The sequence below is a fragment of the Deinococcus koreensis genome (assembly GCF_002901445.1).
Lineage (GTDB): Bacteria > Deinococcota > Deinococci > Deinococcales > Deinococcaceae > Deinococcus > Deinococcus koreensis.
Genome location: NZ_PPPD01000001.1, coordinates 783,968 through 837,159 on the forward strand (window position 1 = coordinate 783,968; position 53,192 = coordinate 837,159).

At 69.9% G+C, this 53,192-nt stretch carries 60 protein-coding genes and 1 pseudogene (1 of these 61 cut by a window edge); 30 read left to right on the forward strand and 31 right to left on the reverse strand.

Features of this window, described 5'->3' with window-relative positions; translation table 11 throughout:
• Nucleotides 1-16: 16 nt before the first annotated feature.
• Nucleotides 17-473, reverse strand: a pseudogene (locus CVO96_RS03635) (IS5 family transposase); the annotation flags it as partial.
• A 72-nt stretch (nt 474-545) separates the two neighbouring features.
• On the opposite strand from CVO96_RS03635, the gene CVO96_RS03640 reads away from it, so the two are divergent.
• The gene (locus CVO96_RS03640; RefSeq protein WP_103310448.1) at nt 546-1,220 is read left to right on the forward strand and encodes a pyroglutamyl-peptidase I; all 675 of its coding nucleotides are present in this window, start codon (nt 546-548) and stop codon (nt 1,218-1,220) included.
• Nucleotides 1,221-1,224: 4 nt separating this feature from the next.
• Here CVO96_RS03640 and CVO96_RS03645 read toward each other — a convergent pair whose 3' ends face one another.
• The 9 genes from CVO96_RS03645 to CVO96_RS03685 all read right to left on the reverse strand — a co-directional run bounded on the left by CVO96_RS03645 (nt 1,225) and on the right by CVO96_RS03685 (nt 8,334).
• Nucleotides 1,225-1,539 (reverse strand): hypothetical protein, encoded by a 315-nt coding sequence (locus CVO96_RS03645; protein WP_341476162.1) that lies wholly within the window; start codon nt 1,537-1,539, stop codon nt 1,225-1,227.
• A gap of 4 nt (nt 1,540-1,543) precedes the next feature.
• On the reverse strand, nt 1,544-1,933 hold the full coding sequence (locus CVO96_RS03650; RefSeq protein ID WP_103310450.1) for a hypothetical protein: 390 nt from the start codon (nt 1,931-1,933) through the stop codon (nt 1,544-1,546).
• Nucleotides 1,930-2,424 carry a hypothetical protein gene (locus tag CVO96_RS03655; protein ID WP_103310451.1) on the reverse strand — a complete coding sequence of 165 codons (495 nt, stop codon included), beginning with the start codon at nt 2,422-2,424 and terminating at the stop codon, nt 1,930-1,932. Before CVO96_RS03655 ends, CVO96_RS03650 begins: the two co-directional genes overlap by 4 nt.
• A gap of 22 nt (nt 2,425-2,446) precedes the next feature.
• A complete protein-coding gene (locus tag CVO96_RS03660) occupies nt 2,447-5,350 on the reverse strand; it encodes a transglutaminaseTgpA domain-containing protein (protein ID WP_103310453.1) in 2,904 nt (967 codons plus the stop codon).
• Between the two features lie 13 nt (nt 5,351-5,363).
• Nucleotides 5,364-6,317 carry an AAA family ATPase gene (locus tag CVO96_RS03665; protein WP_103310455.1) on the reverse strand — a complete coding sequence of 318 codons (954 nt, stop codon included), beginning with the start codon at nt 6,315-6,317 and terminating at the stop codon, nt 5,364-5,366.
• Nucleotides 6,318-6,327: 10 nt separating this feature from the next.
• Complete coding sequence (locus CVO96_RS03670) at nt 6,328-6,762, reverse strand: VanZ family protein (RefSeq protein WP_423739357.1); 435 nt, start codon at nt 6,760-6,762, stop codon at nt 6,328-6,330.
• Nucleotides 6,759-7,190: a methylmalonyl-CoA epimerase gene (gene mce / locus CVO96_RS03675; RefSeq protein WP_165795191.1), complete on the reverse strand. Its 432-nt coding sequence runs from the start codon at nt 7,188-7,190 to the stop codon at nt 6,759-6,761. The genes CVO96_RS03670 and mce overlap by 4 nt, the downstream gene beginning before the upstream one ends.
• 36 nt (nt 7,191-7,226) lie before the next feature.
• Nucleotides 7,227-7,715 (reverse strand): DUF4442 domain-containing protein, encoded by a 489-nt coding sequence (locus CVO96_RS03680; protein ID WP_103310458.1) that lies wholly within the window; start codon nt 7,713-7,715, stop codon nt 7,227-7,229.
• A 70-nt stretch (nt 7,716-7,785) separates the two neighbouring features.
• The gene (locus tag CVO96_RS03685) at nt 7,786-8,334 is read right to left on the reverse strand and encodes a DUF402 domain-containing protein (RefSeq protein ID WP_103310460.1); all 549 of its coding nucleotides are present in this window, start codon (nt 8,332-8,334) and stop codon (nt 7,786-7,788) included.
• A 75-nt stretch (nt 8,335-8,409) separates the two neighbouring features.
• Between CVO96_RS03685 and CVO96_RS03690 the strand changes: the two genes are divergently transcribed.
• Together CVO96_RS03690 and CVO96_RS03695 are read left to right on the forward strand one after the other, a co-directional pair.
• Nucleotides 8,410-8,751 (forward strand): PadR family transcriptional regulator, encoded by a 342-nt coding sequence (locus CVO96_RS03690; RefSeq protein ID WP_103310463.1) that lies wholly within the window; start codon nt 8,410-8,412, stop codon nt 8,749-8,751.
• A gap of 11 nt (nt 8,752-8,762) precedes the next feature.
• Entirely contained in the window at nt 8,763-9,866 is a 1,104-nt protein-coding gene (locus CVO96_RS03695) for a permease prefix domain 1-containing protein (protein WP_103310466.1), read from the forward strand.
• A gap of 35 nt (nt 9,867-9,901) precedes the next feature.
• Here the strand turns inward: CVO96_RS03695 and purN are convergent, their stop codons facing one another.
• A complete protein-coding gene (gene purN, locus CVO96_RS03700; protein ID WP_103310469.1) occupies nt 9,902-10,489 on the reverse strand; it encodes a phosphoribosylglycinamide formyltransferase in 588 nt (195 codons plus the stop codon).
• Nucleotides 10,490-10,499: 10 nt separating this feature from the next.
• Entirely contained in the window at nt 10,500-11,861 is a 1,362-nt protein-coding gene (locus tag CVO96_RS03705) for a dipeptidase (protein ID WP_103310472.1), read from the reverse strand.
• Nucleotides 11,862-12,087: 226 nt separating this feature from the next.
• On the opposite strand from CVO96_RS03705, the gene CVO96_RS03710 reads away from it, so the two are divergent.
• The 3 genes from CVO96_RS03710 to CVO96_RS03720 all read left to right on the forward strand — a co-directional run bounded on the left by CVO96_RS03710 (nt 12,088) and on the right by CVO96_RS03720 (nt 14,871).
• Nucleotides 12,088-13,068, forward strand: coding sequence for an ion channel (locus CVO96_RS03710; protein WP_103310475.1), 981 nt, complete (start codon nt 12,088-12,090; stop codon nt 13,066-13,068).
• 72 nt (nt 13,069-13,140) lie between these two features.
• Complete coding sequence (gene hspR, locus CVO96_RS03715; RefSeq protein WP_243398148.1) at nt 13,141-13,938, forward strand: heat shock protein transcriptional repressor HspR, fused homodimer type; 798 nt, start codon at nt 13,141-13,143, stop codon at nt 13,936-13,938.
• 93 nt (nt 13,939-14,031) lie between these two features.
• Nucleotides 14,032-14,871, forward strand: coding sequence for a metallophosphoesterase (locus tag CVO96_RS03720; RefSeq protein ID WP_103310477.1), 840 nt, complete (start codon nt 14,032-14,034; stop codon nt 14,869-14,871).
• Between the two features lie 140 nt (nt 14,872-15,011).
• On the opposite strand, the gene CVO96_RS03725 is transcribed toward CVO96_RS03720, so the two are convergent.
• Nucleotides 15,012-15,923: an AfsR/SARP family transcriptional regulator gene (locus tag CVO96_RS03725; protein ID WP_133161734.1), complete on the reverse strand. Its 912-nt coding sequence runs from the start codon at nt 15,921-15,923 to the stop codon at nt 15,012-15,014.
• Nucleotides 15,924-16,945: 1,022 nt separating this feature from the next.
• Here CVO96_RS03725 and CVO96_RS21560 point away from each other — a divergent pair.
• Together CVO96_RS21560 and CVO96_RS03730 are read left to right on the forward strand one after the other, a co-directional pair.
• Nucleotides 16,946-17,080, forward strand: a complete 135-nt coding sequence (locus CVO96_RS21560) for a hypothetical protein (protein WP_279326992.1) — start codon at nt 16,946-16,948, stop codon at nt 17,078-17,080.
• Nucleotides 17,081-17,298: 218 nt separating this feature from the next.
• A complete protein-coding gene (locus CVO96_RS03730; protein ID WP_103310483.1) occupies nt 17,299-17,976 on the forward strand; it encodes an HD-GYP domain-containing protein in 678 nt (225 codons plus the stop codon).
• Between the two features lie 90 nt (nt 17,977-18,066).
• Here the strand turns inward: CVO96_RS03730 and CVO96_RS03735 are convergent, their stop codons facing one another.
• Nucleotides 18,067-18,381, reverse strand: coding sequence for a hypothetical protein (locus CVO96_RS03735; RefSeq protein WP_103310486.1), 315 nt, complete (start codon nt 18,379-18,381; stop codon nt 18,067-18,069).
• Nucleotides 18,382-18,507: 126 nt separating this feature from the next.
• Here CVO96_RS03735 and CVO96_RS03740 point away from each other — a divergent pair, with 126 nt between their 5' ends.
• From CVO96_RS03740 to CVO96_RS03750, 3 genes are all read left to right on the forward strand, one after another.
• A complete protein-coding gene (locus tag CVO96_RS03740; RefSeq protein ID WP_103310489.1) occupies nt 18,508-19,458 on the forward strand; it encodes a LysR family transcriptional regulator in 951 nt (316 codons plus the stop codon).
• Nucleotides 19,459-19,591: 133 nt separating this feature from the next.
• Complete coding sequence (gene cysS / locus CVO96_RS03745; RefSeq protein ID WP_103310491.1) at nt 19,592-21,052, forward strand: cysteine--tRNA ligase; 1,461 nt, start codon at nt 19,592-19,594, stop codon at nt 21,050-21,052.
• 400 nt (nt 21,053-21,452) lie between these two features.
• The gene (locus CVO96_RS03750) at nt 21,453-22,031 is read left to right on the forward strand and encodes a YcjF family protein (protein WP_165795192.1); all 579 of its coding nucleotides are present in this window, start codon (nt 21,453-21,455) and stop codon (nt 22,029-22,031) included.
• Nucleotides 22,032-22,086: 55 nt separating this feature from the next.
• Here the strand turns inward: CVO96_RS03750 and alr are convergent, their stop codons facing one another.
• Entirely contained in the window at nt 22,087-23,151 is a 1,065-nt protein-coding gene (gene alr / locus CVO96_RS03755; protein WP_103310493.1) for an alanine racemase, read from the reverse strand.
• 96 nt (nt 23,152-23,247) lie between these two features.
• On the opposite strand from alr, the gene CVO96_RS03760 reads away from it, so the two are divergent.
• Entirely contained in the window at nt 23,248-25,185 is a 1,938-nt protein-coding gene (locus CVO96_RS03760; protein WP_103310496.1) for a hypothetical protein, read from the forward strand.
• A gap of 136 nt (nt 25,186-25,321) precedes the next feature.
• The gene (locus CVO96_RS03765) at nt 25,322-25,771 is read left to right on the forward strand and encodes a hypothetical protein (protein WP_103310499.1); all 450 of its coding nucleotides are present in this window, start codon (nt 25,322-25,324) and stop codon (nt 25,769-25,771) included.
• A gap of 25 nt (nt 25,772-25,796) precedes the next feature.
• Here CVO96_RS03765 and CVO96_RS03770 read toward each other — a convergent pair whose 3' ends face one another.
• The gene (locus tag CVO96_RS03770; RefSeq protein WP_103310502.1) at nt 25,797-26,312 is read right to left on the reverse strand and encodes an HD domain-containing protein; all 516 of its coding nucleotides are present in this window, start codon (nt 26,310-26,312) and stop codon (nt 25,797-25,799) included.
• 158 nt (nt 26,313-26,470) lie between these two features.
• On the opposite strand from CVO96_RS03770, the gene glpX reads away from it, so the two are divergent.
• Together glpX and CVO96_RS03780 are read left to right on the forward strand one after the other, a co-directional pair.
• Nucleotides 26,471-27,475: a class II fructose-bisphosphatase gene (gene glpX, locus CVO96_RS03775; protein ID WP_103310505.1), complete on the forward strand. Its 1,005-nt coding sequence runs from the start codon at nt 26,471-26,473 to the stop codon at nt 27,473-27,475.
• A 50-nt stretch (nt 27,476-27,525) separates the two neighbouring features.
• Complete coding sequence (locus CVO96_RS03780) at nt 27,526-28,254, forward strand: SDR family oxidoreductase (RefSeq protein ID WP_165795193.1); 729 nt, start codon at nt 27,526-27,528, stop codon at nt 28,252-28,254.
• A 66-nt stretch (nt 28,255-28,320) separates the two neighbouring features.
• On the opposite strand, the gene CVO96_RS03785 is transcribed toward CVO96_RS03780, so the two are convergent.
• From CVO96_RS03785 to CVO96_RS03800, 4 genes are all read right to left on the reverse strand, one after another.
• Nucleotides 28,321-29,286: a ferritin-like domain-containing protein gene (locus CVO96_RS03785; protein WP_103310510.1), complete on the reverse strand. Its 966-nt coding sequence runs from the start codon at nt 29,284-29,286 to the stop codon at nt 28,321-28,323.
• Nucleotides 29,287-29,568: 282 nt separating this feature from the next.
• A complete protein-coding gene (locus CVO96_RS03790) occupies nt 29,569-30,309 on the reverse strand; it encodes an anti-sigma factor (RefSeq protein WP_103310512.1) in 741 nt (246 codons plus the stop codon).
• Nucleotides 30,306-30,857 carry a sigma-70 family RNA polymerase sigma factor gene (locus CVO96_RS03795; protein WP_243398149.1) on the reverse strand — a complete coding sequence of 184 codons (552 nt, stop codon included), beginning with the start codon at nt 30,855-30,857 and terminating at the stop codon, nt 30,306-30,308. Before CVO96_RS03795 ends, CVO96_RS03790 begins: the two co-directional genes overlap by 4 nt.
• A gap of 87 nt (nt 30,858-30,944) precedes the next feature.
• Nucleotides 30,945-31,223, reverse strand: a complete 279-nt coding sequence (locus tag CVO96_RS03800; protein ID WP_103310514.1) for a Sec-independent protein translocase subunit TatA/TatB — start codon at nt 31,221-31,223, stop codon at nt 30,945-30,947.
• Between the two features lie 482 nt (nt 31,224-31,705).
• Between CVO96_RS03800 and CVO96_RS03805 the strand changes: the two genes are divergently transcribed.
• The 4 genes from CVO96_RS03805 to glmU all read left to right on the forward strand — a co-directional run bounded on the left by CVO96_RS03805 (nt 31,706) and on the right by glmU (nt 35,364).
• Nucleotides 31,706-31,951, forward strand: coding sequence for a twin-arginine translocase TatA/TatE family subunit (locus tag CVO96_RS03805; RefSeq protein WP_103310516.1), 246 nt, complete (start codon nt 31,706-31,708; stop codon nt 31,949-31,951).
• A gap of 7 nt (nt 31,952-31,958) precedes the next feature.
• Entirely contained in the window at nt 31,959-32,732 is a 774-nt protein-coding gene (gene tatC / locus CVO96_RS03810; protein WP_103310518.1) for a twin-arginine translocase subunit TatC, read from the forward strand.
• A gap of 144 nt (nt 32,733-32,876) precedes the next feature.
• On the forward strand, nt 32,877-33,833 hold the full coding sequence (locus tag CVO96_RS03815; protein ID WP_103310520.1) for a prolipoprotein diacylglyceryl transferase: 957 nt from the start codon (nt 32,877-32,879) through the stop codon (nt 33,831-33,833).
• Nucleotides 33,834-33,915: 82 nt separating this feature from the next.
• Entirely contained in the window at nt 33,916-35,364 is a 1,449-nt protein-coding gene (gene glmU, locus CVO96_RS03820) for a bifunctional UDP-N-acetylglucosamine diphosphorylase/glucosamine-1-phosphate N-acetyltransferase GlmU (RefSeq protein ID WP_103310522.1), read from the forward strand.
• A 64-nt stretch (nt 35,365-35,428) separates the two neighbouring features.
• Here glmU and folE read toward each other — a convergent pair whose 3' ends face one another.
• From folE to CVO96_RS03840, 4 genes are all read right to left on the reverse strand, one after another.
• Nucleotides 35,429-36,040 (reverse strand): GTP cyclohydrolase I FolE, encoded by a 612-nt coding sequence (folE, locus tag CVO96_RS03825; protein ID WP_165795194.1) that lies wholly within the window; start codon nt 36,038-36,040, stop codon nt 35,429-35,431.
• A gap of 130 nt (nt 36,041-36,170) precedes the next feature.
• Nucleotides 36,171-37,388 (reverse strand): adenylosuccinate synthase, encoded by a 1,218-nt coding sequence (locus CVO96_RS03830; RefSeq protein WP_103310526.1) that lies wholly within the window; start codon nt 37,386-37,388, stop codon nt 36,171-36,173.
• Nucleotides 37,389-37,541: 153 nt separating this feature from the next.
• On the reverse strand, nt 37,542-37,889 hold the full coding sequence (locus CVO96_RS03835; RefSeq protein ID WP_103310528.1) for a hypothetical protein: 348 nt from the start codon (nt 37,887-37,889) through the stop codon (nt 37,542-37,544).
• Nucleotides 37,890-37,895: 6 nt separating this feature from the next.
• On the reverse strand, nt 37,896-38,315 hold the full coding sequence (locus tag CVO96_RS03840; protein ID WP_103310530.1) for a secondary thiamine-phosphate synthase enzyme YjbQ: 420 nt from the start codon (nt 38,313-38,315) through the stop codon (nt 37,896-37,898).
• A gap of 392 nt (nt 38,316-38,707) precedes the next feature.
• Between CVO96_RS03840 and CVO96_RS03845 the strand changes: the two genes are divergently transcribed.
• From CVO96_RS03845 to CVO96_RS03890, 10 genes are all read left to right on the forward strand, one after another.
• Nucleotides 38,708-40,051, forward strand: coding sequence for a DUF4403 family protein (locus CVO96_RS03845; RefSeq protein ID WP_243398150.1), 1,344 nt, complete (start codon nt 38,708-38,710; stop codon nt 40,049-40,051).
• Complete coding sequence (locus CVO96_RS03850) at nt 40,048-40,635, forward strand: NUDIX domain-containing protein (protein WP_103310532.1); 588 nt, start codon at nt 40,048-40,050, stop codon at nt 40,633-40,635. Before CVO96_RS03845 ends, CVO96_RS03850 begins: the two co-directional genes overlap by 4 nt.
• A 68-nt stretch (nt 40,636-40,703) precedes the next feature.
• Nucleotides 40,704-41,279 (forward strand): IMPACT family protein, encoded by a 576-nt coding sequence (locus CVO96_RS03855; RefSeq protein ID WP_423739358.1) that lies wholly within the window; start codon nt 40,704-40,706, stop codon nt 41,277-41,279.
• Nucleotides 41,280-41,283: 4 nt separating this feature from the next.
• Nucleotides 41,284-41,862: a hypothetical protein gene (locus CVO96_RS03860; protein WP_103310534.1), complete on the forward strand. Its 579-nt coding sequence runs from the start codon at nt 41,284-41,286 to the stop codon at nt 41,860-41,862.
• A gap of 42 nt (nt 41,863-41,904) precedes the next feature.
• On the forward strand, nt 41,905-42,405 hold the full coding sequence (gene ispF / locus CVO96_RS03865) for a 2-C-methyl-D-erythritol 2,4-cyclodiphosphate synthase (protein WP_103310536.1): 501 nt from the start codon (nt 41,905-41,907) through the stop codon (nt 42,403-42,405).
• Entirely contained in the window at nt 42,398-42,862 is a 465-nt protein-coding gene (locus CVO96_RS03870; RefSeq protein ID WP_103310539.1) for a tRNA (cytidine(34)-2'-O)-methyltransferase, read from the forward strand. The genes ispF and CVO96_RS03870 overlap by 8 nt, the downstream gene beginning before the upstream one ends.
• Before the next feature lie 173 nt (nt 42,863-43,035).
• A complete protein-coding gene (locus tag CVO96_RS03875) occupies nt 43,036-43,248 on the forward strand; it encodes a hypothetical protein (RefSeq protein ID WP_103310542.1) in 213 nt (70 codons plus the stop codon).
• Nucleotides 43,245-43,817 carry a DUF2087 domain-containing protein gene (locus CVO96_RS03880; RefSeq protein ID WP_165795195.1) on the forward strand — a complete coding sequence of 191 codons (573 nt, stop codon included), beginning with the start codon at nt 43,245-43,247 and terminating at the stop codon, nt 43,815-43,817. The genes CVO96_RS03875 and CVO96_RS03880 overlap by 4 nt, the downstream gene beginning before the upstream one ends.
• Nucleotides 43,818-43,822: 5 nt before the next feature.
• Complete coding sequence (locus CVO96_RS03885) at nt 43,823-45,085, forward strand: aminopeptidase (protein ID WP_103310547.1); 1,263 nt, start codon at nt 43,823-43,825, stop codon at nt 45,083-45,085.
• 91 nt (nt 45,086-45,176) lie between these two features.
• The gene (locus CVO96_RS03890; RefSeq protein ID WP_165795196.1) at nt 45,177-45,758 is read left to right on the forward strand and encodes a peptidylprolyl isomerase; all 582 of its coding nucleotides are present in this window, start codon (nt 45,177-45,179) and stop codon (nt 45,756-45,758) included.
• Nucleotides 45,759-45,830: 72 nt separating this feature from the next.
• Here the strand turns inward: CVO96_RS03890 and CVO96_RS03895 are convergent, their stop codons facing one another.
• Nucleotides 45,831-47,105 (reverse strand): cation:proton antiporter, encoded by a 1,275-nt coding sequence (locus tag CVO96_RS03895; protein ID WP_103313285.1) that lies wholly within the window; start codon nt 47,103-47,105, stop codon nt 45,831-45,833.
• 191 nt (nt 47,106-47,296) lie between these two features.
• On the reverse strand, nt 47,297-47,596 hold the full coding sequence (gene rpoZ, locus CVO96_RS03900) for a DNA-directed RNA polymerase subunit omega (RefSeq protein ID WP_103310550.1): 300 nt from the start codon (nt 47,594-47,596) through the stop codon (nt 47,297-47,299).
• Nucleotides 47,597-47,796: 200 nt separating this feature from the next.
• Here rpoZ and CVO96_RS20990 point away from each other — a divergent pair, with 200 nt between their 5' ends.
• On the forward strand, nt 47,797-47,967 hold the full coding sequence (locus CVO96_RS20990; RefSeq protein WP_165795197.1) for a hypothetical protein: 171 nt from the start codon (nt 47,797-47,799) through the stop codon (nt 47,965-47,967).
• 16 nt (nt 47,968-47,983) lie between these two features.
• Here CVO96_RS20990 and dgoD read toward each other — a convergent pair whose 3' ends face one another.
• The 5 genes from dgoD to trxB all read right to left on the reverse strand — a co-directional run.
• Complete coding sequence (gene dgoD / locus CVO96_RS03905) at nt 47,984-49,132, reverse strand: galactonate dehydratase (RefSeq protein WP_103310552.1); 1,149 nt, start codon at nt 49,130-49,132, stop codon at nt 47,984-47,986.
• Entirely contained in the window at nt 49,129-49,776 is a 648-nt protein-coding gene (locus CVO96_RS03910) for a bifunctional 4-hydroxy-2-oxoglutarate aldolase/2-dehydro-3-deoxy-phosphogluconate aldolase (RefSeq protein ID WP_103310554.1), read from the reverse strand. Before CVO96_RS03910 ends, dgoD begins: the two co-directional genes overlap by 4 nt.
• Before the next feature lie 118 nt (nt 49,777-49,894).
• Complete coding sequence (locus tag CVO96_RS03915; protein WP_103310556.1) at nt 49,895-50,842, reverse strand: sugar kinase; 948 nt, start codon at nt 50,840-50,842, stop codon at nt 49,895-49,897.
• Between the two features lie 67 nt (nt 50,843-50,909).
• Nucleotides 50,910-52,544 carry a phosphoglucomutase (alpha-D-glucose-1,6-bisphosphate-dependent) gene (pgm, locus tag CVO96_RS03920; RefSeq protein ID WP_103310558.1) on the reverse strand — a complete coding sequence of 545 codons (1,635 nt, stop codon included), beginning with the start codon at nt 52,542-52,544 and terminating at the stop codon, nt 50,910-50,912.
• Between the two features lie 297 nt (nt 52,545-52,841).
• A protein-coding gene (gene trxB, locus CVO96_RS03925) for a thioredoxin-disulfide reductase (RefSeq protein ID WP_103310560.1) crosses the window boundary here: on the reverse strand, nt 52,842-53,192 show its 3' portion. The gene runs 639 nt beyond the window's last position; the window shows 351 of its 990 coding nt (coding positions 640-990); its start codon lies off the right edge, out of view; the stop codon is at nt 52,842-52,844.

Sequence of the window (53,192 nt, forward strand, 5' to 3'; positions counted from 1 at the left end):
CAACTCATCTTAATCCCGTATCATGTACCAGCCGAACCTCGGCAGGGCTGGCGCTGCTGGTGTGCCCTGCAAGCGGTACACCGCCCGCGTCCACGATGCTCATGATCTTGGTGCCCTTGCCTTTTTTGGTTGGGCCGACATCGGCCCCCTTTTTTGGCGGCGCTGAAGGTGCCGTCGATAAACGCTTCGCGCGGATCAAGGAGGCTCTGATCCTCACTCATCTCGTAGAGGGCAGCGAGGATACGGGGGAACGCACCCTGTGCGATCCACTCCTGAAACCGGTCATGACAGGTGGTTTTGGGCGGGTACTCGCCTTTGGGTAAAGCCGCCCATTAGGCACCGGTTCGAAAAATCCAGAGAATTCCATCCAGAACTGCTCGATCTGGATGGCGTGGTCATCCACGGTTCGTACACTTTACGGGCCTTGGAATGAGGGGGATCAAGATGACCCACTGCTTATCAGTCAGCCGCATGCACCGCACTGTGCCCCACCACGGTAGAGCACACTGTTACCGAATTTCCGGAAGGGCTCTACACTCCCCCGTATGCCCACGCTGCTCCTCACCGGCTTCGAGCCCTTCCACACCCACCCGGACAATCCCAGCGCACGGGCCGCCGGGGCGCTGGACGGGGCGGAGCTGGGCGGTCTGCGCGTCCGCTCGGCCCTGCTGCCGGTCGAGCCCCAGGCGGCGGGTGCGGCACTGGACGCCCTGCTGGACGATCTGCAGCCGGACGCCGTGCTGATGTGCGGCCTCGCGGCCGGGCGCCCGCAGGTGACGCTGGAGCGGGTGGCGCTGAACGTCATGGATTTCCGCATTCCGGACAACGCCGGGAACACCTATCAGGACGCTCCCGTGTCGGCCGGTGGCCCCGCCGCCCTGTCCAGCACGCTGCCGCTGCGGGCCATCCTGGCGGCCTGGAGGGAGGCGGACATTCCGGGCGACATCTCCAACACGGCGGGGCTGTACGTGTGCAACTTCGTGCTTTACCGGGCGCTCCAGCGGCTTCAGGCGGGGGGCCGCGCCGGGGTGCCCTGCGGCTTCCTGCACGTGCCCGCCAACGCCGCGGTCGCGCTGGCCGCCCCGCCGGATCGCCCGCCCCTCCCCTATCTGCCCCAGGGCGAGATCACGCGGGCGGTGCGCGTGGCGGCGCAGGTTATGGCGGCGGGGGTCGTGGCGGCGAGCGTCGGAGCAGCTAGGGGCGTGGTTCGGGCCGACTGAGCCGCTACGGAAACGGGGCCCGTCCTGCTGTCCACCCTCCGTCCGGCCCCCCTGCCCAGTGCCACGCGCCTGCGCCGGGATGAGCGTCCAGGGCGGCCTTCACGGCGTCCAGCCCGATGCGCCGGGCGAAGCGGGTGCGGGCGTGCCACGCGGCCAGCGCCCCCGCAGGATCGGCCGGACGCAGGCCGCGCAGCGCGGCACAGGCGCGGTTGACGGCCAGATCGAACAGGGCGTCTGGAGCGGTGCCGGACGCCTGTTCCCCTTCAGGTCGAGGCTCGGTCAGGAAGGGACGATCCGCCGGCACCCGCTTCCCCGGCATGGGCTCAGGCCCACCGGGTCTGCCCGGCCAGCGCGGCGATCTGTCCGGCGTGCCAGGCGGTGTGGCGGGCGTTCAGGCGCAGCAGGGCAGCCACGCTCATCAGGCGGCCCGAGTGCTCCACGGTGGTGTCCAGCGCGGCTTCCGGCAGGAGTCCGGCGGCCCCCACCTCCCAGCGCATCAGGCGCGTCAGGCCGGCGTCCTCGGGGGGGGCGGGCGCGCCGGTCGCGGCGGCGATCCGCGTCCAGGCCTCGCGTTTGGTGGCGCTCAGGTGGGTGGTCAGCCAGCCGATGCGCGGGTGGGGCTGGCCGTCCACGCGCGCCAGGGCGGCGCTCACGCTCTCCCAGGGATCGTGGTTCGCCTCGTCCAGCAGCCGGGCCAGCTCCGCGGGGTTCATAGGAGGCGGAAGCCCTCGCCCTCGCGCGTCAGGCGACCCCGCTCGACCAGCCGGGCGGTCACGGCGCGGGCCTGATCCTCGCTGAGCGGGCTCTGCAGGCGCAGATCCTCCAGCGTGAAGCGGCCGCCCTTGCGGTGGGCGAGGCGGTACACCATGCGTTCCTGGGCGCTGGGAGCTGGGCGGGCAGATTGCCGGGCGAACAGCCGCCAGACCATCCACGCCACGACCACGCCCACCAGCAGCGCCAGGGGAATCAGGCGGGCGGCCAGGGCCGGGTCGGCGACCTGCTCCCCGATGGCCTGCAGCCTCTCGCGGGCGGCGTTCAGGGCGGCCGTGTCGGCCCCGGCTTCCCGCAGCCGCCTCAGCGCCCCGCGCGCCCGCAGGTAGGCCATCACGCCGGAGAGGTCGCCGCGCACGAAGAGGACGCCGTAGGTGATCAGCGCGGCCGAGAGTCCGGCCAGCACGGAGAGAAAGGAGCGGGGCACGTTCACTCCCCCATGCTACCCGGCCGCCTCAGCGCCGGATGCGGCGCAGGGCGCTTTTCAGGGCGACCAGGGCCTCATTCCGGCCCCTGGCGCCGGGTGCGGGCGGGGCGTAGCGGGCGGCGTGGTAGGCGCGCACCAGCTCGTCCAGCCCGGCGCTCAGGTGGGGCCGATCCTGACGGACACGCAGGGCGTAGGCGCTGGCCGTCTCGCCCGGCCCCCTGGGCACACCCAGACGCACGCTGAGGTCGTGCAGCGCGCGGGCGGCCGGATCACGCGGGCGGGCCAGCTGGCGGCGCAGCCACAGGGCGGGCAGCAGCGCGAGCAGCAGCAAGATTGGCAGGGCCAGCAGATAGGCCGGCGAGCCCACCCCGCCCAGCCCCAGCCAGCCCAGCAGTTGCTGCTGGCGCAGGTCGTCGTAGCCGATGACCAGATCGTTCCAGCGGCTCTGGACGCCGTCCAGGCGCAGCTGCAGGCGGGCCAGCGGACTGCGGGCCGGGGCCACGGTCGCCTGGGGGCTGGTCAGGGCGGTCTGCAATCCGGCGTTCACGCGCGCCGGGGCGATCAGGGCGGTGGGATCGACGCGCACCCAGCCCTGGCCAGGCAGCCACACTTCTGCCCAGGCGTGCGCGTCCTGCTGGCGGACGATCAGGTAGCCGCCGTCGGGGTTCTGCTCGCCGCCCAGGTAGCCCCCCACGATGCGGGCCGGCAGGCCGGCGGCGCGCATCAGGAACACGAAGGCGCTGGCGTAGTGCTCGCAGAATCCCTGCCGGGAGCCGAACAGGAAGGCGTCCACGCGGTTACGCTCCGGCAGCCGGGGCGGGCTCAGGGTGTAGCTGAAACCGCCGCCCCGCAGGAAGTCCAGGCCCGCGCCCACCCGGTCTTCCGGGGGCAGGGCCCGCCACGCCGCCGCCAGGGCCAGCGCGCGGGGACTCTCGCCCGGCGGCAGCGACTGGTCGAAGCGCAGCCTGTCCTCGTTCTCGCGAATACCCAGGCGCGCGGTGCGGCTTTCCAGGGTCAGGCGCCGCCGGGTGGTCAGGGGCCGCAGGGAAACGGCCTGGAAGCCGGTGGTCAGGAAGGTGCCCTCCGGCAGCCGCGCCGGCACGTCCAGCGCCGGCACCCAGGGGCTGGAGGTCGGCTCCAGGGTCAGCGTGTACGACCACACCGGCCCCGTGAAGTCGATGCTGGCGGAGGCGCTGTTCTGGCGCACCTGGCCCCAGCGCTGCCCGTCGTAGGCCTCGTAGACCGGGCCGCGCCAGTAGCGCTGCTCGGGCGGCGGCACCGGCCCCTGGAAATCGGCCCGGAAGGCCACGGCGCGGCTCTGGGCGAGGTCGCTGAATTCGCCGGCCGTGATCTCGTCGGCCAGGCCGGTGGTCGCCTGGCCCTGCAGCGCCAGGGTCCACAGCGGGCCGGCGGGGCGCGGGAACAGCACGAACAGGGTGAGGGCCAGCGGCGCCGCCAGGGCCAGCACGCTGCCCACCTGGGCCAGCACCTCGCCCTGGGGGGCGTCCTGGCCCGGCGCGGCGGGCACCGTCCAGCGGGCGGCCGCCGCCAGCAGCGCCCAGGCGGCCAGCACGGTATGCAGGGCGGTGAGCGGCCCCTGGCTGAAGAAGAACTGCGTGCTGGTCACGAACAGGCCCAGCAGCACCAGCAGGTTGGCGTCGCGGCGGGTGGTGCTCTCGGCGGTCTTCAGGGCGGCCAGCAGGGCCAGCAGCGCGGTGCCGGCGTCGCGGCCCAGCAGCGTGCCATAGGTACCGCCCAGCAACGCCGCGCTCAGGCCCGCCACCAGCCCCAGCCCCCAGGTCGGCAGGGGCTCGCGGCCGCGCCCCACCCGCCAGTCGGTGTGCAGCAGCAGCCCCACGATCAGGGCCGTGATCCACCAGGGCTGGCGCAGCGCGGCGGGCGCCAGCGCGAAGGCCAGCGCCAGCAGCGTGGCCCGCATGGGGCCGGCCGAGAGCGGCACCGGCGGCGAGGTGCGGTGCTCCCGGCGCTCGGGCGGCTGCGGCAGCGGCGTGAAGCGGGCCAGGGCGTTCAGGGCGCCCTGGGCGTGCCCGTCGCCCGACCCGGCGCTCAGGGTCTCGCCCGGCAGGTTCAGCGCGAAGGGCCGCTGGCCGCCCCGCAGCTGCGTGATCCAGGCGGCCAGCCGCGAGAGCCGCGCCTCGAGCTCTCCGGCGCCCGCCGTGTCCTCCCAGTCCAGCACGGTCGCGCTGCCCAGCGGCGCGTCGGTCTCGCGGGTGAGCAGGGTGCCGGTGCGGGCCACGTGCCGCCACGACACCTGCCGGGGCGAGTCGCCGGGCGCGTAGGGCCGCAGACCGGAGAACTCCTCGTCGCCGGCCGTGCGCCGCCCGCCGTCGCCGGGGCCGCCCTGCACACGCGGCGGCGCGGGCGGGGCCCCCTCCTCCGGCGCCGGCTGGACGAGCACGCTGGGCAGCGCCGGCGCCGTCAGGTTGACCTGCCAGAGGGCCAGCGTGTCCAGCGCCCCGACCTTCAGGCCACTCAGCCCCAGCGGGCCGCGCACGCGGGCAGGCACCCTCAGGCTCAGGTTCAGGGCCTCGCCGTCCGGCACGCGGGCATTCAGGTAGCGCGTGTCGCCCTGGGTGGTGGTGGCGATCACGGCCAGCGGCAGGCCGCGCCCCTCGGCGGACACGCGCAGCGTGAAGCGGGCGTCCTGGCCGGCCGTGGCCTCGGCGGGCGCCGACACGCTGACCCGCAGGCGCCGGGCGGCCTGCAGCGCCTGCGCGGCCGCGACCACCCACACCCCGGCCAGCAGGAAGGTCAGGCCGTACCCCAGGCTGAGGTCGTAGTTCACGCAGCCGATCAGGGTGAGCAGCACCAGCACCAGAAAGGACGTGCCGAACTGGGTCAGCCCCAAGCGCAGGCGGGCCGGCCGGACTCCTGGGGGCTGGTGGACGGGCGTCTGCGGGGCGGCAGTCATCGCGGGCCGGGCGTCAAGGAATCGGCGTCTCGGCCAGGATGCGTTCCAGCACCCTCTGGACGTCCTGGGAGGGGTCGCGCAGCGGCAGGCGGTGGGCACACAGGGCCGGGAACACGGCCTGCACATCCTCGGGCAGCACCATCGAGCGGCCCTGCAGGTAGGCCCAGGCGCGCGAGGCCGCCAGCAGCGCCAGCAGGGCGCGGGGGCTGAGGCCGGCGCGCAGGGCCGCGTGCTCGCGGGTGGCGCGGGCCAGCAGCTGCAGGTAGTCCAGCAGCGGCCCGGCGGCGTGCAGGGCGTCCACCTCGGCCTGCATGGCGAGCAGCGCCGGCGCGCTCAGCAGCGCCGGCAGCCCGCGCACAGTCTGGCTGCGGCCCCCGCTCTCCAGCAGCCGCCGCTCGGCCCCCGGATCGGGGTAGCCCAGCGTAACGGTCAGCAGGAAGCGGTCGAGCTGCGCCTCCGGCAGCGGCGAGGTGCCCACGAAGGCGGCCGGGTTCTGCGTGGCGATCACGAAAAAGGGCTCGGGCAGCGGCCGGGTCACGCCGCCCTCCGAGACCTGATGCTCCTCCATGGCCTCCAGCAGCGCCCCCTGGGTGCGCGGCGTGGCGCGGTTGATCTCATCGGCCAGCAGCACCTCGCTGAAGACCGGCCCCTCGTGGAAGCGGAAGGTGGACGCCGCCGCGTCCCACACGCTCACGCCGGTCAGGTCGGCGGGCAGCAGGTCGGCCGTGAACTGCACGCGCCGGAAATGCAGGCCACAGGTGCGGGCCAGCGCGTGCGCCAGCGTGGTCTTGCCCACCCCGGGCTGATCCTCGATGAGCAGGTGGCCGCGCGCCAGCAGGCAGGCCACCGCCAGACGGATCTGTCCGCCCTTGCCCAGGATCACGGAGTCCAGCTGTGAGAGGGCCGCGCCCAGCAGCGCGCCGTGGTGACCCGGCAGAGTGGGGGCAGCGGTCACGGCGGCAGTCATAGCGCGCAGCCTAGCGGGGACGCTCTGACAAAACTGCGACGTTCCTGACCCCCACGTCAGGGCGCACGCCCCCGGACTCCTGGGCGGCGGGGGCTCGGCTCACCCGGTCACCCGAACCGACCCGGCCCGCCCGCCAGACCCCCAGCGAGGCGCCCGCCAGGTCGAAGAGCCAGTCCTGCACGCCCGCGTCGCGGCCCGGCACGAAGGCCTGATGCACCTCGTCGAGCGCGCCCCACCACACGGCGATCACCAGCGCCAGCCCCGGCCGCCCGGTCGCCCGGCCCAGCGAGAACCCCAGCGCCAGGTATGCCAGAAAGTGCGCGATCCAGTCGAGCGGGTGCGCCAGCGGTGGCCCCGGCGTGTCGGCGGAACTGCTCAGGTACCAGATCACGGCCATGATCGCCAGGGCGGGCAGCCACCAGCGGCGCCGGGCACGGGGCGTCACTGCCGCGCTCCCGCCTGGCCTGCCGCCGGATGTTCCACGAGCTCGATCAGCGTGCCCTGGCCCCACCTCGGATGCAGGAAGTTCACGCGCGTGCCCGCCCGGCCCGGCGTGGGCGACTCGCGCAGGAAGCGGGCGCCCTGGGCCTGCAGGCGGGTCATCTCGGCGTCCAGATCGGCCACGCGGTACGCGATGTGGTGCAGGCCCGGCCCGCGTTTGTCCAGATACACGGCGATGGGACTGTCGGGGCGCGTGGGCATGAGCAGTTCGATCAGGCTGTCGCCGACCTGGAAGGCGCGCACGCGCACGCCCTGCGACTCGACCTCCTCATCCGGGCCCTCGGGATGCAGGCCCAGCGCGACGTAGGGCGCGCTGCCCTCCTCCAGATCCGGGGTGGCGATGGCGACGTGGTCGAGGAGCAGAACCGACATGGACGCAGAGTAAGCCATGGGGCCGTTGCGCTGGTCTTAATTCCCGCGCAGCGACGCCCTGGAGCGCAGATACCAGTGGGCCACCGCGCGCATCACGTCCTTGCCCTCCGCGTCCTGCACGGTCACGTTCAGGATCAGGCGGGCCTTGCCTTCGGCCGCGTAGGCGGCGTGCGCGCCGGGCAGGTCGGCCGGATCGATCTCGGCCCTGGCGCTGATGTCGCCCACCGCGCGCCCCACGTAATGCGTCTCCAGCTTTTCGATGAGTGGCACGGCGTCCTGCAGCTGCGCGGCGAAGGCCCCGGCGAAGGCAGCGCCACTGACCGCCTCGGCCAGCAGGAACTGCGCCCCGGCGTGGATGGTGCCCAGGTGGTTGCGGAAGGGCGGCGTGTCCGCGCACCCGGCGGTGGCCCAGCCCACGCCCACGTCGGTGATCCGCACGCCCACGGTGGCGTTCATGGGAATGGCGTGCAGGGCCTGCTGGATGGCCTGGACAGCGGGAGCGGGCAACGGCTGGAACTCGGACATGGGCGAACCTCCGGGGTGTGGATATTGAACCGAGTCCAAGTATACGGATGAAGCAGGGCGGCCCCGGCGCTCAGGTGTACGGATCGCTCAGGTAGCGCCGCAGCGTGTCCAGGGGCGCATACGTGCCGGCCCGCAGCTCGGCCTCGACCTGCCGGGCCAGCGCCCAGGCGGCCCCCGCCAGCTCCGGCGTGACCCGCCCCCCCTGCACGGCGGCCTCCAGCTCCTCGCCGTCGATGACGTGCGTCTCCATCACCCGGCCCTCCTGCCAGTCGCCGATCACGTCCAGATACACGTCGTCCGTCCAGGGCAGGCCGTCCTCGCCCACGCCCTCGCCGGTGTGGATGTCCACGTAGACCTGCACCGGCGCCCCGGAGACGCCCAGTTGCGCGGTCAGGGCGCTGCCCAGCACGCCCTCGCCGGAGCCGGTCGGGTGAATCCGCACCCAGCGGAAGCCGCTGTCGAGCACGCGCAGGGTGCGCCCGCCGAACTCCACGTCCAGCGGGCGCTCGACCTCGTGGGCCAGATAATCCACGATGACGTGGCCGGGAACCGTCAGAACCGTCTGCGAGTGCCGGGCCGTGCGCGCCCAGGGCCGCAGATCGTAAATCTTGCGCTTCATGGCGACAGGTTGACAGATACTCCTGTCGAGACTAGTATCGGAACACGATATAGCGTTCCGATACAGGAGGCCGACTTGAATTCCTCATCGCCCAGAAACCCCGACCCCAACCTGCTGCGGGGGCATCTCGACCTGATCCTGCTGAGCATCATCCAGGGCGAGGCCAAGTACGGCCTGGAGATCAGCAAGGAGGCCCAGCAGCGCACGGGCGGGTACTTCGACCTGCGGGTCGGCAGCCTGTATCCGGCCCTGCACCGCCTGGAGAAGGCCGGATTTGTCCGCAGCGAATTTCAGAACACCGCACGCGGCAATGCCACGGTGAAGCTGTACGCCCTGACCGACAGCGGCCAGCGTGAACTCGAGGCCCGGAAACGCGACTTTCAGACTTTCAGCGACCAGCTGAGCCGGCTGTGGTGAGGAGTCCCCCCATGAACGTGAACGACACCGAACGCTACCTGAACGCCGCCACGCGCGGCCTGTGGGGCCGGCAACGCCGGGAGCTGAGTACCGAGCTGAGGGGCCATATCCAGATGCGCGTCAACGAGCTGCTGATCGCCGGGCACGGGGAAGCGCAGGCCCAGGCCCAGGTGCTCCGTGAACTGGGCGCCCCCGCGCAGGTCAGCGGAGGGATGCTGCAAGTCCACACCCTGCCCGGCGCCCTGAAGGGCGGATTCGCCGCCATCCTGGTCGCCACGGCCATGCTGAGCGTGCTTCCACACAGCCAGGCGCAGGTGCAGAGCATCTACGGGAACATTCCGAACTACGGCGCGTCGGGATACTTCAATTTCCAGCAGCTGCAGGAGGAGTTGAAGAGGGCGGGTGCTGGACTCACGGGCAACGCGGCGAACGCGACCCTCACGCTTCCCGGCGCTCCTCGGCCCGACTACCCTGTGAATACCTGGGGAGCCACCACTCTCAAACAGGATGGGCAGACCTACATCCAGGCCCGGTCGATCATCGCCGCACTTCAGAACACTGGAGCAGTGTTGAAGCTCAGCGGCTGGACAAACCCCATACTTCAGGCACAGGGAGCCCGGATTCGCTTCCAGACGAGCGACTGGCGTGTGCTCAACGACCTTTATGGTCAGACTTTGGGCGGAAACACTGACCTCACGGCCTTCGGCAGCCTGCCTCTGACGATGTTGGAACCCGATGGGAACACCAGCGAGATCAGCGTCTCGAACCCACGCCTCCAAAAAGGACAGATCTACGCTCTCGTCACCGCCCAGTTCAGCGACTGGAAGAGGATGGACAGCGCCGGCAACCCGCTCGACAGCGGCACCATCATGCTCGCCAGCAACATCGTGCAGGGCGCTGCCGGGATGGCCCAGTTCCGCATCTACAACGACACCCGACCCCTCCAGTTGTTCGGCACGGTCGAGGCGTTCCAGAAGGCCATCGACCCGTACCGGGGCAAGACCCGGCCGTGGAACGCGGCCCGGCCCGCCCCCGCCCTGCTGCTGGAACTCAGCGGCCGCTTCGATCAGGACGCCTTCAAGGTCGTTCTGCCCGACAAGACCCGCTTGAACTGAACTTGAGGCGGAGTGGCAGCGAACAGATACAGCGCCTAGATTCCCCGCCTCTCTCCCAGTTCCCGCACCGCCCGCAGCATCAGTTCCCCCTCGGTGGCCTGCACGCGGGCTTTCAGGGTCTCCAGGGTGTCGCCGCTCAGCACCGGCACGCGCGACTGCGCCAGCACCGGCCCCTCGTCGATGCCCCGCGTGACCAGATGCACCGAGGCGCCCGATTCGCGGTCTCCGCTGTCCAGCACGTTCTGGTGCACGCGGTCGCCGTACATGCCTCGCCCGCCGTGGCGCGGCAGCAGGCTGGGGTGAATGTTCAGCACCCGGCCCGCGAAGTGCCCCAGCACGCGCGGCCCGAGTTCGCGCATGTAGCCGCTGAGCACCAGCGTGTCGGTGCCGGCGCCCCGCAGGAAGTCCAGAAGGGCGCCGTCCAGTGCGTCCGGGTCGGGATACTTCGCGCTGCTCAGGTGGGCGGTGGTCAGGCCCGCCCCCCGTGCCCAGGCCAGCGCCCCGGAGCCGCTGTTGTTGCTGACCAGCGCCACCGGCTCGGCCCGCAGCTCCCCGCTGCGGCAGGCCAGCGTCAGGTGCCGCGCGGCGCTGCCCCCGTGCGAGGCGAGGAAGCCGAGCCTCAAACGCTGACCCTCATTCCCGGCCCAGTTCCTGCAGCAGATACGCGCTCGTCAGGATGCCGTTCTCAAAGTCCTGCACGGCGAAGCTCTCGTTGGGGCTGTGCGGGGCGTCCTCGTTCAGGCCCATATCCACGAACAGCACCTCGGTCTTCAGGATCTCCGCGAAGGCGGCCACGATGGGAATGGAGCCCCCGGTGCGGGCGAACACGGCGTCGCGGCCGTACACGCGCCTGAGGGCGCGGTTCGCGGCGCGGATAGAGGGGCTCTCGGTGCTGAATCTCATGGGCTGCCCGCCGTGGTGGTTGCGGACTTCCACCGTCACGCCGGCGGGCGCGATCTTCGGCACGTACTCCTGGATCAGCGAGGTGATGCGCGCCGGATCCTGCCCCGGCACCAGCCGCATGGAGACCTTGGCCCCGGCCTTCGCCGCGATCACGGTCTTGCTGCCCTCGCCCTGGTAGCCGCCCCAGATGCCGTTCACGTCCAGCGTGGGGCGGCCCCAGATGCGTTCCAGCACCGAGTAGCCGGCCTCGCCCGGCAGCGCGGAGACCCCGATGCTCGCGGCGAACTCGGCGTCGTCGTGCGGCAGCGAGGCCCACATCTCGCGCTCCTGAGCGGTCAGCGGTTCCACGCCGTCGTAGAAGCCGGGGATGGTCACGCGGCCCTGGTCGTCCTTGAGCGCGGCGATGATCTCACACAGGGCATTGATCGGGTTGGGCGCGGCGCCGCCGTACGAGCCGGAGTGCAGGTCACGGTTGGCTCCCTGCACCAGAATTTCCACGTAGCTCAGGCCGCGCAGGCCGTAGGTGATGGTCGGCACGCCCTGCGCGAAGCGGCTGCCGTCGGAGATCACGATCACGTCCGCCTTCAGTTCCTCGGCGTGGGCCTGCAGGTAGGGCACGATGCTGGGGCTGCCGACCTCCTCCTCGCCTTCCAGCAGGAACTTCACGTTGACCGGCAGGGCGCCCCGCGAGAGCAGCAGTTCCACGCCGCGCACGTGCGCGAAGGCCTGCCCCTTGTCGTCGGTGCTGCCGCGCGCATAGATGCGCCCATCCCGGACGGTGGGCTCGAAGGGCGGCGTGACCCACTCCTCCAGCGGCGCCTCGGGCTGCACGTCGTAGTGGCCGTAGATCAGCACGGTGGGCTTGCCTGGCGCGTCCTGGCGCTCGGCATACACCACCGGATGCCCGGGGGTGTCGTCCACGCGGGCCGCGAAGCCCAGCCCGGAGAGTTTGGCCTGCAGCCAGTCGGCGGCGCGGCGCACGTCGGCCCGGTAGGCGGGATCGGCGCTGACGCTGGGGATCCGCAGCAGGTCGAACAGTTCCTGCTGGGCAACGTCTCGGTCGAGGTGGGCGGAGAGATCGGGGCTGGTCATGCCGGGATGATAAAGCGTGGCCCCGGAGGATGCGCCCGGGACGCAGGCGGGGAGCAGGCGCCGGGAGCGGGCCACCAGGAGGGCGGCGCTAGACTCAGGGCGTGAAGGGGCGCGCGGGCCGGGGGTTCGGGAACAGGAATGGGTCGGGGGAGGGCCGTCCGGCACCGGCCGTCGCCCGGTGGTCTGACGCGTCCGGCGCCGCGGACATCCCGCCTGCGGTTCGCCCATGACGCACTCCGCGCCCACGTCCACCCCGCCGCAGGCCGACGACCAGCCGCTCCGGCCACCGGGCGACCTGGGGCTCTCCGGGGTCTTCGAGGGCGAGACCCGCTTCCTGAACCGCGACGGCCGCTTCAACTCGCGCCGGATCGGGCTGGGGCTGGGCGCCTACAACCCCTATACGCTGCTGCTCGCCATCGGCTGGACGCCGTTTTTCGGCTGGGCGCTGACGCTGTACCTGCTGCTCAACGCGCTGTTCGGGCTGGGCTTCTTCGCCCTGGGGCCGGGCGCCCTGAGCGAGATGCCGGGCAGCACCGGAGCGCGCCTGCTGGCCTGCTTCTTCTTCTCGGTGCAGACCTTCGGCACCATCGGCTTCGGGCACGTGTACCCCGTGACGCTGGCCGCCAACGCGCTGGTGACCATCGAAGCCTTCGTGGGCCTGATGGGCGTGGCGCTGGTCACGGGGATGCTGTTCGCGCGCTTCTCGCGGCCCACCCACCGGCTGCTGTTCAGCGACGGGGCCGTGGTGGCGCCGTACCGGGGCGGACGCGGCCTGATGGTGCGGCTGGCCAACGGGCGGCGCAGCGAGCTGATGGACGTGACGGCCGAGATCGTGCTCTCCCTGCGCCCCCCCGGCCACCGCCCGGACGATCCTCACCGCGAGTTCCACAGCCTGGCCCTGGAACGCTCGCGCGTGACCTTCTTTCCGCTGGCCTGGACGATCGTCCACCCGATGGACTCCGGCAGTCCCCTCGCCGGACTGGACGAGGCCGAGCTGCGGGAGCGCGAGGCCGAGCTGCTGGTCGTTCTGCGCGCGACCGACGAGACCTCGCAGCAGCCCATCCAGGCCCGCATCAGCTACCACGCCACGGAGATCCGCTGGGGCCGGGCCTTCGCCTCCATGTACCTGCGCGACGGCGGCCGGCTGGCCGTGGACGTGCGGCGCCTGCACGACACCCAGCCCGCTGAGCTGCCCCCCGGCGCCTGAGCGCGAGGCCCCGCCCGGCGGTGCAGCGGCGCCGTTTCATCAATCCTGCTTCCCGTATACTCAGCCTAAGTTATGGCCCCCGACTCTAAACATCGCCCTGTGTACGTGATTTCAGTGGCGGCGGAACTGGTGGATATGCACCCTCAGACGCTGCGCCTGTACGAACGCAAGGGCCTGATCCGTCCGGGGCGGTCCAGCGGCAAGACGCGCCTGTACAGTGAACGCGACATCGAGCACCTGCGCGAGATCCGCCGGCTGACCCAGGAACTGGGCGTCAATCTGGCCGGCGTTGAGGAGGTCATGCGCCTGCAGCACGAGCTGGACGACCTGCAGGGCGAGTTCGAGGCCGAGATTCAGCGCATCGAGGGCGAGCTGCGCGGGCAGGCCCAGGCCCTCCCGTCTTCGGACGGCCGCTTCGATCCCAAAGACCGCCCGGTGTACGTGATCTCCATCGCGGCGGAACTGGTCGACATGCACCCCCAGACGCTGCGGCTGTACGAACGCAAACAGCTGATCCGTCCGGGGCGATCCAGCGGCAAGACGCGCCTGTACAGTGAACGCGACATCGAGCACCTGCGCGAGATCCGCCGGCTGACCCAGGAACTGGGCGTCAATCTGGCCGGCGTCGAGGAAATCATGCGCCTGCGCCACGAACTGGACGGCGCCCGCCATCATCTGGAGGGGAATGTCCGCCGTATTCAGGACGACCTGACCGAACGCATGACCAGCTGGCGCACCCTGCCCCCCGGCGCACCGGACGACCAGAACCGCGTGGGCTACAGCGGCGGCCTAGATGAGGGCGCAGATGAGGACGGCGCCGACGGCGCGGCGGGGCATGATGAGGACGATGATTCAGCACCCGGTCAGTGAGTGGAGTGTCCAGGGCGCTGGGGTGGGCCAGGGCGTGGGTTCGGGAGGGTTCAGGGGGCGGCCGAACCGCGCGCCGGCCCTGGGACAGCGGCCTTGAGCGCCCTGTGGGTGGTGGGCGATATCCACGGAGCCTACGACAAGCTGCGGCAACTGCTGAGGCAGGCGGGGCTCCTCACCGCAGACGACAGCTGGCAAGGCGCCGACGCGCGGCTGGTGTTCCTGGGCGACTATCTGGACCGTGGCCCGCACGGCCTGGACGTGATCCGCCTGATCCGTCGCCTGGAACCGCAGGCCCGCGCCGCCGGCGGGCAGATCACGGCCCTGCTCGGCAACCACGAGGTCATGTTCCTGGCCGCCCTGCATTTCCGGGCCAGCGACCCCGGCGACGCCCTGGGCTTCCGGGACTACTGGCTCAGCAACGGCGGCCAGGAATCCGACGCCGCCCAGGTGCAGATCCACGACCTGACCTGGCTGCGGGCACGCCCGGCCCTGGCGCACGCCGACGGCTGGCTGCTGGCCCACGCCGACAGCCTCTTCTACCTGCGTCTGGGCCGCAGCATCGAGGCCGTGAACCGGCAGGTGGGCGCGCTGCTCGGCAGCAGCGAGGCGAAGGTCTGGAGCAGCTTCATGAATATTTTCGCCGACCGCTTCGCCTTCACCTTCCCCAGCGGCGAGCGCGCGGCACACGACCTCCTGAGCGAGCTGGGCGGCGCGCGGATCGTCCACGGACACACCCCCGTCTATGTCCTGCTGGACGAACTCATGCTCGATCTGGACACCGATCCCACCCTGCCGATCACCTACGCCGGTGGCCTGTGCGTGGACATGGACAGCGGGATGGCCTACCGGGAGGAAGCGGGGTTCATCGCCCGCCTGGGGAATGCGGGCGTGGCCGAAACCGTGACTCTGCACGACGACCTTGGGCCGTTCTAGCGCTGCTGTACAGAGGGGCGTTCAGAGCAGTTGACGGCCGACCAGTGCGGATGCCTATACCACCGGCTCTCGCCTGTCCGGAGCCGTGATTCAGACCGGCGGTGGCACGTCCGCCAGCGGCATACCCCGCTGCGGCACCTTCAGTTCATCCGGCGGTGACGTTCGGCCTCGAAGCGCGCCACCTCGGCCGGGCTGGCGACCTCGCGCGCCATGTCCAGCCGCAGGTTCTCGGTATCCGTGTCGCTGGGATCGATCCCGATGATCGCGGTGGCCAGCAGCACCACGCGGCGGTATTCGCGTCCCAGCTGAGCGGCCCGGAGCTCGGCGCGCAGGGAACCCAGCAACGCTTCCCGGATATGGATGCGCTGTTCCTCGACCCATTCGCTTTCGTCCAGCGTGGGCAGGAACTCGCCTTTGTAGGCCGCGACCGCCGCCGGCAGCTGACCGTTGGCCACGAGCTGCAGCACCCGCTGGCTGTCCAGGATGACCGTGGCCTTGCTGCTCAGGCGGTATTCCGGCGCCTGGTGGGCCCCCTCGACCAGAATGACGTCGGCCCCGGTGGTCTCACGGATATCCGAGATGCACTGCCGGAAATAGGTCGCGGCCTTCTTCGGATCGCGGTCGGGCCACAGATCGGTAATCACGGTCTGGCGGGTGCTGCGCGGGTGCATGGCCAGATAGGCCAGCACCGCCACGCTGCCCTTGACCCGCATGGAACACGGCACGCCGTCCCGAATCACCAGTTCCTGGCCCAGCGTCATGATCTCCAGGCGCATTCCTGTCGTGAACAGGTCGTCACGGATGTTCCCGCTCAGGTACGAGGCGTCTTCCAGCGCCGCCTCCAGCATGGGCGCCAGATTCGGATTCAGCCGGGCATACGCCAGCATCTCTTCGATTTCACGGAGTTCGGGCGCAATGGTGGCCCGCGATTGCGAGCGGGGCTGACTGGCGAGTTCCTGTAAGGCCTCTGACAGGAGGTCTGCACAACGAGGCAGGTCATTCATGGTGTAGGCGCAGAAGGCAGCGAGGAGGAGGGCTTTAGTCGCGTCCACCAGCGCGCTTCTCTTTAAAGCTTCCTGTCTGCTTTCTAAGAGCATTCGGATGGCAGTGGCACTGTCACCCCGCCGCAAGGCCATCATAGCCAGCACAATACGACTATGTATTCCGAGATCCGGGGCTATAGCACGAAGGCGACCCATCGTTCGCACGGCTAAAGCATGCTCGCCAACGCGACTCTGGTGATCCGCAAGATGATTTAATGCGTACGTTGCATTGGAGATTTCTCTCATAACTTCACTACGATTCGCGACATCCTCTAATAACTCCTGATATCCCCCATAGTCGCCAGTCATCAGCATTAAATAAGCCCTTCTAGAGTCTAAATGAAGATTTACATACTCATCAGCCAAATCCGATGCTACAGTGCGTGCCCTTTCCAAGGTTTCAACAGCCAAGTCCAGCTGACCAGACTCCGACTGTATGTCAATCAGTGTATTAAAGGCAGCCAGAAGTGGCCTCTTATTACTTACTTCGGAAAGGGTAGGTATCACTGAATCGAGCAACTTATTAGCTCTAACGTATTCACCATTAATCGAATATGAATAGGCGAGCGTATGAGCAACTCGGGCGGCCATCTGACCGTCGTTGAGTGCCATATACCCACGCCTCGCCTCTTCCATCGCCCTTATAGCGCCGGGCTCACCAAGAAGCTGCAACGTGACTCCATACCAACGGAGCGCTCTGTATCGTAGCTCCCCACTCAAGCGAGGTAACAGATCACTGAAATGTTCGGCGGCGCGGCGGTTCTGACCGGTCGCACGCAGAAAATTGCCAAATTCGACGGCGGCCTCGTCATTCCCAAGCGCCATAGCTAACTCAAGAGGCTCCTCACACGCGGCGAACTGACTCGTTCGTAGCAGTGAGATTCCCAGCACGGTCAACGCATCCGCGTCGAGACCTTCCTGACCCCGCAGTGCTGTTAACACAGCGAAGTAATCCCCAGCCAGAAACGTGGATTTTAGCTCATCTGCACGCATAAAACGCTCGTTCACACCTGACCATTTAAGATACATCCATGAAGAAGAACCTGCTGGCAGCGATCGGACTCGTTCTCGCACTGATGGCCTCTACCGCAAGCGCCAGACCTCCGGGCTGCGCCGGTCTGGAGAAAGTCGCTCCGACGCCCACCTCGATCAGCACCGCACAGTAAAGGGATCATAATGAGTGTATCATACTCTTCATATTCACCCCGCGGCCAGCAGACTCGTACCGAGCCTGATAATACTTCTCACCTGAACCACCTGACCACCGACCTGAACGCCTCGAACGTCCGCCCCGCCTCGACCGGTCTGCTCGCCAGCCGGATGGACGCCCTGTCCCTGCAAGTCGGCCGCTTGGCCTGCTGCGGCCTGGAGTGATGATCTAACAGTGAACGAGTACGTGCCCGGACAACATAGCGACCGTCTCCCCGAGACGTTCAGTCTGCTGTCACAGGCACCGGACGCCATCGTTCAGGACACCTGCGACGAAGCGGGGATCTGGATGCGTCAACTGCTGGGCCGACCCGTCGAAGGTCACGAATGTCAGGTGACCCTGCTGGCGCTGAGGCTGGCGCTGGAAGCCGGCGAAGTGCGAACCACCCAGGGCATCCGTCAGGTCATCTGGGCCGGAATGCTGCACGACATCGGAAAATCAGCCATCGATCCACGCATCATCAACAAACCTGGCGGCCTCACCGATCAGGAGCAGGAGATCATGCGCCACCATCCCTCTCTGGGACGGCGACTGGCGAGCATGGCTCCGGGCGTCGATGCGGAAATCCTCACGGCGATCAACCACCACCACGAGCGGTGGGATGGGCAGGGCTACCCTGCCGGACTGATCGGCGAATCCATTCCCATGCTGGCCCGCATCCTGAAAGTGGCCGACGTGTACGACGCCCTCGTGACAGATCGCCCCTACCGGCCGGCCTGGTCGACCGAGGAAGCGGTCACCTACCTGATGAATCACGCCGGAACGGATTTCGATCCCCGCCTGGTTCGGGTCTTCGTCCATCAGGTGCTCTGCACCCATGGATCGCAGGACAGCCAGTTCCCGGAATTTTGAAGCACACCATTTGACCTGATCTCCAGTCAACACACCCAACAGCAGAAGCGGGGCGACCTTCAAAAGGGGTCGCCCCTTTGCCTTGCCCTTTCAAGTCCGGCGGCGTTCGCGGATCGGCCCCAGCGCCGTGACCCCGATGGCCTCCAGCGCCCTGCGCAACTCGGCTGGCCCGAGGTTCGGGTCGAGGGGGCGGGCTTCCAGGGTCACGTCGCCCAGCCGCGCCACGGGCCAGGTGCGGAGTTCCCAGCCGGGAGCGTTCAACTCCAGATCGTCCGAGCCCGGCACAACCGCTTCCACGATCAGGGTGCCGAACAGAGTGGAACCCGATGCCGGGAGCAGGGGCGGCTGGGGAAGGGCGGGGCACACGGGTGCGGGGTGGGGGATCAGAGACGGGAGCAGGGTCATCGGGCACCTCCGAGCTCAGGGTGCGCCACGACCCGGCCCGCTGAACATCGGTAGAAGGGGGCACGGGGCCAGCGGGGCATCGGGTTTGCCGATGGGGCGGTGGGCTGTTTTTTCCTACACTGATGCATGACCACTGGAAAGCCGCTGCATCCTGCCCAGCCGACCCTGTCGCAGCTGCGGGCCTTGATCGCCGTGGCGGATGCAGGCGGTTTCAGCGAGGCGGCGGCCGAACTGGGCGTGTCGCAGTCCTCGCTGAGCGAGGCGGTGGGCAAGCTCGAAGAGGTGGTCGGGCGCCCCCTGCTGCGCCGCACGCCGTCGGGCACCCGGCCCACCCCGGCGGGGGAGCGGACGCTGACCTACGCGCGCGCCGCCGTGCAGGCGGCTGGAGACGTGGTGCTGGCCGCGCAGGAGGACGACAGGCTGGCGGGGGCCCTGCGGATCGCGTCCTTCCGCTCGACCGCCACGCATCTGCTTCCGCCGGTGCTGGCCGCCTTCCGGCGCGAGCATCCGGGGGTCAGCGTGAGGCTGCTGGACGGCGAGGCGAACGGTGGGGGCGAGGAACTGCTGCGCCGTGGACAGGTCGATCTCGCCCTGGTCGTGGGTGAGGAGATCTCGGGCCTGCGCCTGACGCCGCTGCTGGAGGATGAATACCTGTTCGTCGCCCCCGCCTCGCGCGGCGACCATCCGGTCAGCGCCGAGGAACTGGGGGACGCCGACCTGCTGCTGCCGCCCAATCTGGATTCCTGTCATGCACGGGTGAAGCGCTACCTGCACCCCCTGGGCGTCACGCCCGCCCGTGTCACGGAGGTCGATCAGGACAGCGTGATCCTGAGCATGGTGGGCCACGGACTGGGCGTGACGATCATGGCCCGGCTGGCCCTGATGCCGGTTCCCGGCGACCTCGTCCTCCTTCCGCTGCCGCACCCGCTGAGCCGCCCGCTGGCGCTGGCCGCCCTGCCCCAGCGCGCCCACCTGCCCCTGATCCGCGCGTTCACGGCGGCGCTCGTGGAGTCCCTGGGCGAGCGGGGAGCTGCACACCCAGCCCGGCGCGGTGGCCTGGGCGCGACGCTGCACTGAAGACTGCTAGAGTGATTCCATGAACGCCCTGTGTTGCCTCTCCATGCGGTAAGCAGCACTCGACTGCCCGGCCGCGCCACTTGCTCTGGCGCGGTTTTTTGTGTGTCCCCGTCTGTCCCGTGAGGAGTTCCCCATGACCCGAGAGCCCGATCCGAACATCGTCCTGTACGACACCATGCAGCGCCAGAAGGTGGTGTTCACGCCGTCCACGCCGGGGCGCGTGGGCATGTACCTGTGCGGGCCGACCGTGTACTCCGACGCCCACCTGGGGCACGCCAAGAAGGAGGTGGCCTTCGACGTGATCCGGCGGGCCTTCCTGCATTTCGGCTACGCGGTGCGCTACGTGGCGAACATCACCGACGTGGGGCACCTGCAGAACGACGCCGACGACGGCGAGGACAAGATCGCCCGGCGGGCCGCGCTGGAGCAGCTGGAGCCGATGGAGGTCGCCGACAAGTACTTCTGGTCGTTCGTGAAGGACATGGACGCCCTGAATGTGCTCAAGCCCAGCATCAATCCGCGCGCCACCGGGCACATCACCGAGCAGATCGAGCTGATTTCGGAGCTGATCGACCGGGGCCACGCCTACGAGTCCCAGGGCAGCGTGTACTTCGATGTCCGTTCCTGGCCGCAGTACGGCAAACTGTCGGGCCGCAAGCTCGACGATCAGGAGGAAGGGACGCGCGAGGAGGTGCGGAGCGAGAAGCGCGATCCCCGTGACTTCGCGCTGTGGAAGCGGGCGGAAGCGGGCCACATCATGCGCTGGGACTCGCCCTGGGGCGTGGGCTTTCCGGGCTGGCACATCGAATGCTCGGCGATGAGCCTGAAGTACCTGGGCGAGGGCTTCGACATCCACGGCGGCGGCCTGGATCTGCAGTTCCCGCACCACGAGGCCGAGATCGCGCAGGCCGAGGCGGCCGGACACGCCTTCGCGCGCTACTGGATGCACAACAACATGCTGACCATCGGCGGCGAGAAGATGAGCAAGAGCAAGGGCAACTTCACGACCATCGCCGACGTGCTGGCCGAGCACGATCCGATGGTGGTGCGCTTTCTGCTGGTGGGCAGCCACTACCGTTCCGTGACCGAATTCAGCGAGGAGGCCTTCGAGGGCGCCCGGAACGGCTACCGCCGCCTGAGCGAGACCCTGCACGAGATCACCCGTCGCCTGAGCGGCGCCCCTGCTGGACACGACGCCGCGCTGGACGGCCGCGTCGCGGAGCATGTGCGGGCCTTCGAGGACGCCATGCGGGACGATTTCAACACGCCCCGGGCCGTGGCCGCGCTCTTCGGCCTGACCACCGAGCTGAACGCCGCCCTGAACGCCGGGCCGGTCGCTCGCGGCAGCCTGGAACTCGCCCAGGCGGCCTACCTGAACCTGGGCGGCGGCGTGCTGGGCCTCTTCATGGACAGCCCGAAGGAGCGCCAGGACGACACGCAGGTCGTGAGCGCCCTGATGGAACTGGTCTTGAAAGCCCGCCAGAACTACCGCCTGAGCAAGCAGTACGCCGAGGCCGATGAGCTGAGGCAGACCCTGCTGGACGTGGGCCTGACCGTGGAGGACACCAAGGACGGCCCGCGCTGGAAGCGGTGAGCGGCCACCCTGCAGGAGATCCACTGCACGGCAGGGGCAAGGCGCAGGCTCACCCGACGACAAAGACGTAGCCGATGATACAGAAGGTCAGAAGTAAAGATTTTCCATTCCAATGTCTGAAGGGGTGCTGGCTGAGCTGTCAGGAACCTGTCAAGGAAGCGGGGTATAATGAGGATCGAGTGGTGTTCTACACCCTCGTCCTTCCCTCCTAGGGCACGCCGACCCCCCCCCAGGCGTGCCCTTTTTTTTGGCTCCCAGGCGAGGACGCCCTGGAACAGGGCACTGGACGGGGGGTGGCCCGGAGAGGCCGTACGGGTTCCGGGCGGGTTCGGGACGGCAAGGTGAAAGCGCAATCACTCCCGGCTCATTCGGGGGGGCGGGGCGGCAGTACACTCCAGCTATGCTGCCGCCGCTCGTGAAACAGGTGCTCGACAACTTCAACTTCGATGTCGATCCTGACCAGACCCCGGATAAAAACGCCGAGGAGGTGATCAAGAGCGCGGCGCTGCTCACCGGCGCGATCGCGGTCGAGCCCATTCCCTTCGCGGATCTGCTGCTCATCACCCCTGTCCAGGCCAAGATGGTGCTGCACGTGGGCAAGATCTACGGTTTCGAGGTCACGCCCGAGCGCGCGCGCGAGATCGCGCAGGAGCTGGGCGTCACGGTGGCCTACGGACTGGCGGCGCGTCAGGTCATGCGCGGCCTGGCCAAGCTGGCGCTGCCCGTGATCGGCGGGATCATCACCGCGCCGGCCGTCTATGGCTGGACGTTCGCGCTGGGGCGGCTGGCGCAGAATTATTTCGAGCGCAAACGTCTGGGGCTGCCGGACTCACGCCGCGACCGGATCCAGGTCGTGCAGGAGGCCAAGCAGCAGGCCCGGCGGGTGCTGCCCGAGGCCCAGGACTTCAGCGATCTGGCCAGCGAACTGCGCCGCCGCGCCGAGAAGCGCCAGGGCGGCGGGCCCGACAGTCCCAACTGAGCCCCACCCTGACCGGGCCTGGGTGCACCTGAACCGGGGCACGGTGTCCGGACGCTCAGGCCACGCCGATCCGCTCCACGCGCTCGCCCAGGCCGGTCAGCACCTCGTACTCGACGGTCTCGCCCCAGGCGGCGACCTCGGACACCGTGACCTGCCGGCCCCAGACTTCGATCCAGTCGCCGGTCTGCACCTCCAGGCCGGTCACGTCGACCATGAACTGATCCATGCAGATGCGGCCCACGACCGCGCGGCGCTCCTCCTGCACGAGCACCTGGGCCTTCCCGGTGGCGTTGCGGGGGTACCCGTCGGCGTAGCCCAGGCCCACCGTGGCCAGCCGGGTGTCGCGGGGGGCCGTCCAGAGGCCGCCGTAGCTGACGGTCTCGCCCGCGCGGGCGGTGTGGACATGGGTCACCCGGGCCTGCAGGGTCATCACCGGCCGCAGGGGCGCCACGCCCCGCAGATGCGCCGGCGCGAAGCCGTAGGAGGCCAGACCGGGCCGCGCCAGCGCCATGCCCGGAAGCTCGCCGAGGCTCAGGATGCCGCCCCCGTTCGAGGCGTGCGCCAGCACGGGCGGCAGCCTGTCCAGCACCCCCTGGAAGCGCCGGAACTGCTCGTGGGCGAAGCCCAGATCCGGCTCGTCGCTGGTGGCGAAGTGGGTGTAGACGCCTTCCAGCACGCCGCGCTCGTGCAGCCGCCGGCCGATGGACACGGCCTCCTCGGGTCGCGCGCCCAGGCGGTTCATGCCGGTGTCCACCTTCAGGTGCGCGCGGGCGTGGGGCGGCAGGGCCTCGGCCTCGGCGAGTGACGCCACCGGCAGCCGCACGCCCAGATCCGCGAGCACGGGCACCTCGTCGGGAGTGGGCGGGGTGAGCAGCAGGATGGGTCGGCCCAGTTCCAGGGCCGCCAGGGCCTGCGCCTCCCGCGGCACTGCCACCGCGAAGCCCCACACCCCCGGATGCTCGGCCGCCAGGCGCGCCGTGACCTCCAGGCCGTGGCCGTAAGCGCCCGCCTTGACCGGCAGGATCAGCGGCGTCCCGCTGCGGGCCGACAGGGCGCTCAGGTTGCCGTGCAGGGCGGAGCGGGAGATCAGGGCGCGGGCGCGGGCACTCAGGGCAGCCATCAGCCCGATGCTAGTGCGAACGACCCGGCCGCGGGGTGACATGGTTCGACAGAGCCCAGGCGCCACGCACTGGGCCGTGTATGCTTTCTCGCAGTCATGCCAACCCCTTTGCACCGTGTCTCGTCCCTTCTGCTGGCGGCTGCCGGCACCGCCGCCCTGCTGGGAGGCGCGGCCCAGGCGCAGGTCAGCGGTGTGCTGCCGCTGGTCTCGGTGGGCCAGAAGTGGCCCCAGGCGCAGGAGAGCTACACCATCCGCGTTTTACCGCAGGACGCCGGCAAGCCGCTGAACCTGGAGGTCTACAGCCCGACCTTCAACCTCGCGGACTACGTGGACGGCCGGCGCAGCGCCGGCTACTTCGGCGACGAGCTGTACAAGAAGAACGAGGTGTTCGAGAGCACCTTCACGCTGAGCGGGCCGGGCGGCCCGGTGACCGAACGCCGCTACGGCATGAACCGGGAGCACACCTGGGACAGCCTCTTCGCGGGCGGCCTGAGCGCCGGCACCTATACCCTGAAGGTGGTCAGCTCCGGCGACGGCAAGAACTCCTTCGCGCTGCGGGTCGCCGCGCCGTTCGCCCTGGAGACCAGCGATTTCAGTGTGAACGCCCGGAACAGCGAACAGAACGCCCTGCAGGTCGGCACCCTGAACGTCACGCCCGACTGGGTCGGCAGGGCGCTGGACATCCAGAACTACGACATCGACGGCCCGCAGGAGGCCGAGACCTGGGTGGTGCAGCCCGGCGGGAAGCGCGTGAACCTGCAGGCCAGCGAGAACGGCAAGACCGTCAGCGACCGCTTCGTGGTCACCCCCGATCAGGTGGGGGCGTGGCAGGTCTTCATCCGCGTGCTGCCCAGCACGAAGCAGTACTCCAACGCCATCCGCTACTCCTTCCGCCTGCAGGGCCAGCCGGTCCGCGCCCTGGTGGGCGGCTTCACCCCGCCTCCCGGCGCGCGGCTGGCCAACCAGCTGCTGGTCGAGGTGGTCGATCCGCAGGGCCAGCCCATTCCCGGCGCGTCGTACACGCTGGTCGGGGACTCGGTGGTGCGCCCGCAGCTGCCGCCGGGCTACGTGCCGGTCAGCTCCACGCTGGTGCAGGGCAGCGGCAACATCGTCTCGCCGGCCGAGGTGCGCTTCCAGACGGGCTTCACCAAGGTGCGCTTCGTGGCCCGGCCGCCCTCGGGCCGCCTGCTGGTGGACGCCGTGGCGATCTACGGTACCCAGCGCATTCCGCTCAGCGGCACCCCCTTCGAGGTGGCGGGGCGCACCTTCACCACCCCCGGCACGGTGCCGCTGGCCCCCGGCGACTACTCGGTGAAGCCCGGCCCGGTGCCCGGCAGCACCTTCAGCCCTCCCCTGCCCGGCCGCGTCTCGGACGGCTCGGCGGGCCGCGTGACCATCGAGTACCGGGTCAGGGCCGAGGTCACGCTGGTCACGGCCCCCGACGTGCTCAACGCCTGCGACGTGACCCAGCTGACGGCCACCGCCAAGACCGACTTTCCCCAGCGCCTGCCCGGCCGCCTGAAACTGGTGCTGCCCAGCGGCTGGACGACCGACTACCCGCTGGAGGTGCCCGGCGAGTTCAGCGCCGGCCTGCCCCTGCGCCTGAAGGTGCCCGTACGGGTCTGCCGCTCGGACGACGCCGAGGCGATCCTCGATCCGGTCGACCTGCGAACGAGCGGCGCGGCCCGCGTGCGGAGCCCCGGCGGCTCAAACATCACGCGCAACGTGCAGGGCGGAGGGCGGGCCAGCCTCTCGAAGGTGGTGGAGGCGGCCGGCAGCGGCTACACCGTGACCCTGCGCCTGGCGGTCGACAGCGCCCTGGAGAACGTCCGGATCAAGGATCCGCTGCCCGCCGGCGCCGTGCGCGGCCCGCTGGAGGTGCAGGGGCCGGCGGCCGGCGGCGCGGCGCCCCGTGTGGACGGCGAGAGCATCGTGCTCGCCCGCGTGCTGCCCGGCACCTATGTGGTCAGCTACACCCTGACCACGGATCAGCCCGCCGACCGGGTGGTCACGGTGCCCGACCTGGACTGGTAAGACTGGACTGGTGAGCTTGGACTGGTCAGGGCCTGGACTGGTCAGGGCGCAGCTGGACGTCAGGCCGGCACGGGCCCGAGCAGATTGCCGCCTGGGCCCGCATGGCGGTCTCACCGATCTGCCCTACCCTGAAGGCATGAGGGGGATGTGGCTTGTTCCAGCAGCGCTCGGTCTGGTGGCCTGCGGCTCCGCGCCCACGCCGCCGCTGACCGGCGATCTGCTCGGCGCGCCCACCACCCTGAACGTCTCCGGCCGGGTGGTGAGCGCGCAGGCCACCCCCACGATCCAGGGCGACGAGTTCCGGGTGCGCGTGCGCGTGCAGGCGGCCCGTCCGCCCCTGCCGGCGCTGAAGGTCACGGGTATCTTCGTGGTCACGGACGCCGGGGTCTGGAAAGCGCCGGTGCCCTCCGGCGCCCGGCTGGTCTGCGGCGCCCGGATGTGCCTCCAGGGCACGGCGACCGGCCCCGCCAGTGGGATCCAGCCCGGTGAGGACGTGCAGGTCGTGGCCCGCCTGCAGGATCGCCAGGGCCGCGAGTTCTGGCTGCGCGACCGGGATGTCCGGGTCGGCGGCGCGACCACCCCCTGAGACATCCGGCCGGTCGGCGCCTGCCTCACTCCTGATCGTCGTAGTGGTGGAGCAGCCCCGCCTCGGGATCGCCGCCCGGGTGGTGGTGACGGGCGACCAAGCGGGCCACGCGGGGGCGCGCGCCGGCATGCGCCAGCAACCGGGCGCCCAGTTCCGGGTGGTGGGCGCGGATGCCCAGGGCGCCCACGGGCGGCAGCAGCCGCGCGACGCGGTTGGGGATCAGACCCACCAGCACGCGCTCGGCCACGCGGTAGGGGCGCAGGCTCTTGCCGCAGTCGTGCAGCAGCGCGGCGGCGATCACCTCGGGCTCGGCATCCGGGTGGTCGCTCAGCAGATGGCGGGTCACGCGGCAGGCGTGCTCGCGGTCGCGGGCGTCCATACCCAGGTAGACCCGCCGCTCCTCGGGGGTCAGGTGGGTGAGCGCCCAGCGGTCGTCCGGGTGGGCGCTGTCCTCGCGGACGCTTCGCCGCAGGCGGCGGGCCTTGGCCGCGTACCCCAGCGCTTTGCGCCGCAGGCGAAGGAGCAGGCGGCGGTGCAGCATTCCCTGAGCATAAGCCCTGAGCCCATGCACAGGGCCTGGGCACAGACACCCGGGCACGGCCACCGCCGGCCCCGCAGTGCCCATCTCCCCCGGTGGGTAACAGCTGTGGAACCGCTCCCAGCCGGAACCGGGCCCCCGGGCCGTGTTACGTTCAGGCCATGACAGCCAAGCGGCAGACGGCCAGCACCCCCACCCAGAGTTTCGAGCACGCGCTGGTGCTGGAAACCGCGCGGGTCACGGAGGGCGCGGCGCTGGCGGCCAGCCGCTTCCTGGGCCTGGGCGACAAGAACGCGGTCGACGGCGCGGGCACCGAGGCCATGCGGGAGCTGCTCAACTCCCTGGACATCCGGGGCACCGTGGTGATCGGGGAGGGCGAGATGGACGAGGCGCCCATGCTGTACATCGGCGAGCAGGTGGGCTCCGGGCAGTACGAGGTGGACATCGCGGTCGATCCGGTCGAGGGCACGGCCGTGACCGCCAAGGGGCTGCCCAACGGGCTGGCCGTGATCGCGCTCTCGGAACGCGGCGGCCTGATGCACGCGCCCGACTGCTACATGGACAAGCTGATCGTGCCGCCGCCCGCCGCCGGCAAGGTCAACCTGAACTGGCCGGTCGAGGCCAACCTGAACGTGATCGCCCAGAGCCTGGAGCGCGAGGTCGACGACCTGATGGTCACCATCCTGGATCGGGAGCGGCATGCGGACCTGATCCGCCGGGTGCGGGGGGCCGGCGCCCGCGTGAAGCTGATCGGCGACGGCGACGTGGTGGCGGGGTTGGCGGTCGGGGTGCGCGGCACGGGCGTCCACGCCCTGATGGGCTCGGGCGGCGCGCCGGAGGGCGTGCTCTCGGCCGCCGCCTGCAAGTGCCTGGGCGCCGAGATCCAGGGCCGCTTCATCGCGGAGGACGACGCGATGCGCGAGCGCTTCCGGCAGATGGGCGTGGACGAACACAAGGTGTACAAGACGGGCGACCTCGCGCCGGGCCAGCAGATGGTCTTCAGCGCCACCGGCATCACCTACGGCGAACTGCTCAACGGCGTGCGGCGCTTCGCGGGCGGAGCACGCACCCACACCCTGGTCATGGGCTACGCCACCCGCGTGGTGCGCTTCATCGATTCCGTGCATTTGGAAGACGACAAGGCCCGCGTGACCATCCGGGTGTAGGGCAGAGCCGTGTAATGGAGCGGGGCCGGCCCACGCGCTACCCTCCGGATATGAGCCTGTTCAGACTGGATGGCAGACGCGCCCTGATCACGGGGGGCAGCAAGGGCATCGGGCTCGCGGCGGCGGGGCAACTGCGGGAACTGGGCGCCCAGGTGACCATCGCCGCGCGGGGTGAGGACGCCCTGAAGGGGGCGGCCCAGGACATCGGCGCGCAGTGGGTGGTGGCCGATGTGAGCACCCTGGACGGGGTTCGGGCGGCCATCGACGCGGCCGGCGAGATCGACATCCTGGTCAGCAACGCGGGTGGCCCCGCCCCCAGCCTGCCCAGCCAGGTGGGCGCCGAGGCCTGGCAGCGCGGCTTCGAGACCACCTTCCTGAGCACCGTGCGGCTCGCCGAAGCCGCGCTGGGCGGCATGCGTGAGCGGGGCTGGGGACGGATCATCGCCATCACCAGCCTCACCGTGGGGCGGCCCTCGCTGACCCTGCCCGTGAGCAACGCCATGCGCGCCGCCGTGACCAACCATCTGCGAACCCTGGCGCTGGAGGTCGCCGCCGACGGCGTGACCTGCAACACGGTGGCCCCCGGTTACACCGCCACGGATCGCCTGAAGGCCCTGCACCAGTCCCCGGCCGACGCCGAGAAGCTCACGGCCCGCATTCCCGCCCGGCGCTTCGGCCAGCCCCAGGAGGTGGCCGCCGCGATCGCCTTCCTCGCCACGAACGAGGCCGCCTACATCACCGGCCAGGAGATTCTGGTCGACGGCGGCTGGAGCATCTGACCCAGGCACAGGAAAACGAGACCAGGGTTTCCCCGGTCTCGTCTGCTGGAACGTTGTGTGTCGGGCTTACAGCGCGAGAATCTTGCTGTAGTCGCCCGTGACAGCGTTGCCGCTGATGCCGTCGGGGAAGAAGCCGCCCTTGGCGGTGTTCTCACCGAAGAAGACGATGTTCGCCACCTGGCGGGGCGTGCGGCTGAACGCGATGGAGTTCTTGTCGGCGAGCACGATGTTCGCCCCGGCGACGTAGCTGGGGTTGCCCGCGCCGCCCACGATGCCCTGATCCCGGTCGTCGGTGCCGTCGACCGAATCACGGAAGTTGCTGATGGCCTGCACGACGTCGGAGACCTTCAGGCTGGGGGTGACCTGCTCGTCCTTGCGGGCGTACAGCAGGGTGCGGATCATGCCGGCGTGATAGGCCTCAACGGCCAGGATGCCTGCCGCGTTCTCCAGGTTGCCGTCCGGCTTGTCGTCGACCAGCAGACGCGCGGCGCCCTTGTACGCGCTGACGCCGACATCTTCAAAGATGAACGCGCCGTGCAGGAAGAACAGTTCGTTGGCGAAGGGGTCGAAGCCCGTGATCGCACCGCCCGAAGCAGCCTTGCCGGCAGCCTGGAAGGCGGGCCCCAGGTCGATGCGGGGCTGCACCACGGCAGCGGAGCCGAGCACCGCCTTGATCACGGCCACGTGGTTGCGCTCATCGTTGGCCGTTTCTTCAGCATAGGCACGCACGGCGGGGGACATGCCGGCGATGCCGGTACCGTTCTTGGCCGCCGCCATGAAGTTGGCGGGCAGGATGACCTTGCTGCTGTCACCACCGGCGGTGTCGAGTTCACCCAGACGACCCACGGCGGCCAGGTAGAAGGCCGCTTCCAGGTACTCCAGGTTCAGCGCGAAGTTGAAGATGGTGGCGTCCAGGTTGGTCTTCATGGGGTTGGCAGCGATCACGCTGGTGCAGCCCGAGAGGACGGCGCCGGCGCCCATCATGCCGGTCATGCCGAGGAACTTGCGGCGGGTAGAAGTGTTCTGGCTCATGGTGGTACCTCCGGAGAAAGAGACGACGGGTGCGGGCGGACAGGAGGCGCAGTTCACCACTGGACAGCCGTGGAGCTGTCCGGCCAGAGGGGAATCCCGGAGAAGAGTCGGGGTGCGCCTGCATCTAGCTCATAAGCGGGTGGGCGTGGGTTGGATCATGGCGCCGCGTGCCAGACGCGAATGGTGAAGGCTGCCTAAAGAATCCCGGCCGAAAGGAACGGAAACCGCCCTGCATTCGGTCGCAGGGCGGGTACCAGGGAGACGGTCGGATCGGGCGAAAATCTAGATCTCCTGGGCGAACAGCGGCTGGGTGGTGGGCTGGGCGCTGCCCCCGGGAGGCTCCACGCTGACCGCCAGGGTCGCGCCCTGTGGCAGCGGTGACGTCAGCACCCCCTGTTCCCCGAAGACGCCCAGAGAGACGGGCTTGCCCGCCTGGATCCGCCACAACTGGTAGGTGCGGCCCGTATCTGTAGGGCGCCTGAGCTTCACGAAGACCCGGCCATCGCTCAGCCGTACCAGGGTACCGAGGGTCTGGCCCCCGGCCGTGACCTCACGGCTCACCGCGCCGGGTTGCCCCGCATACTGCTGCAGCGGGTCGGCCGCGGGGCGCAGCGCGAACAGCAGGGCCAGCGCAGCGGCGAGGCCGAGCGGCAGGGCCAGCCACCAGGCCGGACGGGCGGCCCGTTTCTCCGGCAGCGGTCGCGCCTCTGGACGGGCGACCGGCTGCGGCGTGGAGGGGGCAGGCGGGGCCGCGACCAGGGGGGCAGCAACCCCGGCGGGTGACCCGGCCAGCTGGCCTTCCTCCGCACGGAGGCGCGTCATCAGACGATCCTCGGCGTCGGCGGGAACCTGCACATCCTCCAGATCCAGCTCGTCCAGGAGCAGGCTCAGCGCGTCCTGATCGGCCTGCCACTGGGCCTGCAGGGACGGATTGGCCTTCAGCGCCGCCTGCACCTCGGCCTCCTCGGCTGGGGAAAGCTGCCCCAACGCACTGGCCAGCACTTGATCCCGGTCGACATTCACGCTCTTTCCCCTCCTTCCGTTCCCAGCGCCGACCTCATGTGATCGAGCGCCGTTCGCAATCTTGATTTCACCGTCCCCAGCGGCAGACCCGTCATGGTCGCCAGTTCAGAGTGAGTGTAGCCCCGGTAATACATCAGCTCCACCAGTTGCCGGTGCGAGCCGTCCAGAGCCTGCACCGCCTGCTGGGCCATGATGCGGTCCGCCGGATCGGCGGCGGCGGTCGGTTCGTCCCAGTCCTCGAGTTCCAGGGCCGTTTCCGGACGGTCGCGCAGCTGCTGAAGGAAGCGGTGGTGGGCGATGCTCACCAGCCAGGTCTTGACCCTGGCCCTCCCCGGATCGAAGCGCTCCGCATGTTTCCAGGCGTTCATGAACGCGTCCTGTACGCAGGAATCGACGTCGTCGGGCTGCCGGAGCATGCGCTGTCCCAGACCGTAGAGCAGCCGGGCATAGCGCCGGTGCAGTTCGCGCAGGGCTTCCTCGTTGCGGGCCACCATCAGAAGCATCAGCGTCTCATCGGGCACATCAAGGAAGAGACTGTCATCGGTCATAAGGTGCGCTCAGGCTAACAAACCCATCTGGGGGCACATGTGCGCCGTCCTTAGGCCACTTTGCGACTTCTCATCCGGTGGCTTGATTCAGGAGACGTGGGGAGCGCGTTCGGGGCTGCGCTCGGGCTCGGTCACGGCGACGGCGGCGGCGGCCACAGGCACGGGCTGAGCGGCGATTACAGGAGCAGGGGCGGGCGTGGTGTCGAGGCCGGCCTTGAACTCCTCGGTGATGCCGCTGGTGTGCTTGCGGAACTCGCGCAGGCCGTGGCCCAGCGACTTGCCGAGTTCAGGGAGCTTGCGGGGCCCGAAGACCACCAGGGCCACGAGCAGGATGATGATCAGTTCAGGTGCGCCGAGATTGGGCATGGAAACCTCCTGGGGGGAGAGGACGGGTAGAAGGAAGCGGGCGGCGGCGTCGACCGGTCTGTGGTGCTCCCGGTCGGTGGCCTGACCAGAGATATGCGGGGAGATGCCGCTTGGATCATTTGCCAGGATCGGCCGCCCGCCACCCGCCGTGGGAATGAGGGGGGATATAGATCGGGGCCATCCGGAGAAAAGGTCGAGCGGCAAGTCATCCCGGGTCAGTTCCGGGCGCGCTGGGCCTGGATACATCGAACTTCAGCAGTTCTCCTGTCAAGGGCGCCCGGCACCCCACCCCAGCGCGTGATGGACACATGATGAAGCGAACTTAAGGTGGTGGAATGATCCGTGTGGCCCGCAGCGGCATATCACTGGATGAAGGCGCCGCACCGCTGGACGCAACGCCGGACTCACGGGACATTCCCCTTCACTTTCCCTTTCACGCTGAGCAGGTACGCTGAAGCCACGCTCTCGCCCTGGAGGCACCCATGTCATTAGGCCCACTCGAAATCATCCTGCTGCTCGTCGTCGTCGCCCTCATCTTCGGGGCCCGCAAGCTGCCTGAACTCGGCAAGGGGCTCGGCCAGGGCATCCGCGAGTTCAAGAAGGAAACCACCGATCACGACAAGGACAAGGCGGCCATCACCGACGTGCCCAGCCGGCCGCTCGACCCGGTGACGGGTGCGCCGACCGCCACCCCGGTGGCCGACAACGTCCGCGACCGCCGCGCCTGAGGCCATCATGACGCTGCCCAGCACCGACCTCAAAAGTGCCCCGCTGTTCGACCACCTGGACGAGCTGCGCAAGCGGCTGATCATCAGCGTGGTGTTCCTGGCGATTGGTCTGGGCATCGCCTTCCAGTACCGCGTGGCCCTGATCGAACTGATCAAGGTGCCCCTCCAGGGCAGCGAGCAGTACCGGCTGGGTGTGATCAAGGTCGTGACCCAGGGCCTGACCGACCAGTTCGTCCTCGCGCTCAACCTGTCCTTCTGGGCGGGGTTCGCCGCGGCCCTGCCCCTGATCCTGGGTCAGGTCTGGGGGTTCATCGCTCCCGGTCTCTACCCACACGAGAGGCGCTGGGCGTTGCCCTTCGTCATCGGGGCTGGATTCTCCTTCCTGGCTGGCGCGGTCTTCGGCTACTACCTCGTGCTGCCGACGATGGTCGGGTTCCTGCTGGACTTCCTGGCGGGCAGCGTGACCCCACTCCTCAACCTGCGGGACTACATCGGAACGGTCACGACCTTCCTGGTCGCCTTCGGGCTGTCCTTCGAGCTGCCCATCCTGGCAGTCATCCTGACCCGGATCGGCCTCGTGAACCATGTGCTCCTGAGAAAAGGCTGGCGGATCGCCCTGGTGGGGATCATGCTGTTCGCCGCCATCATCACGCCCACGCCTGACCCGACCAGTATGCTCGTGGTCGCCGTGCCGCTGTACCTGCTCTACGAGCTGGGCGTGATCCTCTCGCGCGTGTTCCGCCTGCCCCCACCCGAGGAAACGCCTATCCTGGGCACCTGAAGTCCAGCCCTGGAAATCCAGCCCTGTTCAGCCCAGCACTGCCGACCCGCGCGGCCCCCTCGAACACCAGAAGGGGGCCGCGCGCCGGTCTCTTGCCCCCACCCCCCATGCCCCCCGAACGAAGCCCTACACTATCCGGGACTTATGAATCCTGTCTTTCTCAACATCGGTGGCTTCACCATCGCCTGGTACGGGGTGCTCATCACCCTGGGCATCGTGGCGGGCGTCTGGGTCGGCACCCGCCTGGCCCGGCAGCGTGGGCTGAACGTCGATCTCTTCAACGACATCATCCTGTGGATGATCGTGTGGGGGCTGGTGGGCGCGCGGCTGGTGTTCGTGCTGACCTCGTGGGATCAGTTCGCGGGCACGCCCTTTCCCCGCATCCTGCTGGATATCGTGAACCTGCGGGCCGGCGGCATCAGCATCCACGGCGGGCTGATCGGCGGCATCCTGGTGCTGATCTACTACGCCCGGCGCTACCGCTTCGACTTCTACCGCTACGCCGACCTGGCCGTGCCCGGGGTGGCCTTCGGGATCATCGGCGGGCGCATCGGCAACATCATGAACGGCACCGACACGGTGGGCCGCGTGACGGGCTGGCCGGTCGGCTACCGCTGGCCCGACTCCGCCCGCGCCTTCCACGAGGGCGTGTGCGTGAAGGCCGCCAACCCGGACATGGATCTGTCGCAGTACTGCCAGACCATCGGCGGGCAGGTCGTCATGACGGCGCCGGTGCATTTCACGCAGCTCTACGGGGTCATCATCGGCATCATCCTGAGCGTCGCGGCCTACTTCTGGCTGCGGTCGCGCAAGACCGGCTGGGCGTTCTGGCAGTTCTGGCTGTGGTATTCGGTGCTGCGGGCCGGCTGGGAGGAGACCTTCCGCCTGAACCCGCTGTTTCCCAAGACGTACCTGAACCAGGGGCTGAACGCGCCGGGCATCGGCCTGTTCACCGAGACCCACCTGATCAGCGCCCTGCTGATCGTGCTCAGCGTGGTCATGCTGCTCAGGCTGCGGAACAAGCCGGACGACCGCTCGGCCGCCACCGGCCAGTTCCTGGTGCCCGACGGCTCGGCTGCCAAAGCGCTGCCCACGACCTGAGCCCTCGTCCGGCGCCTGACCGGGCCGCGCCGGCTGTTCCAGAACCGTCCTTTCCCAGAACATTCCCTGCAGGTGAAACAGCATGAACACAACGGATCGTCCGCTGGACGTGGTCATTCTCGCGGCGGGACAGGGCACCCGCATGAAGTCGGCGCTGCCCAAGGTGCTGCACCCCGTTGCCGGCCGCCCCATGGTGGCCTGGGCCGTGAAGGCCGCGCAGGAGCTGGGCGCGCGACAGGTGGTCGTGGTGACCGGTCACGGGGCCGACCGCGTGGAGGCGGCCCTGGCCGGCAGCGGCGTGACCTTCGCCCGCCAGGAGCAGCAGCTGGGCACCGGCCACGCCTTCCTGTGCGGGGTGGACGCCCTGCACGCCCACGGCGACGCCGACGTGCTGGTGCTGTATGGCGACACGCCCCTGCTGCAGACCCGCACGCTGCGCTCGCTGCTGGCCGACCACCAGGGGCAGGCCAGCGCCCTGACCATCCTGAGCGGCGAACTGCCCGACGCGACCGGCTACGGGCGGATCATCCGGGACGCCAGCGGGCACGTGGAGCGCATCGTGGAGCAGAAGGACGCCACGCCGGCCGAGCGGGCCGTACGCGAGTTCAACTCCGGGGTGTATGTCATGGACGCCCGCGCCCCCGAGCTGGCCCGGCAGATCACCAACGACAACGCCTCGGGCGAGTATTACCTGACCGACCTGCTGGGCCTCTACCGCGCCGAGGGTGCCCAGGCCAGTGCCTTCAAGCTCGACAACCCGGACGAGGTGCAGGGCGCCAACGACCGGCTGGGCCTGGCCGATCTGGGCGCCCTGCTGCAGAGCCGCATCAACATGGCCCACATGGCGGCGGGCGTGAGCATCCAGGCGCCCGAGACGGTGTTCATCGAGGACACCGTGGTGCTGGGCCGCGACGTGACCCTGGAACCCGGCGTGATCCTGCGCGGCCAGACCCGCGTCGCGGCGGGCGTGACGGTGGGCGCCTACTCGGTCGTCAGCGACTGCGTGCTGGACGAGGGCGTGACCGTCAAGCCGCATTCGGTGCTGGACGGCGCACGGGTCGGCGCGGGCAGCGACATCGGGCCGTTCGCCCGCCTGCGGCCCGGCACGGTGCTGGGCGAGGCCGTGCACATCGGCAACTTCGTGGAGACCAAGAACGCCGTGCTGGCGCCTGGGGTCAAGGCCGGGCACCTCGCCTACCTGGGTGACGTCACCATCGGCGCCGAGACCAACGTCGGGGCGGGCACCATCGTCGCCAACTTCGACGGGGTGAACAAGCACCCCAGCCGCATCGGGGCGGGCGTGTTCATCGGCTCGAACTCGACCATCATTGCGCCGCGCGAGATCGGAGACGCCGCCTTCATCGCCGCCGGCAGCGCTGTCCACGACCACGTGCCCGAGGGCGCGATGGCCGTGGCGCGGGGCAAGCAGCGCAACCTCGAAGGCTGGTCGAAACGGTACTGGGGCGGCCTGAAGGACAAGGTTGACGTGAAACTGCCGTGGCTCTCGGCGTGGCTGGGGCGTCAGGACTGACGCGAGGATGCAAAGAGCGTGGGGTGGATGCCGGTTGACATCCACCCCATGCTTTTTGCCGTCCTCAGCGGCTTCGCAGCGTGACCTGCACCGCGCTCATGAACTCGGCGCGGGTGCGCGGGTCGTCCTTGAAGAGCCCGCGCATGGCCGAGGTCGTGGTGCTGGAGTTCTGCTTCTGCACGCCACGCATGGCCATGCACAGGTGCACGCCTTCCATCATCACGGCCACCCCACGGGGCGCCAGGAGTTCCTGCACCGCGTCCGCGATCTGGGTGGTGATGCGCTCCTGTACCTGCAGCCGCCGCGAATACAGATCCACGACCCGCGCGAACTTGCTCAGTCCCAGGATCTGCCCGTCGGGGATGTAGGCGATGTGCGCCCGGCCGTAGAAGGGCAGCATGTGGTGCTCGCACATGGAGTAGAACTCGATGTCCTTCACGATGACCATCTCGCTGCCCTCGGCGGCGAACACGGCGTCGCCCACGGCGTCGTGCAGGGTCTTGTGGTAGCCGGCGGTCAGGAAGCCCCAGGCCTTGGCGACCCGGTGGGGGGTCTTGAGCAGGCCCTCGCGCTCCGGGTCTTCGCCGATGGCGTCCAGCCAGCTGTGGGTCAGGGCGCGCAGGCCGGGCACCTCCTGTTTCTCGTCGGCGGCACTGATCAGCGGTTCAATGGTCAAGGTCGGGCTCCTTCCTCCATCCAGCCAAAATGAACGCCGGATGAATCTGAATGCCGCGAGTGTAGGTCAGGCCCACTCGCGGCAACTGTCAACTAAGCTTCAGCTTTCAGGGTCAGGGGGGCCCGGTGGGTCAGTTCCAGCTGACCTCACCGTAGGTCTGCTCGCGGGCGGGGCCGGCGGAGAAGATCACCACGGGGCAGTTCACCGTCTCCTCGATCAGGTCGAGGTACGCCTGGGCTTCCTTCGGCAGGCCGGCGCGGCTGTCTACACCCTCGGTGCTGGCCCAGCCCTTCATCTGGCGCATGACCGGCTGGCCGCCCGAATCGTAGTGCGTGCAGACCGGAATGGTGTCCAGGCCGGCCAGGATGTCCATCTTGTTGATGACCAGCCCGTCCAGGCCGTTCACCTCCACGGCGTAGCGCAGCAGTTCCAGATCGAGCCAGCCGACCCGCCGGGCGCGGCCGGTGGTCGTGCCGTACTCGTCCCAGGGCTTCGAGCCGTCGCCCCGCAGGCGCAGGATGCCGGCCTCGTCCAGCACCTCGGTGGCGAAGGGGCCGTGGCCGACGCGGGTGTTGAAGGCCTTGGCCACGCCGTACGCCTTGTGGATCGCCTTGTGGTTCACGCCCGCGCCCACCAGGATGCCGCCCACCGTGGGGTGGGAGGAGGTCACGAAGGGGTAGGTGCCGTAGTTCAGGTCGAGCAGGGTCGCCTGGGCGCCCTCGAACAGCACGTTGCGGCCGTCCCGGATGGCCTGCCGGAGCTGCGAGCCGGTGTCCTGCACGAAAGGAAGCAGCGCCTCGCGGATGGGGGCCAGCGAGGCGAGCGCCATCTCCACGCTCGTCCAGCCGGCGTCGCGGGTGGAGTTCGGCTTGGCTTCCATCAGGCGCTCGATGCGCTCGCGCAGCACCGAATCGTCCTTCAGGTCGCCGAAGCGGATGCCCACCCGCCGCGCCCGGTCGGCGTAGGCCGGGCCGATCCCGCGCCCGGTGGTGCCGACGAAATCCTTGCGGCCGTCCACGTACTTGTGGTGGGGCAGCACCAGATGCGCCCGGTCGCTGATGCGCAGTTCGGGGTTCAGCCCCCCCGCCAGCAGGTTGCGGCGCTCCTCCAGGAACTTGTCGGCGTCGATGACCATGCCGTCGCCCAGGATCGACACGGTGCCGTCGTGAAGCACCCCACTGGGCAGCAGGTTCAGCTTGAAGGTCTGTCCCTTCGCCGTGACCGTATGCCCGGCGTTGGCGCCGCCCTGATAACGCACCACGAATTCCGCTTCTGGCGCCAGGAAATCGGTGATCTTCCCCTTGCCCTCATCGCCCCACTGGGCACCCACAATTGCAATTCCAGGCATCTCAGCCCTCCTGCTGCGCGCGCAGACTTGCTCTTCCCTGCCCGGAGGCAAAAAAAAACACGGCGCACAGCACCGTGCCTCAGTGTAGGGGATGGGCAGGGGTGGGGGGCCGGGGTTGTTTACGTGGCCCGGACTCGCCAATCGACTGGCACATCAGGCGGCCAGCAGAGCCAGCAGCAGAGGGGCGCAATACAGCGTGCCGACCAGCAAGGACGCCAGGGATTCCCCAGTGGCTCCCCTGCCGAACCGATTTCTCATCGTCACAGCCATGCCGCCTGTTCCCGAGGCCGCCAGAATGGTGAAGAGGCCCTGCATCACACTGGCGAACCAGCCAGACTCCTCTTGGCCGATTGCCCCCACCGCAAGAAGTGGCAGGACAACCAAGCTGACGAGCGTGAAGTACAGGCTGAAGCTAAACCAGCGGGCCGAAGGTGGACTGCCGATCAAATAAGCCACGGCAGCGACGATGACCACGACCAGCCAGGAGAGCAGCATGAACATCTCTGCTCACTCCCCCGTCAGCGTCAGCACGAGCCGTCTGGGGCCGCCCCGGTCGCGGTGTTCGCACAGGTAAAGGCCCTGCCAGGTGCCCAGTGCCAGGCGGCCGCCCTGCACCGGCAGCATGACGCTGGCGCCGAGCACGCTGGCCTTGATGTGGGCGGCCATGTCGTCGTCGCCCTCCAGGGTGTGCTCGAAGTTTTCCCAGCCGTCCGGGACGGCGTGATTGAAATAGCGCTCGAAGTCGCGCCGCACGTCGGGGCTGGCGTTCTCGCTGAGGGTCAGACTGGCGGAGGTGTGCTGGATGAACACGTGCAGCAGGCCGGTTTGCACCTCCGCCAGCTCCGGCAGCGCGGCCATGACCTCGCGGGTGATCAGGTGGAAGCCGCGTGGGGCGGGCTTCAGGGTCAGGGAACGGTGGAGCCACATGGGTTCAGGGTAACGGGAGAGAAACCGCAAGGTTCCAGAGTGGTGTTTTCGGTGACGCTACGGGCGACCCCTCGCTTCGCGCTCTTCGAGTCCGGCGCTCCGCGCCACCTCCCCTTGGAAGGGAGGCAAGGAAAAAGCCGATTGACACGCCCTTCCTGGCTCCCTTTAGAGGGGAGCTGGCTGCGAAGCAGACTGGCTGGTACAGCTGCGAAGCAGAGGGGTCGCCCTTCAGCCGTGTACCGAGGGCATACCCTTGGACGTTGTGCTTGCCCTGTGGGGGGGAGAAGCACACAGCCCCCCTCCTCATCTGCCCGCCCTAGCCTGAGCCCATGCGCCGCGCCCGCCCCCAGCTGCTCCGCCCCCTGATGCCTGTGATACTCAGCCTTGCGATGATGTCTGCCCCAGCCCACGCGGCCTCCAGCCTGACCCTGCCCGTGAGCGTGCCCCTGGCCGGTGTGCAGGTGGCGGCGAACGCCCGCGTGCCCGCCGAATTTGCCCGGCTGGACGAGACGCGCGAGTTCTTGGGCGGCCTGCTGAGCGTGCGGCTCGCGGGGACGGTCACGCGGGCGGGGCACGTGAGCGTGAAGCCGGGCGCAGACGGCACGAGCCTGCTGCTGAGCGTGCCGATCCGGGCCGACTTCAGGGCCACCGGCACGGGCCTGACCCGCGACTTTGGCGGGGCCGCTACGGTGACCCTGAGCCTCACGCCCACCGTGACGCCGCAGTGGGAGGCGGGGGTGCGGGTGGGCAGCGACTACGCCTGGACAGACCCGCTGAGCGTGGAACTGGCCCCCGGCGTGAGGGTCAGCGTGCAGTCGCTGGTGGACTCACAGGTGCGCGCCCAGCTGAGCCGGGTGGCCGCCGGGGTGGAGACCGGCGTGCGCGAGGGCGCGCGGCTGCGCGAGCGGGCGGGTCGCCTGTGGGCCAGAACGCAGCAGCCCTGGACGCTGCCGGTTCCGGCCGCCGCCGGCCCCGCCTACGCCCGCGTGAGCCCACGAACCCTGAGCGTGACCCCGCCGCGTTTCACGCCAGAAGCGCTGAAACTGACCCTGGGCGCGACCTTCGACCTGAGCGCTGGACTGGGCACCGCGCCGGCCGGAGCCGCCCAGCCCCTGCCCCCGCTGACCGTGGCCGACCTGCCGCCCGGCGGCGTGAGCCTGAACGTGCCGCTGAGTGCGCCCTACCCCGAACTCTCGCGGCTGGCCACGACCTACGCCGCCGCGCGCCCCTTCCCGCTGCCGGTGCCCACCAGCCCCGTGCTGCGGGTGCTGGACGTGGCCGTGAAGCCCAGCGGAACGCGCCTGAAGGTCACCGTGCGGCTGCGGATCGAGGGGCCGCTGGGCCTGCGCCTGCCCGCCACCGTAGACGTGAGCGGCACGCCGGCCCTGGACGACGGCGGGCGGATCGTGACCCTGCAGGGCGTGAGCGTGACCACCCGCAGAGAGGGGCTCTCCGGACGATTGATCGGCTGGCTGGCGGATTCCCGCGCTCAGGCGTATCTGCAGCAGGCCGCGCGCTTCGACCTCGGCCCCCGGCTGGACGCCCACCGCGCCGACCTCCAGCAGCGTCTTCCCTTCTCGCCCGTGCCCGGCGTGACCCTGAGCGGCACCCTGGGCCCGCTGAGCCTGCGGAGTGTGACCCCCACCCCAGACGCCCTGCTGGTCACGGCGCAGGCGGGCGGCACGCTGGAGGCCCGGTTGGACGCCGGCGCCTTGGGCGCTAGCTTAAGGCCATGAGCGACCATCCCAACTGGGCCACCCTGACCGAGGACGCTACCCAGCCCTGGGAGACCCTGGAGTCCCGCCAACTGGTCTCGGGCTTCCGGGTGGTCTACGAAGACCGGGTGCGGCTGCAGAGCGGTGTGGAGACCGTCTACCAGTACCGCCCGCGCGGCCCGCGCGCCGTGTTCGTGCTGCCGGTCACCACGCAGGGCGAGGCCGTGCTGATCCGCCAGTACCGCTACCCGCTGCGCGCCACCGTGACCGAGGTCGTGGCCGGCGGCGTGGAACACGGCGAGGCCTTACAGGGCAGCGCCGAGCGCGAACTGCTGGAGGAGGTCGGCGGCGTGGCGGCCGAGTGGCTGGCGCTGCCGGGCTTCTACCCGCAGCCCAGCATCAGCGGCGTGGCCTTCTACCCGTTCCTGGCGCTGGGCGTGACCCTGGGCGAGATGGCCCACGAGGACACCGAGACCATCGAGCGCGTGACCCTGCCGCTGGCCGAGGCCTACCGCATGCTGGAGGCCGGCGAGATCCAGGACGGCCCCAGCAGCCTGACGCTCTGGCACGCGCGGCGCCACCTGCAGGAGCGGGGGCTGCTCTGAGCCCGGATCTGGATCCATACCTCCCCGCCCCCTTCACCACCCTGGCCGGGCCGCACCGCCACGACGCGGTGGTCGAGAACTCGGAATTCCTGGCCTTCGCCGACCGCGCCGATACACCGGACGTGGCGCTGGGTCAGCTCGCCGCCCTGAAGACCCGCTATCCGGACGCCACGCACCATTGCTGGGCCTACCAGATCGGCCCGCTCTACCGCTTCTCCGACGACGGCGAACCGGGCGGCACGGCAGGCGCCCCGATCCTGAGGGCGATTCAGGGGCAGGGCCTGGATCACGTCATGGTCGTGGTGGTGCGATTCTACGGCGGCGTGAAGCTGGGCACGGGCGGGCTGGTGCGCGCCTATGGCGGCACGGCGGCCGAGTGCCTGCGGACGGCCGGACGCTTCGAGGTACGCCCCCGCGTGGCCCTCAGCGTCACGGTGGGTTTCGAGCACCTGGGAGCGCTCTATCACGTTCTGGGCGAATACGACCTGCAGCGCGGCGAGGAGGGGTACACGGCAGGCGGCGTCACGCTGGACGTGGGAGTCTATCCGGAGGATGTGGAGGGCTTTACGGCGGCGCTGCGGGACGCGACTCGGGGCGGGGCGGTGGTCGGTGAAGGTTTCGACAGACCCGCCGGCCTACCCTGAGCCCATGAAGATCCGTCTGGGGCGCTGGCCGGGCCTGATCCTCCTGGGCCTGCTACTGAGCGGATACGTCCTGATGGGGCGCGCGGCGGACAGTGCCGTTCCCCAGGGCGCCGCGCTGAGAATGTGGCCGCCTCTGCACGGTGACCTGCGGGCACTCGGGCTCGATCCGGCACAGGTCAGGGTGGGGGTACATGTGGTGGGCTCCACTGCCGCGCCGGGGGGCGGGCTGGTTCCCAGCAGCGCCGAGTACATGGTCTACGGCCTGAAGGCCGGGCGCCTGAACCTCCCGACCGGGTGGCACGATCAGGGCGTTCCCGCCCGGCCAGAGTCGCGCCGGGTCGGCCTCTGGAAGACCCGCCCCGGACGGCCCAGAGGCTGTGCCCAGCAGCTCGGGGTGATCCTCAGTCCGGGCCAGCATGTCGAGACGGCGGAACTGGCCTGGACGGAGGGCCGGGTGCAGGCCCGGACGTGGTTCAGCCTGCGGATCTGGCGGGCCGCGGCTCCCCACCGTCGCCCGAGACCGGGTCTGCGTCCAGGCGTCCCGCGTGCCCATGCGCCCCTGAAGATTGGGTCTGCAGATTGATCCTGCGGGCTGGCCCCACAGACCGGGCTCTATCCTTCCCCCATGACCTCGTCCCCCTCATCCACCCTCCCCTACCGCATCGGCTACGGCGAGGACGCGCACCGGCTGGAAGCGGGTCGCCCGCTGATCCTGGGCGGCGTGCCCGTGCCGCAGGCCGAAGCTGGCGCCGTGGCGCACTCCGATGGCGACGCCGTCCTGCACGCCGTGGCCGACGCGCTGCTCTCGGGGCTCGCGCTGGGCGACATCGGCCAGTATTTTCCGGATACCGACGCCACGTGGCAGGGCCTGGACTCGCGGCTGATCCTGACGCGGGCGCTGGAGCTGGTGCAAGGGCGCGGATACGCGCCGGTGAACGTGGCGCTGGTGGTCACGCTCGACCGGCCGAAGCTGGGGCCGCTGCGCCCCCAGATCGCGCGCTCCGTGGCGGCGCTGCTGACGCTGCCTGAATCTGAGGTCGGCGTGAGCTTCAAGACCTCGGAGGGCCTGGCGCCCGCGCACGTGCAGACGCGGGTGACCGTGCTGCTGGGGCGGGTGGATGGCTGAGCCGCCCCTCCTCCACGTCGTGCTGTTCGAGCCCGAGAAGGCCGGCAACGTGGGCAACGTGGCGCGCAGCTGCGCCGTGCTGGGCGCCGACCTGCACCTGATCCGGCCCTTCGGCTTCCACCTGCACGACCGCGAATTCCGCCGCGCCGTGATGGACTATCTGGAGGGCGTGAAGGTGCACGAACACGCGAGCTGGACGGCCTTCCAGGGCACCCTGGCGCCGGGCGCGCGGGTCTGGGCCTTTTCCACCCACGCGCAGACCTTCCACACCCGGGCCGGCTTCCAGCGCGGCGATTATCTGCTGTTCGGCCCCGAGTCGCGCGGGCTGCCGGCATGGCTGCGCGACTCGCTGCCGCGCCTGAAGCTGCCGCAGCCGGGCGGGGGCCGTTCCCTGAACCTGTCGGTGGCGGCGGGGGTGGCGGCCTTCGAGGCGGGCCGGCAGATCGAGGGCTGGTAGGAAGCCGTCGGCACTGAGAAGCCCGCCCCCTCCGCCATCTGGCTGATTTTGATGACCTCCCGAATACTTAAAATGATTCGAGGAGGATCGAAATGTCCGAGGAGTCAGCAGGGTGTCCAGCGGATCAAGGGGGGGCGGAGTCAGACCATTCGGCGGCGCAGCGGCGTGAGCGGATGAACGACCACTACCGGCAGGTCATGGCAGGGCTGTTCACCAACGCCGAGCGGGATGTGCGGCTGGCCCGGGCGGGCGGCGACCCGGCGGCGCTGGCGAAGGCCCAGGCGCGGTACGAGACCCTCAAGGCGGCGCTGGACATCTACGCGGCGGCGCATCTGGCCGCCTATGGGGAACGTCCCTGGCCGCGCCCGGAACCGGCGAGCCCGTGAGCGCCGAGCTGAGCACCCGCGCCGCCGTGTTCCGGGCCCTCTCGCACCCGGCCCGGCTGAGCCTGCTGCGCCTGACCTGGCAGGGCGCCCTGAGCGGCGAGGCCCTGGCCCGCCTGATGAACCTCGCCCCGGCCACGGTCAGCCACCATCTGGCGGCGCTGGAGGGGGCGGGCCTGACCACCGTGCGCCAGGACGGCCACCACCGCCTGCACGGCGCGAACCACGCTGCCCTGGACGTGACCCTGGCGGCCCTGATCCGCGGGGAGGCAGCGGCCCCGACCCCGGCCGACCCCTACCGCGAGCGGGTGCTGCGGAGTTTCATTCAGCACGGCCGGCTGACCCGGATTCCTGCCCAGCGCAAGAAGCGCGACGTGATCCTGCGCGAACTGGCGACCCTGTTCGAGCCCGGCCAGCCCTACCCCGAACGCGAGGTGAACGCCCGGCTGACCCACTGGCACGAGGACTTCGCCACCCTGCGCCGCGAACTGGTCGAGGCCGGACTGCTGGCCCGCGAGGGCGGCGTGTACCGGCGGGTGGAGGGGGCGCCGGCCGACCGACCGCTAGAGTGACGGGCATGGCTCCTGCTGACCTCCAGAGCGCTGATTTCCAGAGCGCCGACTTCCAGACGAAACTCGCCCGCTACGCCGAACTGCTCGTCCGTACCGGCGTGAATCTGCCGCAGGGGGGCAGGGTGAGGATCGGCGCGCCGGTCGAGGCGGTGGCACTCGCGCGCCTGACCGCCCGCGCCGCCTACCGGGCCGGCGCCAGCGACGTGCGGCTGGTCTACACCGACCCGCACACCGATCTGGCGCTGTACGAGGACGGCGGCGACGAGGCGGTGGACTTCGTGCCCCCCTGGCACGCCCAGGAGCGCGAGGCGATGGTGGAGGGCGGCTACGCCTTCATCGGCATCATCGGTGAAGATCCGTCGCTGCTCGCCGGCGTGGACACCGGGCGGGTCGCGCGGCGCAGCACACGGCTCGCCCAGGCCAACAAACGCGTGGCCGAGGCCACCGGCAACATGCAGGTGAACTGGACGGTGGCCGCGATGGCCACCCCCGCCTGGGCCACGCGCGTCTACCCGGCGCTGAGCGAGGCCGAGGCGGTGGCGCGGCTCTGGGACGACATCTTCAGGGTCACCCGCTGCGACCAGCCCGACCCGGTGGCGGCCTGGGAGGCGCATCTGACCCAACTGGATCGCCTGTGCACCCTGCTGAACGACAAGCAGTACGCGGCCCTCCACCTGCGCTCGGGCCTGGGCACCGACCTGAGGGTGGGGCTGGTGCAGGGCCACCTCTGGGAAGGCGGCGCGGCCACGGCGAAAAACGGCGTGCGCGCGGTGCCCAACCTCCCCACCGACGAGGTGTTCACCATGCCGCACCGCGACCGGGTGGACGGCCTCGCGGTCGCCAGCAAGCCCCTGAGCGTGCGCGGCCAGCTCGTGGAGGGCATCCGCGTGCGCTTCGAGGGGGGCCGGGCGGTCGAGGTCAGCGCCACCCAGGGCGAGGCCACCCTGCGCCAGCTGATCCAGACCGACGAGGGCGCCGCGCGTCTGGGCGAGGTCGCGCTGGTGTCGGCCTCGGCCCCGGTGGCCCAGACGGGCACCCTGTTCCTGAACACGCTGTTCGACGAGAACGCCGCCAGCCACATCGCGCTGGGCCGCTGTTATCCCACCAACGTACAGGGTGGCGACGAGGCGACGGTGCAGGCGGCGGGCGGCAACGACTCGCTGATCCACGTGGACTGGATGATCGGCACGCCCGATACCGATGTGGACGGGATCACGCAGGGCGGCGCCCGTGAGCCGCTGATGCGCGGGGGCGAGTGGGTGGTGTGAGGGGGGCATGAGCCCTAAACTCTGGGCCATGAGCGAAAGATGTTCCGGCTCAGAGCCCAGAGCTCAGAGCTCCCCGCCTTCATGCACTAAGATGCCGCCCATGACTCAAGGCACCTACTCCGCTGAAGGCTTCCAGCCCACCTCCGACCTGAGCGCCGAGCGCCAGACCAAGTTCTCCAAGGCTCCGGAACTGGGCGACGGCATCGAACCCGGCAAGGCCTACCGCGCCGTGCTGGAGACCTCCAAGGGCCGCATCGTGGTCGAGCTGTTCCCCGACGACGCGCCCGTGACGGTCAACTCGTTCGCCTACCTGCTGCGCCACCACTACTACGACGGCGTCAAGTTCCACCGCGTCATCGACGGCTTCATGGCCCAGACCGGCGATCCCACCGGCACCGGCTCGGGCGGCCCCGGCTACAAGTTCGAGGACGAGTTCGGCTCGGCCCACCGCCACAGCGGCAAGGGCGTGCTGAGCATGGCGAACGCCGGCCCCTCGACCAACGGCAGCCAGTTCTTCATCACCTTCACGGCCACCCCGCACCTCGACGGCCGCCACACGGTGTTCGGCAAGGTCGTGGAAGGACTGGACGTCCTCGACCGCCTGACCCGCATCCAGCCCGGCATGGGCGGCACGCCCGACGTGATCGAGAAGGCGTACCTCGTCGAGAAGTAAGCGGAAGGCGGATGGCAGAAGGCAGATGGCTCAAGATCAAGCCATCGGCCTTCTGTCTTTAGCCGTCTGCCCTCAGCCATCCGCCTTCTGCATCTCATCATCCGCCGCGATGGCCCGCTGCACCAGCGGCATGATGGTCAGACCCTGCACGGCGATGGTGAACAGCACGATGGCGTAGGTGGCGGTGACCAGCAGGGAGCGGTAGGGGTTCTCCGGCAGGCTGAGCACCAGGCTGATGGCGATCCCGCCGCGCAGGCCGCCCCAGGTGAGCAGGCGCACGGTATAGGCGCCGTAGCCCTCGCGCGCCCGCACCAGCGCGAAGGGCAGCGCCACGCTGATATAGCGCGCGGTCAGCGCCACGCCGATCAGCAGGACGCTGGCCGCGATCTGCGCGCCGCTGGGCCGGGTCAGCAGCACGTCCAGACCGATGAAGGCGAACAGCAGGATGTTCAGCACCTGATCGATGGTCTCCCAGAAGCCCTCGACATGGTGCCGGGTCTTGTCGCTGAATGCCACGTGCTTGGTGGCGGACATGACCAGCCCGGCCACGACCATCGCCAGCGGGCCACTGGTGCCCATCGCGGCGGCGGCCACGTAGCCGCCGATGACCAGCGCCAGCGTGATCAGCACCTCGACGGCGTGCTGCTCGATGGAGCGCACCATGCGGTAGCCGACCCAGCCCAGCAGCGCCCCGAAGAGGATGCCGCCCAGCGCCTCGCGGACGAACAGCGTGACCACGCCCAGGGCACTGACATCCGCCTCCCCGCCGTGTGCCCCGATGCCGGCCACCGCCGCCACCACCAGGAAGATCACGACTCCCACACCGTCGTTGAACAGGCTCTCGCCCGCGATCAGGGTCTCGATCTTGGCCGGCACCTTGGCCCGTTTGAGCAGGTCGAGCACCGCCACCGGATCGGTCGGGCTGATCAGGGCGCCGAACAGCAGCGCCCACAGGAAGGGCACGTTCAGCCCCAGCAGCGCGAACACCCCATACGCCGCCCCGCCGATCAGGAAGGTGCTGATCAGGGTGGAAAAAAAGGCCAGGGTCAGGATGCTCACACGCTGGCGCAGCATCTGGGAGGCGTCCAGACTGAGCGCGCCGGCGAACAGCAGCAGGCTCAGGATGCCGTTGAGCACGAAGTCCGTGAAATTCAGGGTGCCCAGCAGCCCGGCCGCCCAGCCGCGCACGCCCGGTATCCAGCCCAGGGTGTCCAGCGCGATCAGGATGGCGCTGGCCAGCGCGCCGGCCAGGGTCACGCCCACCGTGGTGGGGAAATGCAGGAAGCGTTCGTTCAGGTAGGCGAGCAGCGCCGTGAAACACAGCAGCACGGCAAAAGCGGTCAACATGCTGCCCACAATAGCCCCGCGCCCGGCTGCGGGGGAGAGTCCTCAGGGGGCAGCGCCGAACAGACAGGGCCAGACAGGCAGCCACCGGACTGTGCTTATCGGATCGTGCCTGTCGGACTGTACCTGTCAGCAGCGCCCAACGGAAAGGGCGGGAAGGACTCGTTCGTCCCCCCCGCCCCGTCCACTGGACTTCAGTCGCGTTCGCGTTCGCGTTCGGCGTTCAGCTGGGCCTGCAGCTGAGCCTGCCGCTGGCGCACGTAGTCCTGGTGGAAGCGCGGTTCGTCCATCAGGTCGGTGCCCACGGTGAGCTTGCCGGTGGCCAGCTCGCGCATGGCCTGGGTCACCAGATTGCGGGTTCGCACCCGCTGTTCGACCGGCAGCACGCTCGGGGCGCCGCTGCGGAGCTGCAGGGCACGCTTGGCCGTGACCACGCTCAGCCGGTACTTGCTGTCCGTCATCGACAGCAGTTTATCGATATCTCTTTCCGCCATACCTCACTCCCCTTTTTGAACCGGCCACGCCGGGCCCGGTCACTCAACCCCACACTTTATCCCAGCGGCGCCCGCGACACCAGCCCTCGCCGGTCACAGTTCGGGCCCGAATCCCGCGTGGCACCCGGCCACCACGTCGCTGCCCGGAGAACCCCCCGGACTCACCCGGCAGGTTCTCCGGGGGGTACAGTGGGGGCACCATGTCCATGCTGCGTGACCTCCTGGCCTTTCTGGTCGGTTCGGCCGGCGTCCTGGCAGATTTTTTCGGCGTGGTCGACCTGAGCGGCGGTCACCCGTTGCTGGGCCTGACGCTCTGCGTGGCGGGCCTGGGGGCGCTGTGGGGCGCGTTCAGGCTGGGCACCCGGGACTGAGGGGCGCCGGCCTCTCTCACCACTCGGCCACGCTGCCGTCGGGGTGACGCCAGAGCGGGTTGCGCCAGCGGTGGCCGGTCTTGGCCTGCTCGCGCACGTACGCCTCGTCGACCTCGATGCCGAGCCCCGGGCCGGAGGGGATGGCGACGAAACCGGCCTCGTACTCGAAGACCTCCCTCCCGCTCAGGTAATCGAGGAGGTCGCTGCCCTGGTTGTAATGGATCCCCAGGCTCTGCTCCTGGATGGCGGCGTTGTGGGCCACGGCGTCCAGCTGCAGGCAGGCGGCCAGCGCGATCGGCCCCAGCGGGCAGTGGGGCGCCAGGGCCACGTCGTAGGCCTCGGCCATCGAGGCGATCTTGCGGCATTCGGTGATGCCGCCCGCGTGCGAGAGGTCGGGCTGCAGCACGTCGGCCAGCCCCTCCTGCAGCACCGCCTTGAACTCCCAGCGCGAGTACAGCCGCTCGCCCAGCGCGATCGGGGTGCTGGTCACGCGCCGCACCTCGCGCAGCGCCTCCACGTTCTCGCTGAGCACGGGTTCCTCGATGAACATCAGGCGCATGGCGTCCAGCTCCTTCGCCAGCACGCGGGCCATCGGCAGATGCACGCGCCCGTGGAAATCCACGGCGATCCCGAAGTCGGGCGTGGTGGCGTCGCGCACCGCCTGCACCCGCGCCAGCACCGCGTCGATCTTGGAGGGCACGTCGAGGTAGCTCATCTCCTCGGTGGCGTTCATCTTGATGGCCGTGAAGCCTGCGGCCAGCGCCGCGCGGGCGCTCTCGGCCACGTCGGCGGGGCGGTCGCCGCCGATCCAAGAATAGACGCGCATCCGGTCGCGGCAGGGGCCGCCCAGCAGGCTGTGAACCGGCGCTCCCAGCACCCTGCCCTTGATGTCCCAGAGCGCCTGGTCGATGCCCGCGATGGCGCTCATAAACACCGCCCCGCCCCGGTAGAAGCCGCCCCGGTGCATGACCTGCCACAGATCCTCGATGCGGCCCGGATCGCGGCCGATCAGCCCGTCGGCCAGTTCGTCCACGGCGGCCTGGACGGTGTGGGCGCGGCCCTCGACGACCGGCTCACCCCAGCCGCTCACGCCCTCGTCGGTCTCGATCTTCAGGAACAGCCAGCGCGGCGGGACGAGGAAGGTTTCCAGGCGCGTGATCTTCATGGGGTGCTCCTCGTAGCGTCCAGGAGGGCCTGCGCCCCGCGCCGCAGGGCCGGCCAGTCGGGGTTGGCCCAGTCGGCGCGGGTGAGTGCCCCGCCGATCCCCGCGCCGTCCGCCCCGGCGGCGAGGTAGGCCGCGACGTTGCTGGCGTCCACCCCGCCCACGGCCAGCAGGGGCCACCCGGGGTAGGGGCCGCGCAGATGCCGGAAGTAGGCCGGCCCGTGCGAACCCGCCGGGAAGACCTTGACCCCGGCGCTGCCCAGCGCGACTGCCCGCGCGATCTCGGTGGGGGTCAGGGCGCCCATCAGCAGGCCCAGGCCACGCTCGTGGGCGGCGGTGGCCACCTCCGGGATCACGTGGGGCGTGACCAGGAAGCCCGCGCCGGCCTCCTGCGCCTGGGCGGCCAGCTCCGGCGTGAGAACCGTGCCCGCGCCCAGCAGCAGCTCCGGCCCGGCAGCCGCGCGGATGGCCCGCAGCGCCTCCAGACCGTGGGCGTCAGACAGGGCGACCTCGAACCAGTCCAGGCCCGCGCCGCGCAGGGTCTCGATCAGCCGCGGGGCGTGGACGGCCGGCACGCCGCGCAGGATGACGAGCACCCGTGAGCGGCGCAGGGCCGCGAGCAGGACGTCGGTGGGCGACTCAGGCATGGCGCCCCGGGTGGGCGGGTTCAGGCGGTCTCATCGGCATGGACACCTCTTCTCTGCCAGCTTATGCTCTGCCGGCTCAGCGCCGTCTGTTCAGGCCCGTCGGTCGAGGCCCGTCGAGTCACCGCCGTGGCTCCCCGTGCTCGCCCCCCTCCAGAACGGCCCAGACTTCGGCCTCGCTGGCGCGGAGCTGATCGCCGGGCAGGGTGGTCTTCAGGGCAGCGCAGGCCGAGGCGAAGCGCAGTGCCCCGGCCGCCCCCGCGCCCCCCAGCCAGGCGTGCAGGAAGCCGCCCGCGAAGGCGTCCCCGCGCCCGATCCGGCCGGGGCCAGCCGCGATCACCCCCTCCTGAACCACCACCCCGCCACCGGGCCGATGCGCCTCGCTGCCCTGAGCGCCGCGCGTGACGACGATGAGGGCGTGCGGGTTCAGGGCCCGCAGCCCGGGCAGGCCACCCAGCAGGCCGAGGTCACGCTGGGCCACGAAGATCAGGTCGGCGTGCCGGACGGCGGAGCCATACGTATCGGCCGCGTCGGCAGCGGGCAGGAGCAGGCGGCGGTGGTTCACGTCGAACGACACCCGGACGCCCTGGGCACGCGCCTGTTCCATCAGAGCCAGCGCCAGCGCCCGCGGCCCCGGCCCCAGCGACAGGCTGATGCCGCTGACATGCAGCGCCGCGCACCCCCTCAGCCACGCCGGGTCGAGGTCCGTGGCGTCCAGGGTCTGGAAGGCCGTGCCCTGGCGGTCGTACAGGGCGCGGCTGGGCCGGGGCGGGTGGTGGTCTTCGAGGTAGAAGGTGCCCAGGCGGCCGGGGCGTTCCAGGCTCAGATCCCGCACGTCCAGCGCGCGGACATGCGCGCTGGCCCAGTCGCCCAGCGGGCCGGGCGGCAGCGCACTGGCCCAGGCGGCGGGGCGGCCCAGCGCCCGCAGCGCCGCCGCTACGTTCAGCTCCGAGCCGGCGCACTCGGCCCCCAGCGCGCTCATGCTCTCCAGCCGCTGCGCGGCGGGCAGCGTGAGCTTGAGCAGCGCTTCCCCGAAGGTCAGCACGGCATCGGCAGGGTCGGCCGTCAACGGAGCGTCCAGGCGCCGGGCGGGTACCCCCAGCCTCTGGGCGGGCGGGGATCGGCGCCCATCCCGCCTACTTCCCGCCCAGCGCCGCGCCCACCACGTCCCGCGCCTCGTCCATGACCTGCTGCAGATGCTCCTGGCCTCGGAAGCTCTCCCCGTAGATCTTGTACACGTCCTCGGTGCCGCTGGGGCGGGCAGCGAACCAGGCCTGCCCGGTCGTGACCTTCAGGCCCCCGATGGGCTCATTGTTGCCCGGCGCACGGGTCAGCTTCGCCGTGATGGGGTCGCCGCCCAGGGTCGTCGCCGTGACCTGCTCGGGCGACAGGCTGCCCAGGATCGTCTTCTGCGCGGGCGTGGCGGGCGCGTCCTGTCGGTCGTAGGCGGTCTCACCGTACTTCGCGGTCAGGTCAGCGAAGCGCTGGCTGGGCGTCTGGCCCGTCCGCGCGGTCATCTCGGCGGCCAGCAGACCGGGGATCAGGCCGTCCTTGTCGGTGCTCCAGGCCCCGCCGTCCATCCGCAGGAAGGAGGCGCCGGCCGATTCCTCGCCGCCGAAGCCGAACGAGCCGTCCAGCAGGCCCGATACGAAGTATTTGAAGCCCACGGGCACCTCGACGACCTTTCGGCCGATGCCCGCGCCCACGCGGTCGATCAGGGCGCTGGAGACCAGGGTCTTGCCGATGGCCGCGTCCGTACGCCAGCCGGGGCGGTGCTGGAACAGGTACTCGATCATGACCGCCAGATAGTGGTTCGGGTTCATCAGCCCGTGGGCCGTAACGATGCCGTGCCGGTCGGCGTCCGGATCGTTGCCGATGGCGACGTCGAACTCGTCCTTGAGCCTCAGCAGGCCCGCCATCGCGTAGGGGCTGGAGCAGTCCATGCGGATCTTGCCGTCGCGGTCGACGCTCATGAAGGCGAAACGCGGGTCGATCTCGGTATTGACGATGGTCAGGTTCAGCCCGTACTGCGCCCCAATGGCTTCCCAGACGGGCAGGCTGGCCCCGCCCAGCGGATCGACGCCGATCTTCACGCCGCTCTGCCTGATCGCGTCCAGATCGATTACCTGCGGCAACTGATCGACATAGGGGGTGATGAAATCGAACTCCTCCAGCCCGGCCATCGCGTCTTCCAGGCTGACGCGGTGGACGTCGCGCATCTCGTCTTCCAGAATGGCGTTGGCACGCGCCTGCACGACTTTCGTGACGTCGGTGTCGGCGGGGCCGCCCGACGGCGGGTTGTACTTGAAGCCGCCGTCCTGCGGGGGGTTGTGGCTGGGCGTGATGACGATGCCGTCGGCCGTCTCTCCCGTGCCCGCCCGGTTGTGCTCCAGGATCGCGTGGCTGATCAGCGGCGTGGGCGTGAGCATCCCCGGCTGCACGCAGACCCGCACCCCGTTGGCGACCAGCACCTGCAGGGCGGTCATCCAGGCGGGCTCGCTCAGGGCGTGCGAATCCAGGCCCATGAACAGCGGCCCCGTGATGCCCAGGGCGGCGCGGTGCTCGGCCACGGCCTGCGACACGGCCAGGATGTGCGCCTCGTTGAAGGTGCCCGCCAGGCTGTTGCCGCGGTGCCCGCTGGTGCCGAAGGCCACGCGCTGCAAAGGATCGCTGACGCGGGGCCGGGTCTCGTAGTAGTGGGCGACCAGACGCGGGATGTTCGTCAGCAGGCTCTGGGGAGCGCTCTTGCCGGCCAGTTCGCTGAGGGTCATGGGGGCAGTGTAATGAACGGCCCGCCCCGCGCGCCCGCTCCGACAAGACAGCGTGAACTCCCACCCGGACACGGCGGGCATGTGCTGCTAGCCTGGGCCCATGCGGGAGTTCCTGAACGACTGGTGGCGGCTCCTCAAGCTGATCGTGGGTTCCATCGCCATTCCGGTGATCCTGTGGGGGCTTCTGGTCTGGGCGGGCGTGCTGAGGTAGGCAGAGGGCAGAGAGCGTAGCGCAAAAGGAGCAGGACAGAGCGGGCCAGGAACGTCATCCTGGCCCGCTTGTCCTTTCGATCAGCCTCAGTCGGCGGCGGTGGTCGCCATGCCCTGCACTTCCAGGGCGGCCAGGGCGCGCTCCGCGCTCATGGCGGCGCGGGTGCCGGCGCCCACCGAGGTACCCAGCTGGCGGTAGATGTAGTCGCTGACGTCGCCGGCGGCGAACAGCATGGGCACCGAGGTGTAGATCTCGTCGGTCACGTCCACGTAGCCGTCTTCGCGCAGGCGCACGGTGTCCTTCACGAACTCGGTGTTGGGCGTGTGCCCGATGAAGACGAACACGCCGTCGGTGGCCATGTCGCTCACCTCGCCGGTCTTGAGATTCTTCAGCCGCACGCCGGTCACGGAGTGGTCGCCCTGGATCTCCTCGATGGC

What these genes read in the sequence shown, in the direction of transcription:
- CVO96_RS03640 (WP_103310448.1), top strand. Translation starts at nt 546, where the DNA reads ATGCCCACGCTGCTCCTCACCGGCTTCGAGCCCTTCCACACCCACCCG.
- CVO96_RS03645 (WP_341476162.1), bottom strand. Translation starts at nt 1,539, where the DNA reads ATGCCGGGGAAGCGGGTGCCGGCGGATCGTCCCTTCCTGACCGAGCCT.
- CVO96_RS03650 (WP_103310450.1), bottom strand. Translation starts at nt 1,933, where the DNA reads ATGAACCCCGCGGAGCTGGCCCGGCTGCTGGACGAGGCGAACCACGAT.
- CVO96_RS03660 (WP_103310453.1), bottom strand. Translation starts at nt 5,350, where the DNA reads ATGACTGCCGCCCCGCAGACGCCCGTCCACCAGCCCCCAGGAGTCCGG.
- CVO96_RS03665 (WP_103310455.1), bottom strand. Translation starts at nt 6,317, where the DNA reads ATGACTGCCGCCGTGACCGCTGCCCCCACTCTGCCGGGTCACCACGGC.
- mce (WP_165795191.1), bottom strand. Translation starts at nt 7,190, where the DNA reads ATGTCGGTTCTGCTCCTCGACCACGTCGCCATCGCCACCCCGGATCTG.
- CVO96_RS03680 (WP_103310458.1), bottom strand. Translation starts at nt 7,715, where the DNA reads ATGTCCGAGTTCCAGCCGTTGCCCGCTCCCGCTGTCCAGGCCATCCAG.
- CVO96_RS03685 (WP_103310460.1), bottom strand. Translation starts at nt 8,334, where the DNA reads ATGAAGCGCAAGATTTACGATCTGCGGCCCTGGGCGCGCACGGCCCGG.
- CVO96_RS03695 (WP_103310466.1), top strand. Translation starts at nt 8,763, where the DNA reads ATGAACGTGAACGACACCGAACGCTACCTGAACGCCGCCACGCGCGGC.
- CVO96_RS03705 (WP_103310472.1), bottom strand. Translation starts at nt 11,861, where the DNA reads ATGACCAGCCCCGATCTCTCCGCCCACCTCGACCGAGACGTTGCCCAG.
- CVO96_RS03710 (WP_103310475.1), top strand. Translation starts at nt 12,088, where the DNA reads ATGACGCACTCCGCGCCCACGTCCACCCCGCCGCAGGCCGACGACCAG.
- hspR (WP_243398148.1), top strand. Translation starts at nt 13,141, where the DNA reads ATGGCCCCCGACTCTAAACATCGCCCTGTGTACGTGATTTCAGTGGCG.
- CVO96_RS21560 (WP_279326992.1), top strand. Translation starts at nt 16,946, where the DNA reads ATGAAGAAGAACCTGCTGGCAGCGATCGGACTCGTTCTCGCACTGATG.
- CVO96_RS03735 (WP_103310486.1), bottom strand. Translation starts at nt 18,381, where the DNA reads ATGACCCTGCTCCCGTCTCTGATCCCCCACCCCGCACCCGTGTGCCCC.
- CVO96_RS03740 (WP_103310489.1), top strand. Translation starts at nt 18,508, where the DNA reads ATGACCACTGGAAAGCCGCTGCATCCTGCCCAGCCGACCCTGTCGCAG.
- cysS (WP_103310491.1), top strand. Translation starts at nt 19,592, where the DNA reads ATGACCCGAGAGCCCGATCCGAACATCGTCCTGTACGACACCATGCAG.
- CVO96_RS03750 (WP_165795192.1), top strand. Translation starts at nt 21,453, where the DNA reads ATGCTGCCGCCGCTCGTGAAACAGGTGCTCGACAACTTCAACTTCGAT.
- alr (WP_103310493.1), bottom strand. Translation starts at nt 23,151, where the DNA reads ATGGCTGCCCTGAGTGCCCGCGCCCGCGCCCTGATCTCCCGCTCCGCC.
- CVO96_RS03760 (WP_103310496.1), top strand. Translation starts at nt 23,248, where the DNA reads ATGCCAACCCCTTTGCACCGTGTCTCGTCCCTTCTGCTGGCGGCTGCC.
- CVO96_RS03765 (WP_103310499.1), top strand. Translation starts at nt 25,322, where the DNA reads ATGAGGGGGATGTGGCTTGTTCCAGCAGCGCTCGGTCTGGTGGCCTGC.
- CVO96_RS03770 (WP_103310502.1), bottom strand. Translation starts at nt 26,312, where the DNA reads ATGCTGCACCGCCGCCTGCTCCTTCGCCTGCGGCGCAAAGCGCTGGGG.
- glpX (WP_103310505.1), top strand. Translation starts at nt 26,471, where the DNA reads ATGACAGCCAAGCGGCAGACGGCCAGCACCCCCACCCAGAGTTTCGAG.
- CVO96_RS03780 (WP_165795193.1), top strand. Translation starts at nt 27,526, where the DNA reads ATGAGCCTGTTCAGACTGGATGGCAGACGCGCCCTGATCACGGGGGGC.
- CVO96_RS03785 (WP_103310510.1), bottom strand. Translation starts at nt 29,286, where the DNA reads ATGAGCCAGAACACTTCTACCCGCCGCAAGTTCCTCGGCATGACCGGC.
- CVO96_RS03795 (WP_243398149.1), bottom strand. Translation starts at nt 30,857, where the DNA reads ATGACCGATGACAGTCTCTTCCTTGATGTGCCCGATGAGACGCTGATG.
- CVO96_RS03800 (WP_103310514.1), bottom strand. Translation starts at nt 31,223, where the DNA reads ATGCCCAATCTCGGCGCACCTGAACTGATCATCATCCTGCTCGTGGCC.
- CVO96_RS03805 (WP_103310516.1), top strand. Translation starts at nt 31,706, where the DNA reads ATGTCATTAGGCCCACTCGAAATCATCCTGCTGCTCGTCGTCGTCGCC.
- tatC (WP_103310518.1), top strand. Translation starts at nt 31,959, where the DNA reads ATGACGCTGCCCAGCACCGACCTCAAAAGTGCCCCGCTGTTCGACCAC.
- CVO96_RS03815 (WP_103310520.1), top strand. Translation starts at nt 32,877, where the DNA reads ATGAATCCTGTCTTTCTCAACATCGGTGGCTTCACCATCGCCTGGTAC.
- glmU (WP_103310522.1), top strand. Translation starts at nt 33,916, where the DNA reads ATGAACACAACGGATCGTCCGCTGGACGTGGTCATTCTCGCGGCGGGA.
- CVO96_RS03830 (WP_103310526.1), bottom strand. Translation starts at nt 37,388, where the DNA reads ATGCCTGGAATTGCAATTGTGGGTGCCCAGTGGGGCGATGAGGGCAAG.
- CVO96_RS03835 (WP_103310528.1), bottom strand. Translation starts at nt 37,889, where the DNA reads ATGTTCATGCTGCTCTCCTGGCTGGTCGTGGTCATCGTCGCTGCCGTG.
- CVO96_RS03840 (WP_103310530.1), bottom strand. Translation starts at nt 38,315, where the DNA reads ATGTGGCTCCACCGTTCCCTGACCCTGAAGCCCGCCCCACGCGGCTTC.
- CVO96_RS03845 (WP_243398150.1), top strand. Translation starts at nt 38,708, where the DNA reads ATGTCTGCCCCAGCCCACGCGGCCTCCAGCCTGACCCTGCCCGTGAGC.
- CVO96_RS03850 (WP_103310532.1), top strand. Translation starts at nt 40,048, where the DNA reads ATGAGCGACCATCCCAACTGGGCCACCCTGACCGAGGACGCTACCCAG.
- CVO96_RS03860 (WP_103310534.1), top strand. Translation starts at nt 41,284, where the DNA reads ATGAAGATCCGTCTGGGGCGCTGGCCGGGCCTGATCCTCCTGGGCCTG.
- ispF (WP_103310536.1), top strand. Translation starts at nt 41,905, where the DNA reads ATGACCTCGTCCCCCTCATCCACCCTCCCCTACCGCATCGGCTACGGC.
- CVO96_RS03870 (WP_103310539.1), top strand. Translation starts at nt 42,398, where the DNA reads ATGGCTGAGCCGCCCCTCCTCCACGTCGTGCTGTTCGAGCCCGAGAAG.
- CVO96_RS03875 (WP_103310542.1), top strand. Translation starts at nt 43,036, where the DNA reads ATGAACGACCACTACCGGCAGGTCATGGCAGGGCTGTTCACCAACGCC.
- CVO96_RS03885 (WP_103310547.1), top strand. Translation starts at nt 43,823, where the DNA reads ATGGCTCCTGCTGACCTCCAGAGCGCTGATTTCCAGAGCGCCGACTTC.
- CVO96_RS03890 (WP_165795196.1), top strand. Translation starts at nt 45,177, where the DNA reads ATGCCGCCCATGACTCAAGGCACCTACTCCGCTGAAGGCTTCCAGCCC.
- CVO96_RS03895 (WP_103313285.1), bottom strand. Translation starts at nt 47,105, where the DNA reads ATGTTGACCGCTTTTGCCGTGCTGCTGTGTTTCACGGCGCTGCTCGCC.
- rpoZ (WP_103310550.1), bottom strand. Translation starts at nt 47,596, where the DNA reads ATGGCGGAAAGAGATATCGATAAACTGCTGTCGATGACGGACAGCAAG.
- CVO96_RS20990 (WP_165795197.1), top strand. Translation starts at nt 47,797, where the DNA reads ATGTCCATGCTGCGTGACCTCCTGGCCTTTCTGGTCGGTTCGGCCGGC.
- dgoD (WP_103310552.1), bottom strand. Translation starts at nt 49,132, where the DNA reads ATGAAGATCACGCGCCTGGAAACCTTCCTCGTCCCGCCGCGCTGGCTG.
- CVO96_RS03910 (WP_103310554.1), bottom strand. Translation starts at nt 49,776, where the DNA reads ATGCCTGAGTCGCCCACCGACGTCCTGCTCGCGGCCCTGCGCCGCTCA.
- pgm (WP_103310558.1), bottom strand. Translation starts at nt 52,544, where the DNA reads ATGACCCTCAGCGAACTGGCCGGCAAGAGCGCTCCCCAGAGCCTGCTG.